Source organism: Haematospirillum sp. 15-248, assembly GCF_012102665.1.
Lineage (GTDB): Bacteria > Pseudomonadota > Alphaproteobacteria > Rhodospirillales > Rhodospirillaceae > Haematospirillum.
Genome location: NZ_JAAVTF010000012.1, coordinates 1 through 57671, shown reverse-complemented (window position 1 = coordinate 57671; position 57671 = coordinate 1). Strand labels below are relative to the sequence as shown.

General features: G+C 54.5%; 48 protein-coding genes (1 of these 48 running past the window's edge). 23 read left to right on the top strand and 25 right to left on the bottom strand.

All coding sequences use genetic code 11. The features are described from left to right. The 4 genes from HEQ72_RS10010 to HEQ72_RS09995 all read left to right on the top strand — a co-directional run. A protein-coding gene (locus tag HEQ72_RS10010) for a helix-turn-helix domain-containing protein (RefSeq protein ID WP_168023262.1) crosses the window boundary here: on the top strand, positions 1 to 1558 show its 3' portion. The gene continues 431 nt to the left of window position 1, outside the view; only the last 1558 of its 1989 coding nucleotides appear in the window; the start codon falls outside the window, past its left edge; the stop codon is at positions 1556 to 1558. Beyond that, complete coding sequence (locus tag HEQ72_RS10005) at positions 1516 to 2238, top strand: AzlC family ABC transporter permease (RefSeq protein ID WP_168023261.1); 723 nt, start codon at positions 1516 to 1518, stop codon at positions 2236 to 2238. Before HEQ72_RS10010 ends, HEQ72_RS10005 begins: the two co-directional genes overlap by 43 nt. After that, positions 2235 to 2606, top strand: coding sequence for an AzlD domain-containing protein (locus HEQ72_RS10000; RefSeq protein ID WP_168021235.1), 372 nt, complete (start codon positions 2235 to 2237; stop codon positions 2604 to 2606). The genes HEQ72_RS10005 and HEQ72_RS10000 overlap by 4 nt, the downstream gene beginning before the upstream one ends. Positions 2607 to 2858: 252 nt before the next feature. Further along, positions 2859 to 3116, top strand: coding sequence for a hypothetical protein (locus HEQ72_RS09995; protein WP_168023260.1), 258 nt, complete (start codon positions 2859 to 2861; stop codon positions 3114 to 3116). A gap of 106 nt (positions 3117 to 3222) precedes the next feature. Here HEQ72_RS09995 and phoB read toward each other — a convergent pair whose 3' ends face one another. From phoB to HEQ72_RS09965, 6 genes are all read right to left on the bottom strand, one after another. Next, entirely contained in the window at positions 3223 to 3912 is a 690-nt protein-coding gene (gene phoB, locus HEQ72_RS09990) for a phosphate regulon transcriptional regulator PhoB (RefSeq protein WP_168023259.1), read from the bottom strand. 4 nt (positions 3913 to 3916) lie between these two features. After that, on the bottom strand, positions 3917 to 4657 hold the full coding sequence (gene phoU, locus HEQ72_RS09985) for a phosphate signaling complex protein PhoU (protein ID WP_168023258.1): 741 nt from the start codon (positions 4655 to 4657) through the stop codon (positions 3917 to 3919). A 34-nt stretch (positions 4658 to 4691) separates the two neighbouring features. Further along, positions 4692 to 5498, bottom strand: coding sequence for a phosphate ABC transporter ATP-binding protein PstB (gene pstB / locus HEQ72_RS09980; RefSeq protein ID WP_245183252.1), 807 nt, complete (start codon positions 5496 to 5498; stop codon positions 4692 to 4694). Positions 5499 to 5510: 12 nt separating this feature from the next. After that, positions 5511 to 6845 carry a phosphate ABC transporter permease PstA gene (gene pstA, locus HEQ72_RS09975; RefSeq protein ID WP_168021230.1) on the bottom strand — a complete coding sequence of 445 codons (1335 nt, stop codon included), beginning with the start codon at positions 6843 to 6845 and terminating at the stop codon, positions 5511 to 5513. Then, a complete protein-coding gene (pstC, locus tag HEQ72_RS09970; protein WP_168021229.1) occupies positions 6846 to 8237 on the bottom strand; it encodes a phosphate ABC transporter permease subunit PstC in 1392 nt (463 codons plus the stop codon). Between the two features lie 120 nt (positions 8238 to 8357). Next, a complete protein-coding gene (locus HEQ72_RS09965) occupies positions 8358 to 9398 on the bottom strand; it encodes a PstS family phosphate ABC transporter substrate-binding protein (protein WP_168021227.1) in 1041 nt (346 codons plus the stop codon). 282 nt (positions 9399 to 9680) lie between these two features. Here HEQ72_RS09965 and HEQ72_RS09960 point away from each other — a divergent pair, with 282 nt between their 5' ends. Continuing rightward, positions 9681 to 10976 (top strand): RsmB/NOP family class I SAM-dependent RNA methyltransferase, encoded by a 1296-nt coding sequence (locus HEQ72_RS09960; RefSeq protein WP_168023257.1) that lies wholly within the window; start codon positions 9681 to 9683, stop codon positions 10974 to 10976. A 17-nt stretch (positions 10977 to 10993) separates the two neighbouring features. On the opposite strand, the gene HEQ72_RS09955 is transcribed toward HEQ72_RS09960, so the two are convergent. Together HEQ72_RS09955 and HEQ72_RS09950 are read right to left on the bottom strand one after the other, a co-directional pair. After that, entirely contained in the window at positions 10994 to 11656 is a 663-nt protein-coding gene (locus HEQ72_RS09955) for an ABC transporter ATP-binding protein (protein ID WP_168021223.1), read from the bottom strand. An 11-nt stretch (positions 11657 to 11667) separates the two neighbouring features. Further along, the gene (locus tag HEQ72_RS09950) at positions 11668 to 11919 is read right to left on the bottom strand and encodes a hypothetical protein (RefSeq protein WP_168021221.1); all 252 of its coding nucleotides are present in this window, start codon (positions 11917 to 11919) and stop codon (positions 11668 to 11670) included. 193 nt (positions 11920 to 12112) lie between these two features. Between HEQ72_RS09950 and HEQ72_RS09945 the strand changes: the two genes are divergently transcribed. Then, a complete protein-coding gene (locus HEQ72_RS09945) occupies positions 12113 to 14263 on the top strand; it encodes a tetratricopeptide repeat protein (protein WP_168021219.1) in 2151 nt (716 codons plus the stop codon). Between the two features lie 20 nt (positions 14264 to 14283). Here HEQ72_RS09945 and edd read toward each other — a convergent pair whose 3' ends face one another. From edd to zwf, 3 genes are read right to left on the bottom strand one after another with little or no spacing between them, the layout of a single operon-like run. Next, the gene (gene edd / locus HEQ72_RS09940; protein WP_416046656.1) at positions 14284 to 16104 is read right to left on the bottom strand and encodes a phosphogluconate dehydratase; all 1821 of its coding nucleotides are present in this window, start codon (positions 16102 to 16104) and stop codon (positions 14284 to 14286) included. Positions 16105 to 16144: 40 nt separating this feature from the next. Beyond that, positions 16145 to 16858 (bottom strand): 6-phosphogluconolactonase, encoded by a 714-nt coding sequence (pgl, locus tag HEQ72_RS09935; RefSeq protein ID WP_168021217.1) that lies wholly within the window; start codon positions 16856 to 16858, stop codon positions 16145 to 16147. Continuing rightward, complete coding sequence (zwf, locus tag HEQ72_RS09930) at positions 16855 to 18375, bottom strand: glucose-6-phosphate dehydrogenase (protein ID WP_168023267.1); 1521 nt, start codon at positions 18373 to 18375, stop codon at positions 16855 to 16857. The genes pgl and zwf overlap by 4 nt, the downstream gene beginning before the upstream one ends. Before the next feature lie 276 nt (positions 18376 to 18651). Between zwf and HEQ72_RS09925 the strand changes: the two genes are divergently transcribed. Next, entirely contained in the window at positions 18652 to 19341 is a 690-nt protein-coding gene (locus HEQ72_RS09925; RefSeq protein WP_322099511.1) for a bifunctional 4-hydroxy-2-oxoglutarate aldolase/2-dehydro-3-deoxy-phosphogluconate aldolase, read from the top strand. A 2-nt stretch (positions 19342 to 19343) separates the two neighbouring features. On the opposite strand, the gene HEQ72_RS09920 is transcribed toward HEQ72_RS09925, so the two are convergent. Then, positions 19344 to 19781 (bottom strand): DUF6691 family protein, encoded by a 438-nt coding sequence (locus tag HEQ72_RS09920; RefSeq protein WP_168023255.1) that lies wholly within the window; start codon positions 19779 to 19781, stop codon positions 19344 to 19346. Positions 19782 to 19784: 3 nt separating this feature from the next. Continuing rightward, positions 19785 to 20234: a YeeE/YedE family protein gene (locus HEQ72_RS09915; protein WP_272487542.1), complete on the bottom strand. Its 450-nt coding sequence runs from the start codon at positions 20232 to 20234 to the stop codon at positions 19785 to 19787. 75 nt (positions 20235 to 20309) lie between these two features. Here HEQ72_RS09915 and arfB point away from each other — a divergent pair, with 75 nt between their 5' ends. The 7 genes from arfB (at position 20310) to wecB (ending at position 31651) form a co-directional block, all read left to right on the top strand. Then, a complete protein-coding gene (arfB, locus tag HEQ72_RS09910) occupies positions 20310 to 20726 on the top strand; it encodes an alternative ribosome rescue aminoacyl-tRNA hydrolase ArfB (RefSeq protein ID WP_168023254.1) in 417 nt (138 codons plus the stop codon). Positions 20727 to 20832: 106 nt separating this feature from the next. Beyond that, on the top strand, positions 20833 to 23037 hold the full coding sequence (locus tag HEQ72_RS09905; protein WP_245184305.1) for a heavy metal translocating P-type ATPase: 2205 nt from the start codon (positions 20833 to 20835) through the stop codon (positions 23035 to 23037). Positions 23038 to 23086: 49 nt separating this feature from the next. Next, on the top strand, positions 23087 to 23653 hold the full coding sequence (locus HEQ72_RS09900; RefSeq protein ID WP_168021214.1) for a glutathione peroxidase: 567 nt from the start codon (positions 23087 to 23089) through the stop codon (positions 23651 to 23653). Positions 23654 to 23700: 47 nt separating this feature from the next. Then, positions 23701 to 25968 carry a glycosyl transferase family protein gene (locus tag HEQ72_RS09895; protein WP_168023253.1) on the top strand — a complete coding sequence of 756 codons (2268 nt, stop codon included), beginning with the start codon at positions 23701 to 23703 and terminating at the stop codon, positions 25966 to 25968. Further along, positions 25965 to 29381, top strand: coding sequence for an NfrA family protein (locus tag HEQ72_RS09890; protein WP_168023252.1), 3417 nt, complete (start codon positions 25965 to 25967; stop codon positions 29379 to 29381). Before HEQ72_RS09895 ends, HEQ72_RS09890 begins: the two co-directional genes overlap by 4 nt. Before the next feature lie 2 nt (positions 29382 to 29383). Further along, a complete protein-coding gene (locus HEQ72_RS09885; protein ID WP_168023251.1) occupies positions 29384 to 30496 on the top strand; it encodes a DUF4434 domain-containing protein in 1113 nt (370 codons plus the stop codon). A 6-nt stretch (positions 30497 to 30502) separates the two neighbouring features. Beyond that, positions 30503 to 31651, top strand: coding sequence for a non-hydrolyzing UDP-N-acetylglucosamine 2-epimerase (gene wecB, locus HEQ72_RS09880; protein WP_168023250.1), 1149 nt, complete (start codon positions 30503 to 30505; stop codon positions 31649 to 31651). A 35-nt stretch (positions 31652 to 31686) separates the two neighbouring features. Here wecB and glnA read toward each other — a convergent pair whose 3' ends face one another. From glnA to HEQ72_RS09860, 4 genes are all read right to left on the bottom strand, one after another. Further along, positions 31687 to 33096, bottom strand: coding sequence for a type I glutamate--ammonia ligase (glnA, locus tag HEQ72_RS09875; protein ID WP_168023249.1), 1410 nt, complete (start codon positions 33094 to 33096; stop codon positions 31687 to 31689). 74 nt (positions 33097 to 33170) lie between these two features. Further along, the gene (locus HEQ72_RS09870) at positions 33171 to 33509 is read right to left on the bottom strand and encodes a P-II family nitrogen regulator (protein WP_168021246.1); all 339 of its coding nucleotides are present in this window, start codon (positions 33507 to 33509) and stop codon (positions 33171 to 33173) included. 144 nt (positions 33510 to 33653) lie between these two features. Further along, entirely contained in the window at positions 33654 to 34550 is an 897-nt protein-coding gene (locus HEQ72_RS09865) for a ParB/RepB/Spo0J family partition protein (protein ID WP_168023248.1), read from the bottom strand. 4 nt (positions 34551 to 34554) lie between these two features. Continuing rightward, entirely contained in the window at positions 34555 to 35625 is a 1071-nt protein-coding gene (locus HEQ72_RS09860) for an AAA family ATPase (RefSeq protein ID WP_168021207.1), read from the bottom strand. Between the two features lie 224 nt (positions 35626 to 35849). Between HEQ72_RS09860 and HEQ72_RS09855 the strand changes: the two genes are divergently transcribed. The 6 genes from HEQ72_RS09855 (at position 35850) to HEQ72_RS09830 (ending at position 41333) form a co-directional block, all read left to right on the top strand. Then, on the top strand, positions 35850 to 36269 hold the full coding sequence (locus HEQ72_RS09855) for a hypothetical protein (RefSeq protein ID WP_168023247.1): 420 nt from the start codon (positions 35850 to 35852) through the stop codon (positions 36267 to 36269). Between the two features lie 180 nt (positions 36270 to 36449). Further along, positions 36450 to 37532, top strand: coding sequence for an ornithine cyclodeaminase (locus HEQ72_RS09850; protein WP_168021205.1), 1083 nt, complete (start codon positions 36450 to 36452; stop codon positions 37530 to 37532). A gap of 15 nt (positions 37533 to 37547) precedes the next feature. After that, complete coding sequence (gene rocF / locus HEQ72_RS09845; protein ID WP_168021204.1) at positions 37548 to 38519, top strand: arginase; 972 nt, start codon at positions 37548 to 37550, stop codon at positions 38517 to 38519. 195 nt (positions 38520 to 38714) lie between these two features. Further along, positions 38715 to 39764 (top strand): hypothetical protein, encoded by a 1050-nt coding sequence (locus HEQ72_RS09840; RefSeq protein ID WP_168023246.1) that lies wholly within the window; start codon positions 38715 to 38717, stop codon positions 39762 to 39764. A 186-nt stretch (positions 39765 to 39950) separates the two neighbouring features. After that, positions 39951 to 40544 carry a hypothetical protein gene (locus HEQ72_RS09835; RefSeq protein ID WP_168021202.1) on the top strand — a complete coding sequence of 198 codons (594 nt, stop codon included), beginning with the start codon at positions 39951 to 39953 and terminating at the stop codon, positions 40542 to 40544. 33 nt (positions 40545 to 40577) lie between these two features. Continuing rightward, positions 40578 to 41333, top strand: coding sequence for a hypothetical protein (locus tag HEQ72_RS09830; RefSeq protein ID WP_168021201.1), 756 nt, complete (start codon positions 40578 to 40580; stop codon positions 41331 to 41333). Positions 41334 to 41386: 53 nt separating this feature from the next. Here the strand turns inward: HEQ72_RS09830 and HEQ72_RS09825 are convergent, their stop codons facing one another. From HEQ72_RS09825 to HEQ72_RS09805, 5 genes are all read right to left on the bottom strand, one after another. Continuing rightward, positions 41387 to 42907 (bottom strand): autotransporter domain-containing protein, encoded by a 1521-nt coding sequence (locus tag HEQ72_RS09825; RefSeq protein WP_168023245.1) that lies wholly within the window; start codon positions 42905 to 42907, stop codon positions 41387 to 41389. A 540-nt stretch (positions 42908 to 43447) separates the two neighbouring features. Beyond that, positions 43448 to 44743, bottom strand: a complete 1296-nt coding sequence (locus HEQ72_RS09820; protein WP_168023244.1) for an HlyD family type I secretion periplasmic adaptor subunit — start codon at positions 44741 to 44743, stop codon at positions 43448 to 43450. A 138-nt stretch (positions 44744 to 44881) separates the two neighbouring features. Then, positions 44882 to 46633 carry a type I secretion system permease/ATPase gene (locus HEQ72_RS09815; protein WP_322099510.1) on the bottom strand — a complete coding sequence of 584 codons (1752 nt, stop codon included), beginning with the start codon at positions 46631 to 46633 and terminating at the stop codon, positions 44882 to 44884. 201 nt (positions 46634 to 46834) lie between these two features. Then, the gene (gene rfbA, locus HEQ72_RS09810) at positions 46835 to 47719 is read right to left on the bottom strand and encodes a glucose-1-phosphate thymidylyltransferase RfbA (protein WP_168023243.1); all 885 of its coding nucleotides are present in this window, start codon (positions 47717 to 47719) and stop codon (positions 46835 to 46837) included. Then, positions 47716 to 49281, bottom strand: coding sequence for a BCCT family transporter (locus tag HEQ72_RS09805; RefSeq protein WP_168023242.1), 1566 nt, complete (start codon positions 49279 to 49281; stop codon positions 47716 to 47718). Before HEQ72_RS09805 ends, rfbA begins: the two co-directional genes overlap by 4 nt. 128 nt (positions 49282 to 49409) lie before the next feature. Here HEQ72_RS09805 and betB point away from each other — a divergent pair, with 128 nt between their 5' ends. Further along, positions 49410 to 50912, top strand: a complete 1503-nt coding sequence (betB, locus tag HEQ72_RS09800) for a betaine-aldehyde dehydrogenase (protein WP_168021196.1) — start codon at positions 49410 to 49412, stop codon at positions 50910 to 50912. A 30-nt stretch (positions 50913 to 50942) separates the two neighbouring features. After that, positions 50943 to 52688, top strand: coding sequence for a choline dehydrogenase (gene betA, locus HEQ72_RS09795; protein WP_168023241.1), 1746 nt, complete (start codon positions 50943 to 50945; stop codon positions 52686 to 52688). Here the strand turns inward: betA and HEQ72_RS09790 are convergent. Genes HEQ72_RS09790 through HEQ72_RS09780 form a run of 3 tightly spaced genes read right to left on the bottom strand, consistent with a single transcriptional unit; the run spans position 52597 to position 56466 of the window. After that, the gene (locus HEQ72_RS09790) at positions 52597 to 53973 is read right to left on the bottom strand and encodes an aminotransferase (protein WP_168023240.1); all 1377 of its coding nucleotides are present in this window, start codon (positions 53971 to 53973) and stop codon (positions 52597 to 52599) included. The two genes, betA and HEQ72_RS09790, sit on opposite strands and share 92 nt — an antisense overlap. Then, on the bottom strand, positions 53970 to 55454 hold the full coding sequence (locus HEQ72_RS09785) for an NAD-dependent succinate-semialdehyde dehydrogenase (protein ID WP_168023239.1): 1485 nt from the start codon (positions 55452 to 55454) through the stop codon (positions 53970 to 53972). The genes HEQ72_RS09790 and HEQ72_RS09785 overlap by 4 nt, the downstream gene beginning before the upstream one ends. A 55-nt stretch (positions 55455 to 55509) precedes the next feature. Next, positions 55510 to 56466, bottom strand: a complete 957-nt coding sequence (locus HEQ72_RS09780; protein ID WP_322099509.1) for a UDP-glucuronic acid decarboxylase family protein — start codon at positions 56464 to 56466, stop codon at positions 55510 to 55512. A gap of 175 nt (positions 56467 to 56641) precedes the next feature. Between HEQ72_RS09780 and HEQ72_RS09775 the strand changes: the two genes are divergently transcribed. Continuing rightward, complete coding sequence (locus tag HEQ72_RS09775) at positions 56642 to 57466, top strand: SapC family protein (RefSeq protein WP_168023237.1); 825 nt, start codon at positions 56642 to 56644, stop codon at positions 57464 to 57466. Positions 57467 to 57671 lie beyond the last annotated feature (205 nt).

Here is a 57671-nt window from a genome sequence, read left to right as displayed (position 1 = left end):
CCTGATCCCGGGCCAGAGTCTCCGCTTCCGCGCTGATGGCCCCCACATATACCGCTCCGGAAGCAATGCGGTACGGGCCTCGGTTACCGTTATCTATCCGGAACATAAACACGATGCTCCGACCGTTTTTGATGTCAGCCTGCCATGGCCGGATAACGGTGAGGACTGGCGCATTGTCGTCAAGTTGCTTGAACGGGCCCATATCGAGGTACAGAACGGCGTGGACATGCGGCGGATCCTCTTTACCGGGTGCCCGCTCGATCAGGATGATGCCATCGAAAATCTGGAACAATACGTTCTTGAACACAGAAGAAAGAAGGGAAGCCTTGCCTTGCAGGTTCATGTCCTGCAACACCCTCTTCCGGGGCTATGCGTATTATGGCGGGGGAAACGGTTGAGCCCCCTCGACAAGGACAGCAGCCACACGGCATGGGACACGGCATACCGTCTGGCACAGATGGCAGCAGACAACACCACCTCCCCTCACCTTGATCCTATAACAAGAGCAGAGTTGATGCAGATTGCAGGAACAGGTCCAACCCTGCACGCAGCCCTGGCGGCAGAGGCAATGACTCTGCACGACCTTCCCTCAACCCCATGCGGTATTTCGTGCAAGGATCCGGCTATTCGGTCAAGACCACGGACAGGGCGCGGCATCTTGTTTGAGGATCGAATTGATGTTGATGCATACGAAGCCTACGAACTGGTCCACCCCGCTTATGCCCGTCAGGTTCTGGCACTGGCCGGCGCTCTCCGGGCCGCAGGAGTTTCTCCACGCGCCCGTCTTCTGGATATAGGAACTGGCCCGGGCCTGCCTTTGGAGATGCTTCTACAGCTGATACCAGATCTACAGGTTACAGCTCTTGATCCCAGCGAAACTGCTTTCCGGCACCTGCAAAAGCGCTTCTCGGGTCATTCCGGCGTTACCATGTTACAATGCGGCATTGACAGCTTTGAGAATACAGGGCCTGTCTTTGACGCTGCTATATCTGTGGGCGCGTCACACCATCTGGATACAGCCCTGTTCTTCCGCGCAACAGCCGATACCCTGGCCGAGGGTGCATCGTTTGTTGTAAGCGACGAAATGATAGCCCCGTTCAGAACGGTTGAGGAGCGACAGCTCAATCTGGTTGCGCATCACCTTTACTATATTGCTGACACGCTGGTCCCAATTCCGTACGCTCTTCTGTCTCCGGAAGAAGGTGAGGTTGTCCGTGCATTCCGCCGGCACGTACCAGTTTGCTTGTCCTTGGCAACTGCGCGGCTGTCCGGTGCTTTATCGTATGTACGGGATCTTTTCAGAATCGTGGACAAAATAGCCCTTCCGGAACCGGTCAGTCACCCGCTTATGGCTTTCTATCGCTTCCACATTCTGGAACTGCAGGCTCTGGTCGCAGGCCTTGACTACGAAGTTGAACAAAAAACATACGCACAACGCCTTGTCGCACTTGCTGACGCAGAAGGTCTCAGCTGTGTTCATCATCAACGGCTGTACAAAACACAGGGGAACGGAGAATGGGACGCAGGAACACATCTCTTCACATTCCGCAAGCAATGACGGGATATGATCACACCTGGGTGCGTGGAGGGCGGGCATCTCTTCCTGTTGTGGTTGGCTACCTGCCGGTTGCCATGGCTTTTGGTACGGCAGGAACAGCTGCAGGGATTGAACCCGTTGTCACAACCTGCATCTCTGTACTTGTTTTTGCAGGCGCGAGTCAGTTCCTGATTCTCGCTGCCCTGACATCGGATGCATCCATTACACTTGTCATTGCACTTTGCACCGCCCTCAATGCCCGTCACCTTCTATATGGGTCCATACTGGCGCCCAGAATACCTGCCAGTCACCGAACTCATATGCTGCTGGCTTTCGGCCTGACCGATGAAGTCTTTGCCACAGCTATGAACGGTTCACATCGTGTAGATGCTGAACTGCGCAGTCGATGGCTTGCAGGACTGACATTGGGATCTTATGTCGCATGGGTTGGTGGAACGGCTGCGGGGGCTTGTCTGGGGGCTGCGCTTGAGTCCTTGGCCCCGCCGGTGGCAGAGGCAATGAGCTTTGCTCTTCCCGCTTTGTTTCTGGCTATTACAGTTTTGAATGTATCGCGAAATTCCGCAGGCCCGATGATGATATCAGCCGTAATCGCTGGTACAGCCGCTTGGCTGGATTATACAGCAGCAGGAATACTCTTGGGTACAGGGGCAGGTGCGTTAAGCACCTGGGTAAGAAAATGAGCTGGACAAACAATCAGCTATGGCTTGCTATCGCCATCATTGCAGTCCTAACATACGGCAGCAGGGCATTGCCCTTTGTATGGCGCAACATTTCGATCTTGCAGCCGACATCCCCTCTCGGACGGCGCTTGCCTGTTCTTGGATCTGTCCTGCTGGCCGCCCTAGCTGCTGTTACCATTACACCCGCCTTCCAGAATACGATTGACGGAGAACGGCACTGGATTTTTGTCTTCAGCATGGTCGTAACCTTAGCAACTGTCCTGCGATGGCGTGAGGCTGGACTGGCTGTTCTTGCAGGTGTACTTGCATTTCTTGCGTGCTTGACGGTTCCTATGCATGGAGAAGCCCTATACAGCTTGTTGCCCTGAATAAGGATCTCGCATGAGACTAATGAACGCATACGTAGAGATGTTGAGGTCATGAACATCGCGCGAATACACGTGGATTCTATGCGGGACGTACACGGCATGACTGTACCACTCACGAAAAACAGAACCATCATATAGCGATGATACATAAAGCATAAAATTTATAGCTGTACATATAATTTTAAGAGGCGTAGAGTCGCCAAACCTCATTTTACCTGTATCAAGAACAGGGAAAAGAGCATCCTGTCATTAATGGAGGAGAAAATGACACAGAGGTATCTTCCAACAGCAGCTAAAATTGATGCCACAGCTTATAGCGAATACGAAGCACAGGCAGCATTTGATATCGAAAACCGCATTGTTCTGGATGGCTCTGACATAGAGTCTGATGACTATCTATATGAAATCTTCGGCTATCCGGATGATATAAATGAAGCGGCAGACACCGTACTTGTCGGCACCGCAGAGTTCTCAGGCGCTGATGTGTGCTGGCCTATTGATATACGATAATATAGTACACTCAGGAAATCATTCGCAGGGCACAGCAACACCCTTGTGGGGCGCAATCATGGATGCTGCTGTGTCCTGTTCTTGAGTAGAGGCATCAGGGGAACAATCACTCACGCTCGTCAAGCGCATAACCGGCCGATCGCACCGTACGGATCAGATTCATTCCATTCCCCTTGTCCAATGCCTTGCGCAAGCGTCGAATATGAACGTCTACTGTCCTGACCTCGACATGAATATCTTGCCCCCATATCCGGTTCAGAAGCTCTTCACGCGAGAATACACATCCTGGATTCTCCATCAGGAAGCGCAACAAACGAAATTCAGTTGGCCCCAAATGAACAGGTTGTCCTGATCGTTCCACCCGCAGTGAGACAAGGTCCATCATCACATCACCATACGACAAGGTATCACGGCTGCGAGCCGGTTGTGCCCGCCGTAAAAGCGCTTTGGTCCGTGCCAGAAGCTCGGGCACAGAGAATGGCTTGGTCAGATAATCATCAGCTCCCGTATCAAGACCACGTATCTTGTCGGCTTCTTCCCCACGGGCCGTAATCATGATAACCGGAATATGTGCTGTTTCCGGGCGACGGCGCAAACGACGACACACTTCCAGACCCGATAGTCCAGGCAACATCCAGTCCAGAAGGACAAGATCAGGCAGACCGGCACGAATAGCCGTCACAGCCTGTTCCCCGTCATAGGATTCGTCAACGGCATATCCTTCCTTCTCAAGATTGTAGCGCAGCATGGTCACAAGAGAAGGTTCATCCTCGACAATCATAATCCGGAACTTCATTGCCCTATGTGTCCCGGGAAGAACCAGAAGACTGAACCGGGGCTATAAATTCACCAGTCTGATCGCCCTTGGGCCGTGCCATGGGCAACACGCGCCCCACAGTCAGGAAATGCACAGTTTCGGCAATGTTCGTCGCATGGTCCCCGATCCGTTCTATGTTCTTGGCGACAAACATAAGGTGCGTACACGCCGTTATATTGCGGGGATCCTCCATCATCAGAGACACCAGTTCCCGGAACATGCTGGTATGAAGCTCGTCAACCTCCTGATCCCGGTGCCATACGCCCAAGGCTTTATCGACATCCCGCTCGACATAGGCGTCAAGAACTTCCTTGATAATTTCCTGCACCAGACGCCCCATCAGGGGAATAGAGGCCAAGGCCGGAACAGGCGGCAATTGGTTGATGACCAGAACTCGCTTGGCAACATTGGCTGCATAATCCCCAATCCGCTCCAGGTCGGCTGAGATTTTCAGGGCGCTGACAATGGCCCTCAGGTCATCGGCCATGGGCTGGCGCAGTGCCAGGATACGAACCGCAAGCGCGTGGATATCCTGCTCCAGGGCATCAATACGATGATCTGCAACAATAATACCTGTCGCTGCCGGAGAATCTCGCCGGACAAGAGCCTGAACCGCCGCCGTAAGCTGCGCCTCGGCCATCCCACCCATCCGCAAAATAATATCGGATAATTGGTTCAGTTCGTCTTCAAAAGAGCGAACTGTGTGCATCTCGGTACCGGACATAGCTGTTTCCCCGCACTGTGGATACCGTGGTCTATCAACCAAAGCGGCCTGTAATATAACCTTGCGTCAACTTGTGTACCGGATTGGTAAAGACCTGTTCGGTATCGTTGCATTCAACCAAGGTACCCAGATGAAAGAAGGCCGTTCGCTGTGACACACGGGCTGCCTGCTGCATGGAATGGGTCACAATAACGATGGTAAAGTTCTCACGCAGCTCATCGATCAATTCCTCAATCTTCGCTGTCGCAATGGGATCCAGGGCCGAACATGGCTCATCCATAAGGATCACTTCAGGACTGACAGCAATAGCACGGGCAATACACAGGCGCTGCTGTTGCCCCCCCGACAACCCGGTTCCTGGTGAATCAAGGCGATCCTTGACTTCATTCAGCAGACCCGCACGCTCCAGACTGGCAAGCACAATTCCATCCAGTTCGTCGCGCGTTCCCGCCAAACCATGAATGCGCGGACCATAGGCTACGTTCTCATATATTGATTTCGGAAAGGGGTTAGGCTTCTGGAACACCATGCCGACACGGGCCCGCAGCTGCACAACATCAACACGACGATCATAGACATCTTCACCGTCAAGGGTAATCAAACCCGAGACCCGACACCCGTCAATCGTATCATTCATCCTGTTCAGGGTCCGCAGGAATGTTGATTTTCCGCAGCCCGAAGGGCCAATAAAAGCCGTGACCTCGTTTTCACGGATGTCAAGGCTCACCCCATTGATGGCATGCTTGTCTCCGTAAAAAACATGAGCATCACGGGCCGCAACCTTGGCCACCTCCCCCTCCAAGGCCAAGGGAGAACCTGATGTTATATGGTTTTCAATCATGTCAGCCATAACCTACCAACGTCTTTCAAATTTCTTGCGCAGCAAAACCGCAGCTGCATTCATGACAATCAAGAAGCCAAGCAAAACGATAATAGCTGCAGATGTCCGCTCTACAAATGCCCGTTCGGGGCTGTCGGCCCAAAGATAGATCTGAACAGGCAGAACTGTGGACGGATCCGTGATCCAGCCCGGAACATCGGCCACAAAGGCCACCATCCCGATCATCAAAAGAGGCGCTGTCTCACCCAATGCCTGTGCCATCCCGATAATGGTACCAGTCAGCATGCCCGGCATAGCCAAAGGCAAGACATGATGGAAGATCATCTGCAATTTTGACGCCCCCATCCCCAGCGCCGCCTCTCGAATAGAGGGCGGAACAGACTTCAGAGCTGTACGCGCTGCAATAATGATGGTGGGCAAGGTCATCAGCGTCAGAACCAGACCCCCTGCCAAGGGAGCTGAACGCGGCAGACCGAAAACCTGAAGAAATACAGCAAGCCCCAACAAGCCGAACACGATAGAAGGAACAGCGGCCAGATTGTTGATGTTCACCTCAATCAAGTCTGTCCAGCGATTACGCGGAGCAAACTCTTCAAGATAAATCGCCGTACCAACCCCGACAGGAAAGCTGAGAGCCAACGTCACCGCAAGGGTCAGAAGGGAGCCAATCAAGGCACCCCGAATCCCCGCCAGTTCCGGTTGCCTGCTGTCACCGGCCGTGAAAAGCGTCTGATTGAAAACCCGCGCGATACGGCCCGTATTCGACAAGTGATCAAACCAAGCTATTTCCTGATCACTAACCCGGCGGGCACTTTCAGGAATATCACGGGCGATGTTGCCTTTGGCCAGCATATCCATATCAGCAGAGGCCAGAACATCAACGCGCACCGTCTTCCCGATCAGCAGCGGATCTGCCAGAACCATATCACGAAGCTGGTAAGCTGCACCGGTTGAGACAAGCGAATACAACTCACGTCGGTCACGGCGGGCCTGAACATCCGGGAAAAGATCCCGCAAAGCGGTCTTGACCAAGGCGTCATAATCCGCGTCAGACAAAGCCGCGATATCAAGGGCCCCATCCGGATCAATCACAGGTGCATCAAACGTAATGTCCAAGGATATCCTGGTTTGCTGGAAGGCCCCGAGACCAGATCCCAAGATACTGGAAAACAGGACCCCCAACATGACCAATGACACGGCAACGGCCATCAAGCCACAAAGGCGGAAACGCATCTCAGCAGCATAGCGACGACGCAGGCCAGCATTGACAACATCGGCAATGCGGTGTTGTGGCAGCCTGCGCCCCATGGAAACACCCTGATCAGGTACAGTGTTGGACATACTCATCTACTCGTACTGTTCCCGGTACTTGCGTACCACGTGAAGGGCAACAACATTCAGGGCAAGGGTCATGACAAACAGGACCAGTCCAAGAGCAAAGGCCGCAAGGGTCTTGGGACTGTCAAACTCCTGATCACCGACCAGAAGTGTCACAATCTGCACCGTCACGGTCGTCACGGCCTCGAAAGGATTGGCCGTCAGATTGGCAGACAGACCCGCAGCCATCACAACAATCATGGTTTCACCAATGGCGCGGGATACAGCCAGCAGAATTCCGCCGACAATACCGGGCAATGCTGCCGGCAACAACACGCGCCGGATGGTTTCCGAACGTGTCGCTCCCAAACCATAAGACCCCTCGCGCATGGCACGTGGCACGGCTGTAATCACGTCATCCGAAAGCGAGGACACAAAGGGGACGATCATGATTCCCATCACGATCCCGGCAGCCAAGGCACTTTCCGATGAAATGGTCAGGCCGATGTCCTGCCCGATCCCACGAAAAAGAGGCGCAACAGTCAACGCTGCAAAAAATCCGTACACAACCGTGGGAATGCCTGCCAAGATTTCCAAGACGGGCTTGACCACACCACGAACGCGAGCTGGTGCATACTCCGACATATAAATGGCAGCCATCAAACCCACAGGGACCGCCACCAACATTGCGATCAATGAAATCAGCAAAGTGCCGGCAAACAGAGGAACAGCGCCAAAGCTTCCCGATGAACCGGCCTGATCCGCACGCATGGCGGTCTGAGGACTCCACTCCAGCCCAAAGAGAAAATCAACAGGGTCCACATGGCCAAAAAACCGCCAGCTCTCAACCAAAAGTGACAGGACAATACCCACCGTGGTCAGGATCGCAATGACCGAACAACCAATCATAAAAGCCTTTACGGCATTCTCAACGCGATTGCGCGCACGGAACAGGGGCGTAACCCATCTGAGCGCAAGAAAGCCGCTGATAACCCCTGTGGCAAGCGAGACCAGAATAACCAGTGCAAAGCTTATCTGCTTGAGGAAAGCATAACGCAGGGCTGCGGACTGAATCTCGGGGACAGGCGAGAACGCAGAAGCACCTGAGACAATATTGCGAATATCATTCAAGACCAGACTCACGCGGGCCGGATCGGGGCCACTGGCACCGGCCAAGATATCCGGCGACATTTCCGCCAGAACAAGGCTGGTTACGACCTTGTCTTCCGCAAAGAACCACGCGAGAAGCAAGAGCAGTGCGGGGATACCAACCCATAACGCCACATAAAGACCATAGTACACAGGCAGACTGTGTAGTCTGCGGGTTTCCCCACTGACCAGGCGAAGGGAACGTCGGCGCCCAAGCCAGAAACTGCTCAAGGACAGCAGGAAGATAATGAGAACCAGTATGAATATTTGCATGGAAGCCTTGTTTGCCGTTTGCGGGCACATTGACCGATAGCCCCGAAGGTCTACTCTCTGCCACAGAGTATCACCGGGAACAAGTGAACATACCCGCAAACGGCTTTCGCCTTGTTACTTTCAGAAACTGCTGATGTCGAGCTTGGTCAAAGACATAACCGAGGCAGCCCAGCGTGCGCGCTCTACATCAGGCATCGGAACCAGTCCCTTGTCACTCAGATACCCTTCAGGGCCCCATGCCTTCTCGGATGTAAACTCCTTGAGAAAAGCCTCGATCCCGGGAATGGTGCCGACGTGAGCCTTCTTCACATAGAACTGAAGAGGACGGCTGACCGGATAAGTACCAGACGCAATATTTTCAAACGTTGGTATCTGGCCATCAATCCGGGCACCCTGTACCTTGTCCCCATTCTCTTCCAGGAACGAATACCCGAAAATACCAAAGGCATCTGGATTAGCTCCCAGCTTCTGGACAATCAAGTTATCATTCTCCCCGGCCTCGATATAGGCACCATCCTCACGCAGCGCCTGACAAGCCGCTTTGACATCACGACCAGCTGCCTTCAGGGCGTGGGTTTCTGGTAGCTTCTCGCATGCCACATCCATGACGAGCTCAACGAAAGCATCCCTGGTCCCCGATGTTGGCGGTGGCCCCAGAACCTCTATGGGTTTTGCAGGAAGGGCAGGATCAATATCAGACCACATCTTGTACGGATTGGCGACCCAAGCTCCCTTGACCGGAACATCCCGCGCCAAGGCAAGAAACAGCTGTTCACGGGTTGCGGACAAAGGGGCGGAAGCCTTGGAGTTGGCCAGTACAATGCCATCATAGCCAATCTTGACCTCGACAATGTCTGTAACGCCATTACGGGCACAGGCATCTATCTCGGATCGCTTGATCCGGCGCGAGGAATTGGTGATATCAGGATGCGATGGGCCAAGCCCCGCACAAAACAACTTGAAACCACCACCGGACCCCGTCGCCTCTATGATCGGTGTTTTGAAATGGCTCCTTTTGCCAAAGTTTTCGGCCACAACCGTCGAAAAGGGATAAACCGTGGATGATCCGACAATGCGGATCTGGTCGCGAGCAAAAGCTGTACCGGACAAGGTTGTCAAGGCTACAGCCGCAGCAACCAGAGCACGTTTTCCAGAACTCACAGGAGCCTCCTGAAATACACCCAAAACGCAAGGCCCGGTATCAGCAACAGCCTGTTTTTATTGGTCTCACCGGACCTGCCCCACTATAGCGCCTGTCCGCGTCATATTCATGACAGGATCATGACAGTTTTGTTAAAGATTATTTAACTATTTAATATCAATGAATTAACATGAATATCCGGGCCGTGGGGAACGCCGGGGCATTTCACAGCTGTACAAAAACAATGTACTTTCTCGCAAATAGCACTTGATTCTGCCGCAGGGTTGGTCATGGTGCGCATCATGACTGACTTACCGAAAAATCGCTCTGTTGCCTTGGCCGTGTTCCAAGCTGTCCTGAGAGACAGCCGTCCCCTTGATGAACAGGCCGATGCGCTCAGCCAGGCTCTTGAATCAAGAGACCGGGCCTTTGTCCGCATGCTTGTTGCCACAACATTGCGGCGCCTGGGGCAGATTGACCTTGTCATCAATCAGTGCCTGGACAAACCCATGCCGTCCAAACTAGCTACGGTACGGGATGTACTCCGCTTGGGGGCAGCTCAGCTTCTGTTTCTGGAGACCCCGGTCCACGCCGTGGTGGATACATCGGTCGAGCTGGTCAAACGCGGGCGTTTCGCGCCTTATGCCGGCCTGACAAATGCAGTCCTACGCCGCATATCCAGAGATGGGTCCCGTATTTCAGACTCTGTCGACGCTCCACGCTTCAATACACCCAAGTGGCTCTGGCAGAATTGGAGCAAGACATGGGGAGAAGAAACAGCCCGCCAGATTGGGCTTGCACACCTGTCTGAAGCTCCCTTGGATATTACACTCCGTCCGGACCAGGATCAGGCCGTATGGGCAGAGCGACTGGAGGCGACCGTTCTGCCGTTTGGTACCCTGAGGCGTACCATGGGTGGCAATGTTGCTGACCTGCCAGGCTTCAATGAAGGCCAATGGTGGATACAGGATGCAGCCGCCTCGCTGCCCGCCCGTTTACTGGGTGATGTCCGTGACAAGACAATCATTGATCTCTGCGCTGCACCGGGTGGAAAGACCATGCAGTTGGCTTCTGCCGGGGCTACAGTCACCGCGGTTGACCGATCAGCACGCCGTCTTCGTCGGGTTGCCAGTAACCTGGAACGACTGGGATTGAGCGCAACGCTTGTCGATGCGGATGCAACCCAATGGAAGCCGGAAACACTGGTTGATGGTGTATTGCTGGATGCCCCCTGCTCGGCAACCGGCACCATCCGCCGTCATCCGGATGTTGCCCGCCATAAGCGGCCTGATGATGTGCAGAACTTGGTCGCAACGCAAACAGAATTGCTGCGTGCTGCGGTTGACATGGTTCGCCCCGGGGGGCTTGTTGTATACTGCACATGCTCCCTGCAAAAAGCTGAAGGGGAAGAGCGTGTCGCGCATGCCCTGTCAGCGGGCCTACCTGTAGAGGGTGTCCCCGTTACCGCCCAAGAGATAGGAGGGTTAAGCGCCCTGATCACGCCGGAAGGCTGGTTGCGAACCATGCCTTTCCACAACAGTGAGAACGGCGGAATGGACGGATTCTTTGCGGCACGGCTGAGAAAACTGGAAGCCTGAAATCCTCATAACAGCACTTACAGGACAATACGACCGTCCTTCATCGAGATTGTCCTGTGTGCCCGTTGTGCCTGCCGTTCATCGTGTGTGACCATCACGACTGTCTTGCCGCTGGCGACTATGCCCTGCAGCATATCGAGAATTTGTTCGCCATTCTGACTGTCGAGATTTCCGGTTGGCTCGTCAGCCAGAATAATGGAAGGGTCCCCCACAAGGGCTCGTGCAATGGCAGCTCTTTGCTGCTGTCCACCCGACAACTGGGCCGGGTAATGTTTGGCGCGGGCCTCCAGCCCCACAGCTTTCAGTACATCCAGACTGCGCTTGCGGCGTTCTGCCTTCCCGACACCCCGATAGACCAACCCCAGTTCCACATTCCGTTCGATACTGAGGTGCGGGATCAGGTTGAATGCCTGAAATACAAACCCGATGTGTTTCCGGCGCAGTTCCGTCAGCAGGCTGTCACGTTCTTTGCTGATCGTCGTGTTCCCGAACTGGATCATCCCCTCACTCGGGGTATTCAGAAGCCCGAGAATGCTGAGCAAGGTCGATTTTCCCGAGCCTGAAGGCCCCATAATCGAAACAAACTCACCACCTGCAATATCCAGGTTCACATTTGTCAGGGCCCGGGTTTCCATCTCCGACGTCCGATAGGTCTTTCCGACGTTTTTCAATCGTATCATGCTGCTGCTTCCTAGTTCAGGGTCAGGTTCCGGTAGTCGCCAAAACCTTGATAACTTGATGTTATGATGCGCTCTCCCTCTGCAAGCCCCTCAAGCACTTCCACGGCATCAACCGTCCGGCGGCCAACCTTGATATCCCTGCGGGTGGCCGTGGATCCGTCGACAACAAAGACCCAGTTGCCTCCGGTTGTTTCCCAGAAGGCTCCAAGGGGAATTGTCAAAATGCTGTCGTTATGCCGCGCCAGCTCCAGTCGGCCGGTCATCGCCTGCCCCAAGCCCCATAAAGAAACGTCTCTAAATAAAGCACAGCACTTAGTTACCGTATTATCAAAAAATGGCAGTGCTGTGGCGAGCACAGATACCTCCACCCACAACAGACTTGCCCCACCACAAAACAGGTGGAATCCTTCACAAGAGAAATGCCTTACCCGCCAACAATACGTGGAACAAGAACCGATGACTTCCTTGCAGGATTCCCTGTTCCAATCTGTTGTCACCGCGTTGGAGAAACAGCGACACCAGGAAGCCCTGCAATACCTGACAACGTTGATAGACAAGGAGCCACGGCACATAGAGGGGCGACGCCTTTTCGGCCTGCTCCTGTCCGGGTCAGGGCAACAGGAACAAGCACTCCCTTGGTTGGTAGGTGCAGCGCAGGATGCCCCAACCCATCCTGTCTTGGGATACGAAGCCGGCGAGCTTCTGCTGACGCTCCAGAAGCCGGAACAGGCCATATCCATGCTGGAAACATACCTGCAACACCACCCAGAGAATGCTGCCGCTCATTTTTCACTGGCCATGGCTTTGCGCAAGACCGGACAAACAGATGCTGCCATCACACACTACAATCATGTCCTGGCCCTGGATCCCGGCAGTGGTCATGCCTGGTTCAACATTGGCAATATCCATCACGAGGAAGGACACAAGGAAGACGCCATCAAAGCCTGGGAAGAGGCACTCCATGCTGCCCATCCATGTCAGGAGGCACTCTTCCACCTGTGTCTGGGGCTGATTGACGTGGGACGGATACAGGAAGCATCCTCCTTGCGCGGTACAATCAGCATACTGATGCCTGATCATCCCCTGTGCGAGCGCCTTGATGCCGAGCTTGCAGCAACACATGGTGACACGGTCGGAGCCATTGCTCATCTACGCCTCTATCTTCAAAAAGCGCCGGATACGCCGGAGGCTCTGATGCGGCTTGCCCGGCTGGAAGCAAAGGAAGGCAACCTTGACGGCGCCCGTGCGCAGGCCAAAACACTGATCAGAAAAGTGGGCGAGACGTGGCAGACGTGCGCGTTGACAGGTGAAATCGAGGCACACTTCGGCCATACCACACAGGCTAGGCTGGCATGGAAACGTGCAGCAGAGCTGCGACCCCTTGACTGGCAACTGTGGAGCAATGCCCTGTTCCTCAGTCTGCATGACAACAAAACAAGCCCCGAAGATGTGTTCCAAGATCACCGTAATTTTGGACAGTTCTGGGAACGGCAGATCACGCCCCTCCCCCACCACATGGCAGCAGGTCCCAAAAAGCGTCTGCGTATCGGGTATGTTTCACCTGATTTCTGCCACCATGCCATCAGCTTGTTCGTAGAACCGCTCTTTATACGACATGATCGCTCAAAGTTTGAAATTGTTGGGTTCCACATTCCACGCCGGAGTGATGAGACAACCCAACGACTGAGAAAGATGACGGACCAGTGGTACACTCTGCCACAAGACCCTGAAAAAGCTGCACGTTTGATACAAAGGCACAATATTGATATTTTGGTGGATCTTGCGGGTCATACTGCGGGTAACATACTGCCACTGTTTGCTTGGAAGCCGGCACCCCTGCAAGTCAGCATGATCGGTTATCCCGGAACAACCGGACTAACCCGGGTTGACAGCCGTCCTCTCTACGGCAATCCCCCCAAAAGGACCGACGAGCAGAAATACAGCGTGGAACGTCTGTGGGATCAAGCAGGACCATCCGAAATTAATGCACCAAAAGAGTGCTGGTGCCCGAGCCCCCTTCCTATGCTGCAACGGGGGTGGCCACTGTTTGGCTCCGTCAACAAATATCTGAAGGTTGATTCTGAAACCCGGCGCTTGTGGGGACGCATCCTTGATGCATGTCCAACGGCACGCTTAACCGTCATTGCTCCAGGAGCAGACAACCCGGAAACACGGAAAGTCATTCTGCACGACTTCGCTGCCGATAGCTGTCCTGTTGATCGGATAGACCTGCGCGAGGAAATGCCCCTAAAAGATTGGATTACATTCTGTCGAGGCATCGATGTTGTTCTCGACCCCCTGCACTATCGCGGCGGTACAACAATCAAACTTCTCATGGCAATGGGGATCAAGATTGTGCACCTGTATGAAGGTGATAATACAGAAGAATACAATAATCCTATCCATGCCAAAGATCTGGATGATTATGTCAGACTGGCCTGTGGGCTGGTATCGGATCCAGAAAAGCTAGCAAGGCAAAGATTGTACGATCAAGAGTGTGAAAAACGACATGGAGATGAATTACAGCGACTCTTTCTTTGGATCATAGAAACAGAATTCCTCAGAAGCTGGGAGCAATACCTCCGTACAGCTCCCAGCAACGTCTGAAGCTAATTCACAAGGCAGGCTCAGGCACGCCCGTCAAAACGGAATATACCCGCCCCCTCTTCCGCGCCACCAGCCAACTGTCTGAAGGGTGCAAACAGTTCACGCCCGGTACCAAAACGCTGATCCACAGGGGCAGATGGAATTGAGCGGGCATGCAGAAGAGATGGCTCAACCTTAAGCTCCAGAACACCGGCTACCGCATCCAGCCGAATGATATCGCCATCCTGGACATATCCGATCATACCTGAGTCCAGCGCTTCGGGCGTTACGTGAATGGCGGCCGGAACTTTGCCCGATGCCCCGGACATACGCCCGTCGGTTACCAGCGCAACCTTGTATCCAAGGTCCTGAAGAACCCCCAGCGGCGGGGTCAGCTTGTGCAACTCGGGCATGCCATTGGCCTTGGGCCCCTGAAAACGGACAACGCACACAACATCACGGTTCAACTCACCAGCCTGGAATGCTTGTAGCATCGCCTCCTGGGAATCAAAAACACGGCATGGAGCCTCAACAACACGGTTCTCAGGCTTGACAGCCGATGTCTTGATAACAGCGCGTCCCAAATTCCCCGACAGTACTTTCAATCCCCCATCCGGGGCAAAGGGACGCCCAACTGTTGTTAACACAGCCGGATCAGCGCTGTCACGGGCAAGATCCACATAAGCCAGAGCACCATCCCGGAGTGCAGGAGTCCGCGTATAGCGCTCAAGACCAGTGCCGGCAACCGTCATGACATCCCCATACAGCATCCCATTTTGAAGTAGCTCCCGGATCAAGAACGCCATTCCACCTGCCTCATGGAAGGCATTCACATCTGCCTCTCCATTCGGATAAACCTTGGCCAGAAGAGGAATAATGGCAGACAGGTCGGAAAAATCCTGCCAGTCCAGAATAAGCCCGGCAGCACGGGCCATAGCAACAAGATGCAGGGTGTGGTTTGTAGATCCACCTGTCGCAAGCAGACCAATCAGGGCATTGGTGATAACTCTCTCGTCGATTATTTCGCCAATCGGAGCCGTTTCCTCACCACGGGCCATAGCAGTTACGCGCCGTCCGGCCTCTTCCGTCAGGGCATGTCGCAGCGCTGTTCCCGGGGCAACAAACGAAGCACCAGGTAAATGCAGGCCCATAATCTCCATCAGCATCTGATTTGAGTTGGCCGTGCCATAGAACGTACAGGTCCCCGGTGCATGATAAGCAGCCATTTCCGCAGCCAGCAGTTCATCGCGCCCGACGCGGCCCGAAGCAAACTCCTGCCTGACCTTGGCTTTTTCTGCATTGGAAATGCCGGAAGGCATAGGACCTGCCGGTACAAAAATCATTGGCAGATGGCCAAAGCACAAAGCACCGGTTACCAGTCCGGGCACAATCTTGTCACAAACCCCAAGCAACAAGGCACCGTCAAACATATCATGCGACAATGCCACCGCCGTGGCCATGGCAATGACATCCCGACTGAACAAGGAGAGTTCCATACCCGCCCGCCCTTGGGTAATCCCGTCACACATTGCGGGAACCCCACCGGCAACCTGGGCGAACCCACCGGCTGACGCAACAGCCGCACGCAGAATCTGCGGATAGGTCTCAAAGGGTTGATGGGCAGACAGCATATCGTTGTATGACGTCACGATGCCGATACCCGGAGCCTCTGGTGCCATCAGAACCTGCTTCTGATGGGACTCGCAAGCCGCAACGCCATGGGCAAAGTTGCTGCAGCCAAGCTCCATGCGTCCGGGACGGGAAACACCCCGGGCGGCACGCAGGCGCTGCAAATAAGCACGGCGAGTTTCCCGACTGCGTTCGGCAATACGCCGGGTAACAGAAGCAATACCAGGATGGATAGTCATAACGTCCTCTGAAGCAACACCAGAACCATATGTGTCAAGGACACCAAAGGACCGTCAACGGACAACGCACACTGGCCTGCAGGGCACCAATCGGCAAGGAAGCTGACGGACCACCCGCCTCCATATCTTCCCACAGGCGCCGTTTGGTTTCCCCTGTTGCAAGCACAACAACAGAACGGGCATTCACCAGACGCCCGAGCGTGAGCGAGATCCGCTCCGGACCACCAAGAATACCCATTGCAGGGACGCAAAACTGGCCTGCGGCGATGCCTTCAGCCGGATGTGGCCATGTCGGCTCACCGGGGAAGAGAGACGCAATATGACCATCTTCTCCCATACCCAAGACAACCATATCAAAGGCATCATCAAAAGCCCCAAGGGCACGGTCTACCGATGCAATGCCCTCAGCTGGGGAGCTTTCCCCGGTATAAAGAGGAACCAGGTGTGCACACCGGGCAGACGCTTTCAGGAAACTGCGACGGACCATGGCCTCGTTGCTGCCGGCATCATCAAGACCGACCCAACGCTCGTCTGTCAACGTGACAGACACACGATCCCATGGCAAAACGGCCGTAGCAAGGCACGACAGGAACTGTGCCGGCGTACGCCCCCCAGGCACAACCAAAGAAGCCCGGCCACGGGCCGAAACAGCATCGATCAGCGCATCAGCCACCAACGAAGCCGCTGATTCAGCCAATGACATTGCGTCCGGAAAAACAGCCAAAGCTGAAGTCATGGTGTTGCTCATCGGTGCATCTCCGCATCGTCATGCCAAGATCTTAGATCGCGTTCAATCATTGCAACAGACGCAGAAGGCCCCCACGTGCCTGCTGCATAAGGGCGGGGAACCATATCATGGCGGGCCCAGCCATCGAGAATGGGCTCGATCCATTGCCAGGCTGCTTCAACCTCGTCACGCCGCATGAACAGGGTAGGGTTGCCACGCACAACGTCCAGAAGCAAACGCTCGTAAGCATCCGGTGTTCTCTGCTTGAAGACATCGGAATAACTCAGGTTCAGCGGCGTCTCGCGGAACCGCATTCCACCCGGCCCCGGCTCCTTGGTCATCATGTGCAGCTTGATCCCCTCATTGGGTTGCACCCGCACAACAAGACGGTTCGGTTGCAGATCACGCCCGGCTGCTCCTGGGAATATCGAATGCGGAACAGGACGAAACTGTATGACAATTTCGGACGTCTTCACGGCCAACCGCTTTCCGGTACGAAGATAGAAGGGCATCCCCCCCCAACGCCAGTTGTGAACCTCGGCCTTCAGGCTCACAAAGGTTTCTGTCCGGCTTTCAACATCCACACCCGGTTCTTCCAGATACCCTGGTACCGCAACACCGCCAATTGCACCTGCCGCATACTGACCACGAATGGTGCGGGCCAAAACATCCTTGCCCTCAATCGGGGCCAGTGCACGCAAAACCTTGAGCTTCTCGTCACGCACAGCCTCATCGCTCATCCGGGCCGGCGGATCCATGGCAACCAGACAGAGGACTTGCAGCAAATGGTTCTGCACCATATCACGCAGAGCCCCTGCCCGCTCATAATACCCGCTGCGCCCCTCCAGCCCGACAGTTTCGGCAACCGTGATCTGGACATGATCGATAAAACGGCTGTTCCAGAGAGGCTCGAACAAGGCATTTGCAAAGCGCAGGGCCAAAAGGTTCTGGACTGCCTCCTTGCCCAGATAATGATCAATACGGAAAATCGCCCGCTCGTCGAAAACAGCCCCGACATCATGATTGATGGCAAGGGCGGATTCGAGATCGCGGCCAATCGGCTTCTCAAGCACCACGCGGGAATCCTGGGTTACAAGCCCTGCCCGGTGGAGATTCCGGCAGACAGGCCCAAAAAGGTCCGGCGATGTGGCCAGATAAAAAACCCGAATGTTGTTGGTGCTGTCGGCCAGCAATGATACCAGCCCTGCCCAACCAGTCTCACCGGCCGCATCAAGCTCTACATACGCAATCCGCTCCAGAAAAGAAACAACCGCTGCATGATCAAGATCTGCCTCGGGCAAATAGCGCTGCAGGGCCTCAGACACACGGGCACGATAGGACTCGGTTGACAGGGCTGACCGTGCCGATGCCACAATCCGGCTCTCAGAGTCAATCAGGCCATTGAGATGGCAATAGTAGAGCGACGGCAGGAGCTTGCGGAATGTCAGGTCCCCCGTACCACCAACAACAACATAGTCAAAACCGGGAACTGTCGGTTTGCGCAATGTCTGACCAAAGCCAGACCGCGAACTGGCCATATCGGAAGAAACGTCTGCGTTAGGGGGGCAGATTGAACCTGTTTTTGCCATATTCCTGCATCCTGCGTACATCCAGCACCATGGGCAGGACCTGATCCTGCCCGGCCCTGCCGGGGGTGAATGTAGGATTACTGCGCGACAAGAGCAAAAGAAATTGTCTCAACGCATGCTGTCAGGGTGAAGAACCAACGCCTTGCCACAACCAGACTGGCTGTGTAAACAGGCACTCAGGCTATCGTCATACCCTGCCCCCACCTGAATACCAAGGATCCGACCGTGACAATACCCGCACAGAACATGGCTGCCAAACTGATCCCGGCCAGCGAGATCATCGCCCAATTGTCAAGCTTCGGCGTTGTACCCGTTATCCGGACCAGCACACCGGATCTTGCCATGACCGCTGTTGAATGGCTGCGCGAGGCCGGGATCAGGACATTCGAAATAACCATGACAACGCCGAATGCTATTTCCGTGATCCGAAAGCTGTCTGTGGCATACCCCGACCTTTTGATTGGAGCCGGTACAGTGGTCTCGGCCGCCGCTGCACATGACGTGATTACAGCGGGCGCCCGGTATGTCGTGTCACCCTGGGTCGTACCCGAGGTGGGAACTGTATGTAGCGAACACGGAATTGCCTGCCTGATGGGCACCCTGACCCCAACCGAAGTGGCAAGTGCACTGTCAGCAGGGGCTACGGCTATCAAGATCTTTCCAGCCTCCAGCGTTGGTCCGGCCCACCTCAAGGCCTTGCGTTCTGTCTTCCCCGGCGTCCCCATGATGCCAACCGGCGGTATCGATGCCAACAGCATCGGCGAATGGATCAAGGCAGGTGCAATATGTGTTGGAGCCGGGGGCAAGCTGGTTGACGAAACCTTGGTACGCAAGGGAGATCGCGAGGCCGTCATGCAGGCTGCAAGACAGATCATGGCTGCGTGCGAGCACGCCCGAAGTGAGTTGGCCCGCTGAACCTAAGGGAAACGCCTGATACCATTTTTCTTGACTCGGCTGGCCAGCTCGAAGAGCACCATGCCGACCAGCATCGCCAGCACAAATAAAAGAGCATCTGTAAATCCGTAGCCTGCCAAGACAAGGGCCGGACCGGGACATATTCCGGCCAAGCCCCATCCAGCACCGAATATAAGGCTTCCAACAACAAGAGGGACATCAACAGCCCGTTTTGTCGGCAGGTAGAGGGCACAGCCGGCCACTCCGCCCCCCCTACGCTCGATAAAACGGAAAGCAGGCCATGATACCGCAATGGCTCCAACCATCACCAAGGCCAGCGATGGGTCCCAATTCCGGGAAATATCAAGAAAGCCCTGTACCTTGGCGGGGTTAGCCATGCCTGATAGAAGAAGCCCGAGCCCGAAGAGTATGCCCGACAGACAGGGCGCGAGGTAAGCCATACCTCATCCCCCTCGTCCGATAGGATTCAGGAGAAAAACAATGGCCATACCCGCTCCTATGAAACAGGCTGTGGCCACCACAGAGCGAATAGAGCAGCGAGCCAGACCACAGACACCATGACCACTGGTACAGCCAGACCCAAGGCGCGATCCAAGACCAACCGTAAGGCCGGCGAGAAGAACAAGAAAAAGATTTTGTGAGGAAAACCGGGGATCAGGAGAATATCCAGATAAATCGGCTGCTAGGGCAGAAAACACAAGCCCTGCAACAAAGGCTGTTCTCCAGCCCAAGTCTCCCCGACGGGGAGGCAGAAGTCCGCCAATAATGCCGCTGATACCGGCAATGCGACCACTGAAAAGCAACAATACAGAGGCGCCAAGCCCAATTAGGACCCCACCCATCAAAGACTCCCACGGCGTGAAATGCTCCCAGTCCACAGCCAGCTCCCCCAAGAATCTTTCCTGGACTCTGGCTTACCCCTATTATGCGATATCGCATAATTGTACGGTCAGGCCAGAATTACCCCCATGATTATCATCACATCATCCATCACTCTTGATGAAGATGAAATACAAGAAACATTCATACGGGCAACAGGACCGGGTGGACAGAACGTCAACAAAGTAGAAACAGCGGTCCAGCTGCGTTTTGATATTGCCCACTCAACATCCCTGCCCGATTACGTGAAGAGCAGACTCCTGGGCATGGCTGACCAGCGGCTGACCAGTCGCGGCGAACTGGTTATTACGGCACAACGTTACAGAACCAGGGAAAGAAACAGGGCCGATGCCCTGCACCGCCTGATAGAACTTATTCGCGCCGCTTCTGTTCGACGCGCAATCCGGCGCCCCACAAAACCGTCACGGGCGTCTCAAGAGCGACGGTTGAACCACAAGACAAAACATGCCAACACCAAGAAATTGCGAGAGCGCATTGTGCCCTGAAGCATCGGGACACCGCACTAGGCTTCCTTGATTTCTCTTGTACCTCTAGCGACTGGAGACTGCATAACAGGTTGAAACAAACTTTCTTGTTACCAAGGATACTGCCATGTCTCCCATATCGTCTTCCAGAGCAGACCTGAAAATCATGCGGTTACGCGTAGGAGGCATGGACTGCCCGGGTTGCGCGGGAGAACTGGAACGGACCCTGACACGTATTCCGTATGTTGAAGACGTAAAGGTCAGCTTCAGCAACAGCTCTGTTACCATTGCATGCTGGGAGGGCAAAGGCCCGTCCCTGTCAGACATTGAGGCCGAAATACGCAATCTCGGGATGTTTGTCACGCCACAGGAACCTAGCACGGAGCCAACGTCATACAGCTGGAAAAACAACAGGAACGTTCACCTTGTGGCTATAACCAGCGCACTGGTCGGAACCGCTGCCCTTGTGGGAACGATCGTCCCTGAACTGGCAGACAGAGCATGGACAATTGCGGCCGCACTCAGCCTCCTGCCCTTTGTTCGCCAAGCCTTCTCCCTTGCCGGGGCAGGCAATCCCTTCTCGGTTCAAATGCTGATGACTGTCGCTGCAACCGGTGCCCTTGTTATTGGTGCTGCCAGCGAAGCTGCAACCGTTGTGTTCCTGTTCTCGATTGGCGAGCTTCTGGAAGGACTGGCCGCAGACAGGGCAAGACGCAGCATCCGTGATCTGGTGGCCCTGATACCGCAGACTGCCATCGTAGAAGAAGATGGCTCGCACAAGATCATTCAGGCCCACAGCCTTGTGCCGGGACAAATCGTCTTGGTCCGGACAGGTGACCGCGTTCCTGCAGATGGAATCATGTCCGACGAAGGGTCACTTTTTGACCAATCTCCCATTACCGGGGAATCTATTCCTGTTATCCGTAAGCATAATGCAGATGTTTATGCTGGCAGCATTAATGTCGGAAACCCTGTCCGTATACGGGTCGAGAAAACCGCACAGGACACAACGATTGCCCGGATCGTCCAGCTGGTGGAGGAAGCACGCAGCACCAAGGCTCCGTTTGCACGCCTTATTGATCGTTTCTCGGCACGCTACACACCAGCGGCCATGCTGCTGGCAGGCATTGTTATCACAATTCCGCCGCTTGCCTTTGGAGAAAGCTGGGAGACATGGATCTATCGTGGCCTATCCCTGCTGTTGATTGCCTGCCCCTGCGCCTTGGTCCTTTCAACACCAGCCGCTGTTGCTGCCGGCATATCAACAGCCGCACGGCAGGGGCTCCTGCTCAAGGGAGGCGCTGTTCTGGAAGCCATCGGCAAAACCCGTACGGTCGCCTTTGACAAGACAGGAACCCTGACCTCCGGTACACCACAGATCACAGATGTGGTTCCTGTACAAGAAAGCAAGGAAAGCATTCTGCGCTTGGCCGCATCCCTTGAAACCGGGTCTTCTCATCCGCTGGCTTCGGCCATCATCAAACAAGCAAAAGAAGAAAACCTGACCATACCGCAAAGCCGGAATATATCCGTGTTCCCCGGACACGGCGTACAGGGCAACATTGAAGGACGGTGCCTGACCATTGGATCAGCCCATATGCCCTTGGAAGAAAAAAGGATACCCTCAAGCATTATGGATCAGGTTGCAGCACTGGAAGACCAAGGGAAAACAGTTGCCATCCTTTATGGAGAGCAATCTGTCCTTGGGCTGATTGCTGCACGCGACGAGCTGCGCCCTGATGCCGCATCAGCCATCAAATCATTAAAAGATGCCGGCATCCATGTTGTCATGCTCACAGGGGATAGCCACAAGACAGCATCGGTCATTGCCAAGGAACTGGAGATCGAAGCAAAGGCTAACCTTCTTCCTGAAGACAAGCTAAAAACAATACGGGAGCTGGAAAGGATTGGTCCGGTTACCATGGTCGGCGACGGGATCAATGATGCACCGGCCTTGGCTGTTGCCTCGGTTGGTGTTGCCATGGGAAGCGGAACCGATGTTGCACTGGAGACGGCCGATGCAGCTCTGCTGGGAAATCGTGTTGGCGGTATCGTTGATCTCGTGACTCTCTCAAAGGCAACCATACGCAATATCTGGCAGAACATTGCCCTTGCCCTTGGCCTGAAGACTCTCTTCCTGGCCGGGGCAGTGACCGGCACGACCACGTTATGGATGGCCGTCTTTGCCGATACCGGCGCAACCATCTTGGTAACATTGAATGCACTGCGTCTGCTTGAATTTCAACCAATCCGGAATGGCAGCCAAGGGGCCGGCGAGAACCAACCCCATTCCCATCATCACCACAAACAGAACCAGGTAGCTTCTGTCTGAAAGACAGGTTAACGTGGAATGGGGTGGATCATGATCCAGGGGACGCCGCATGTTCAGAAAATTATGTTCAGCCATACTGGGGCTGTTTCTGGGAAGCGGAAACGCCGTGGCCGGGCAGGGCAGCGCTTGGGATTATACCTTCACTTCGATTGACGGAACCCCGATGCCATTGCAGTCCTATGCGGGCCGTGTTGTTCTTGTTGTCAACACGGCATCCCGCTGCGGATTCACACCCCAATACGAAGGCCTGGAGAAAATCTGGAATACGTACAAGGACCGTGGCAAAGGATTGGTGGTCATTGGCGTGCCATCCAATGATTTCGGGGAACAGGAACCGGGCAGTAACCCTGAAATCAAGACCTTCTGTGAAACAACCTTTAACGTCTCGTTTCCACTGACAGAACGCAACGTTGTCAGCGGCGACAATGCCCATCCGTTCTATCAATGGGCCGCGCAACAAACCGGAGCAGCGGGAATCCCGCGCTGGAATTTCCATAAATATCTGATTGGTCCGGACGGACGCCTGCTGGACTGGTTTTTGCCAACCACAAAACCGGATGATCCCAAAATTACCGGCGCCATAGAAATGGCCTTGGACAACGCAGATCGAAATTAAAGCACCACGCGGGAGCATGACAGTAAAGCAGGCCGCATCACATGCCCATGACCGACTTGTCAGCCGCCGTCCTCCTGCTCACGGAGCTGGGCTTTATCTTCGTGATGCTGGTCTATATGGGCTCCAATCTTGATGACCTGGTCATTGACATTATCTTCTTCGGGCGCTGGATCTACAAAAGCCTGTTTGTCTTCCGGCGCTCCAAGCCAATGGCCATAGAGGTTCTACACCGCGCACAGCAACAGCCTGTAGCCTTGATGTTCCCCTCATGGCAGGAATCCGGGATTATTTACTCCTCGCTCAGCAATATGTTCCGCACACTGGACTATTCAAACTTCCATGTTTTCGTCGGAACCTACCCCAATGATCCGGATACCGGGAAAGAAGTTGAAAAGCTGTGCTCTACGCTGGGGAATGTCCATCACATCATCACTCCATTACCAGGACCAACCTGCAAGGCTGATTGCCTGAACTGGATTGTCAAGGGGATTACAGAATACGAGCAAGCCAACGGAATGCGCTTCGAGGTTATCGTCATGCAGGATGCAGAAGACATCGTGCATCCGCTCAGCCTGAAGCTTTTCAACTTCCTGATCCCGCGCTTTGACCTGGTACAAACGCCGGTCATCTCTCTGGAACGTCCATGGCATGATCTGACCGGCGGCCACTACATGGACGAGTTCGCCGAGCTTCACAGCAAAGAAATCATTGTCCGTGAATTCCTGGCCGGGGTTGTTCCGGGGGCAGGGGTGGGAACAGCCTACTCCCGACGGGCCATGGATGCCGCACGGACAGAACAGGGAGAGGTGTTCAACACCGGCACGTTGACCGAAGATTACGAATTTTCGCTCCGCCTCAAGAAAGCAGGCATGAAGCAGATTTTTGCACGCGTGCCTTTTGTCCGTACCGTATCACGAAAACAATGGCTGACCGGGAAAGAACAGCTGGTCGCAATCGTTGACTACATCTGCACACGTGAATACTTCCCCAATTCCTTCTGGGCTGCCGTACGCCAGAAGAGCCGCTGGACAATCGGCATTGCCTTGCAGGGATGGCGCAACTTCGGATGGGATGGATCCTGGGCAATCCGCTATCTCCTGATGCGGGACCGGAAAATGGTGGTGCTGAGCCACGCTGCTCCGTTCGGGATCTTTGTTGTACTGGTGCATCTTGGCATTGTTCTGTGGACATGGTCCATGGAAGACAGTTACCAACCGGCTCCTGTTCTTCCTGATGACAGCCCGTTCTGGCTTGTTGTGTGGATTAACCAGGTGCTGCTGGCCTACCGTCTTTTCCAGCGCCACTACTGGACACACAAATACTATGGATGGTCTGCCATCCCCATGGTTATCCCGCGCTATTTGTGGGCTATCGCCATAAATTATTGTGCCGTAATACGGGCCCTGCGCATGTTCGGCCAACACCTGCGCACAGGGGAAAAGATCGGCTGGGACAAAACATCACATGAATACCCTGATGAAGCACACCTGAAGCTTTATCGGCGCCGGATCGGCGACCTGATGATCGAGCGCCAGTTCATTACCCCCGCCCAACTGGAACAAGCCTTGGCCATGCAGAAGGAAAAAGGGGGTACCATCGGCAATATCCTGATGGAAATGGGGCTGGTGAACCAGGACCAGTTTCTGGAAGTTCTTGGCATGCAGGTCAGGCTGGAGGTGCGCGCTATCGATCCCTTCAGCGTACCCGATACCATTTTGCAGCGTTTCCCGGCTTCTCTGGCCAAACAGTTCAGCATGTTCCCCGTTGGCTTGTCCGCATCAGGGAACCTTATGGTGGCCGCCCTGTCTGTTCCCACGCAGGAACAGGTTGAGACGGTTGAAACAGCGATTGGCGGGCGAGCCGAATTCTGTCTGGCTGTATCCAGCGAAATCCTGTTTGCCATTCACCGACGTTATGGCGGTATCCCCGAAGATGCTGCAAAGGGCAAGGGAGCGGCGGGGCCACCGCTGGGGCAACGCTTGGTCGAAGCGGGCGTTATCACAGCTGAAATGCTGGCCGGTGCCCTGCGTGAACAAAGACGCTCCTATAAACCGATGGGGCAGATCCTTCTGGATCTGGACCTGCTTCCCTCACAAGCCGCGCTGGATGATGCTGTCAAGAAAGCGGCAGCCGCTGGTATTCCTTTGGGTCGCTGGCTAGCAGAAAACAATATCTGCTCCACTGATGACGTAGAGAAGGCTTTTGCCTTGTCCAAGAAAAGCGAACGACCTGTCGGGGTCATTCTGGTTGAGCAGGGGCATATCTCGGAACAAATGCTGAAAGACTTCCAGGACCAAGGCAACAGGCCAGCATGATAAGGCAAGGACACATACCGGGCTGGATTCTGGCCAGCATGATCGGAAGCTGCCTGCTGTATGGACCATGTGCTCAGGCCCAGCAGGCACCAACAGCCGAGAAACGGCTGATACAAATGCTGCCGGAACAAAACTTCATGGAGCGTGAATGGCTGCGACACCGGACCTTCCCGTACGAAGAAAAGGCTCGAGCCCTTATCCAAGGTGATCGCAAGGAGGAAGCCCTGCAGGAGTTGGAAAAAGGACTGACCCTTATACCGGAAGCCCACGTCATGCGCTGGCGTGCGACTGTCCTGGCTGCAGAGCTACAGAAACCAGCCGATGTTTTGCGGCTGAGTACACCGTTGACGGAAGTTGTGCCTGATTTCAGCCTGCTACGTTTGTTTCGCGCAACAGCCCTGCAAACCTTGGGGCACCGTGAAGAGGCCGCGGCGGAACTGACACAGGCCATGGGGAGCGCCACGCTGAGTGTGGATGAACAACTACGGGCTCTGGAGCTACAGACGCGCACGGCACCGAACAGTGCCGGACTACAAAAAGCAATGGATGATCTGGAAGCACTCACGCATAAAAGAGCATTGACCCCACAGGAGCAATTGGCAGCAGCCCGGATCCTGGTTCTGGCCAAACGCGACCGGGAAGCAGCCGAACGCTTGCTCCAACTGACCCGGAACCAGGATACGGAACAGTCCATAGGGGATGCCGCAGCCGTAGACCTTGGCTTTCTCCTGCTACGACAGGACAAGCCAGAGGAAGCCTACGCGCTTGTCTGGCCAAGACGGGAGCGCCTTGGGCATTCCCCCGCTGTCCTTGGCCTTTTGGCGGAAGCTGCCAGCCGCAGCGACCACCACGAACAAGCCATTGAACTGTACAAACCACTTCGGAACAGCAGTAATCCATCTGACTTGCAGGTATTGGCTGATCTCTTGGCCCGGGGTGGCCTTCGGGAAGAAGCGGCACAGACCCTTGAAGCTGTGGCAGGGCTTCGCCTTGGGGCAGCAGACCGGGCCCTGTCACTGAAACGGGCAGCCTTCATCCGTCTGGATGCCGGACAAGAAGAACAAGCGCTGGAACTCTTTATCAAGGCGCTGGAGCTGGACCAAAGCCCGGATACACTGAATTCTGTGGTTCTGACCGCGATCTCGTCCAAGCGTATCAAGGACGCCGGCCTGGTACTGCAGCGGGTCGAACAGGAACAAAACCTTCAGACACCGAACCGGGCTGATGTCATCAACGCACACCGCCTGTCCCTGTGTGCAGCACATCTTGAACAGAATACCCCGGAAGAGTCCGTGCGCTGTCTGGAGGAACTCCGGCACACCATCGGTGATACGCCCGCACTTCTGCAGCTTCTGGCAGAAGCGCAAAGACGGGCAGGGGACACCTCTGCACGTACAAAGACACTTGAAACCTTGGCACAACTGCAATCCGACAAGGACACGCTGGTCTCGCTGGCCGATGCACGGTGGGCCGAGGGCAATATCCGCGGATCAGCCGAGGCGCTGGAGCAGGCCGCCCATCTGGATCATGAAGCCGCCGCAAGAACAGCTATCGAAGCGCTTGTTCGCTGGAAAGGGGCACAGGAATGGTCGTCGGTAGAGCGTGTTGCGCGCCGCATTCTAGAAAAAATCAGCCCGGAGAACGAAGCTGTACGCCAAGCCCTGACGGCACTGGCTGAAAGCGGGACCGCCACACAAAAAAACCAGCAACGCAAGAAAGCTCTGCAAGACCTGTACCATCGCGGACTGATCTCTGTTGATCAACGGCTGGATCTTGCCTTCGTCCTTCTGGAAGACAAGGAAACGAAGGAAGCCGTCCGGCTGATGTGGGAAACATTGCAGCACGAACAAAGCCCCAGGGTTCATGTTCTTCTGGCAACAGCACTGGACAGGGCAAACCGCAAGGGACCTGCTGCTGATTTCTACGAAAGATCCCTGCTGGATTCTTCTGGACCCCGCAGCCTCTCGACCGGAACAAGAAACCTGGTCAACGCGTCGCTGGGCTACCTGTACTACGATACGGGACGACCAGACTTGGCCGCCAGTCACTGGAAAAAGGCCCTGTCGGGGCAATATGACCCCGTTCTACAGTTACGGCTGGCGCAGGCTCTGCTGGGGGCAGGAGAGGCTGAAAGCGCCCTGCAACAAATTGATGCACTTGAAGCCGCAAAACTACCCGATGATCTGAAACCCGTGCATCTGGAAACGTGGGCCAGGGCGCTGGCCGCAGCCGGTCGGGACCAGGAAGCGATACAGGTATACCAGACCTTGAACACAACCAATCCAACCAGCGGCCGACGTCTGGAGCAAGCCGTAGTCGAACGACGGCAGGGCCAGCTGGAACAGGCATTTCACACCCTGGAATCAGCGTATCAAGTCACCCCGGACAACGAAGCCCTGGGTCTGGCCTATGCCTATGCGGCCCGTGACATGGGCGATCACGAACAAGCAGAGCCCTTGCTCAGTCATATTACCGGTGTGAATGCGGACCAGCTCTCCGCGCGGGAGGATCTGGGTTATACCCGTGCGGCTCTTGGTGATACTCAAGGCGCGCAGGATGCTTTCTCCGATGTTATAGAGGATGAGCGCCTGTATGCAGCCATGCGCCAATACACACCCGTTCAGAACCGCGCCCATATTTGGGGGCTAAGGCGACAAAACAGCATTTTGAACGATAATCTGGCGTTACAGGGCTATACTACAGTCTGCCCACAAGCCAGCTCATGCCGGCGCACAACAAGCCCGGTCGGCGATGCCCTGAACGAGGCACAAGGCGGCGTGGAACTAGCATGGAGACCTCCCTCTGTTGGCTATCGCGACGGACGCACCCTTGCCATCACCGGACGCCTGTTCTGGGGGACCATAAACGGTGCCTCTCCCGTGCCTGATAAACACACCACACAGGCCGGGGCGGGCCTACGCTGGAAGCCCCTGCGCGAGCATGACTTCAACCTGGCAGCTGAACGCCTGTTTTCCATCGGATCCAAAACAGAAGACAACACGCTGGTTCGTGTAAGCTATGGCCTGAGCAGCAGCATGGACATACCACCCGATGAACCTGCCTGGACACCGTATTACAGCTTTTATGTGGATGCCGGACGGTTTCTGGAGAAATCGAAAGCTCGGCTTGTCAGCAGCGAACTCCGGCTGGGAGGAAAATGGCGCATGGGCACACCTTATATAGCAGCACCGTTTGCCCTGATCGGAGGATCTCACACCGGGACAAGCACCTTGGACGACACCATTGCCCGCAGTGGCATCGGGCTACACTGGCGTCTATGGTATAATGATTCCGCAAGCCATGCGCATCAGTCCTATATCGATGTCACGCCACGCTTGACCCGTGACATAACAAAAGACGGGCAGGGAGGCAGGCAAACACGCTTCATTGTCTCCGTTCTGGCACGGTTCTAGAGATGCGTAAACGCCTTGTCATCTTTGCACTATGGATGGTTGGAATAGGCTCTGCCCATGCTGTCTGCGGACCCGCAGGGGCTCCGGATGCCACCTTCTACCAGCCACTGGCCATCCACGGTAACCGTAGCCCGGAAGACTGGGATGCCTTTGGGCGGTCCCTTAAACAGATCGGTATTCAGAGCATCTACGTACAGTGGTCCATCCTGAATAGCATTGCCTTGTTTCCCCTGTCAGACGCAGTTGGGAAAGAAATGTATGCGAGACATATCAGTCCGCTACCAAACCCGCCCTTGCCGGGTCTGCTGGCCATGGCCGAAAGGAATGGAATTGGCCTGTGGATAGGCCTAGATCTTGATCCATCCTTCTTTCAAGTTCACGAGCGAAATCCGGATCTGCTGCGGGTCTACTTCCTACGCCGTGAGCTGGCTCTGGAGGCCCTACTGCCGGATCTGGGGAGATTGGTTGCAACCAGTCCAGCTCTGCATGGCTGGTATATTACGGATGAACTTGACGACCTGCATTGGCAGGACACAACGCGACTGGCTTTACTGACGGAACACTTGGCCAAGGTTACCGAGCTCCTGTCCTCACTGGCAGAGCACCCTGTACCCGTAGCCATATCGGGGTTTTCAAATGGTCGAACCAGCCCATCTGTGCTGGCTGAATTCTGGGATACGGTCCTGACAAAAGGCCGCATCGACCGCCTTTTGTTTCAGGACAGCATCGGGGCCGGCAAACTCAGCGTGCAGGAAAGCACCCTTTACCGCGACGCCTTGGCCAAAAAACTGGGCCAACGGGTCCATATGGTTGTGGAGGCCTTTTCCGTACAGTCGCAAAGTCAGGATGGAAGTCAGTTTTCTGGTATTCCGGCTTCCACGACAGAAATGCACGAAAGGCTGCGCCTTGCCATGGGAGCGGCCATGGCAAGGCCCGTCCTGTTCAGCGCACCGGAGTATCTTCTACCATCCGTAGCGGGAGAAATGAGTCAATCCGGGAACATATCAACGGCAGATCGTGACCGACGCGCCAGGGCGCTATACGATCTTCAGGCCAAGGTCGCACAGCAATGCATGACCAGCCTGCCCGGCGTACAGGGTGTGAACAGCAGATGAGTCTGCATGAAAACACTTGTTGTCATCGGAACACGCCCTGAAGCGATCAAAATGGCCCCGCTTGCCAGAGTACTGTCGCGTGACAAGGCATTATCCTGCCGGGTTGCTGTAACAGGGCAGCATCCGGACTTGGTGCCCCCAATACTGGATTTCTTCGAGGTTCCCGTTCACCACAACATGTCATTGGCGCGCTCACGCCAAGGGCTGGCTCATCTGCATGCCGGCATTCTGGACCAGATGGAGGCCATGATTGAGCAAAACCGTCCGGATCTTGTTCTGGTGCATGGTGATACAACCAGTGCATTGGCTGCCGCCGAGGCTGCTTTTTACAGTGGCGTACCCGTCGGACACGTCGAGGCCGGGCTTCGCAGCCATAATCTCCGCAGCCCCTGGCCGGAGGAGATGAACCGTATCGCCATAGATCAACTGGCAGATCTCATGTTTGCACCGACAGAGCAGGCCAGAACAAACCTGCTGAATGAGGGGCGAACCGATGATACGATCACCGTGACAGGAAACACTGTGGTTGATGCCCTGTTATGGGTTTGCCACAAACTCGACAGTGATGCCGTTCTGACAGCGCGCATTGTAGCAACATTGCCGCGCCTACCCGACGACCGCCGGATTATTCTGGTTACAACCCATCGCCGGGAAAACTTCGGCCCCCCCTTGGCACGGATCAGCCAAGCATTACACACACTGGCAAACCGCCCCGACGTGTGTATCGTCTTCCCCCTGCACCCCAATCCAGAAGTCGGCATGAGGATGAAAGCCTTTCTGGCCAGTCACCCCTTTATCATCCTGACCCATCCTCTGGACTATCTTCCCTTCGTCTTGCTGATGCGTCGCGCCGCCGTGATCCTGACGGATTCAGGCGGCATACAGGAAGAAGCGCCATCTGTAGGAACCCCAGTCCTGGTCCTGCGGGACCTGACAGAAAGACCAGAAGCCTTGGACAGCGGAGCCATTCGCTTGGTCGGAACCCGAACAGAGTCCATTGTAGAGGCTGCCTCCGAGATTCTTGATGCGTCATCCCCCACAGCACACCAACCTGCAGGAAACAACCCGTTTGGTGATGGCAAAGCATGCGAGCGGATTTGCCACACCATAAAAAACTGGAAACCACCGGGTAAAAAACGTAAAGCCCCCGCCTGATAAAGGGCAGGGGCCAACGATACCGTCACACACCATCAGGCGCTGTAATACATCTGATACTCAATCGGATGAGGGGTGTGTTCAAACGCATGAACTTCCTGGAATTTGAGATCGGTATAGGCATCAAGAAAACCGGGTGTAAATACATCACCCTTCATCAGGAAATCCCGATCCGCCTTCAGGGCATCCAGAGCCTCCCGCAGGGAACCACATACTGTGGGAACCTGTGACAGTTCTTCTGGCGGCAAATCGTACAGGTTTTTGTCCATAGGATCGCCAGGATGAATCTTGTTCTGGATCCCATCCAAGCCCGCCATCATCATCGCTGTGTAAGCCAGATAGGGATTAGCCGTCGGATCAGGAAAACGTACCTCTACCCGTTTCCCTTTGGGATTGGAAACATAGGGAATACGACAGGATGCAGACCGGTTCCGCGAAGAATAAGCCAGAAGAACCGGCGCCTCAAATCCCGGAATCAGGCGCTTGTAAGAATTGGTGGACGGATTTGTGAACGCATTGAGCGCCTTGGCATGCTTGATAATGCCACCAATATAGTAAAGTGCCATGTCAGACAGGTCTGCGTACCCGGATCCTGCAAACAACGGCTTGCCATCCTTCCACAAGGACTGATGGACATGCATGCCAGACCCGTTGTCCCCAGCCAAAGGCTTGGGCATGAACGTGGCGGTCTTGCCGTACGAGTGGGCGACCATGTGCACAACGTACTTGTATATCTGCATCCAGTCCGCCGACTGCAACAAAGTACCAAACCGGAACCCCAGTTCGTGCTGTGACGAGGCAACCTCGTGATGATGCTTCTCGACATCAACCCCCATATCCAGAAGGGTTGAGGTCATCTCGGCACGCAGATCAACACCGCTGTCAACGGGAGGAACTGGAAAGTATCCTCCCTTGATACCAGGACGATGTGCCCAGTTCCCCTGATCAAACTCCTTGCCACTAGCCCAGGGGGCGTCGCCGGCATCAAGCTCGAAGGACACCTTGTTCATATCCACCGTATAACGGACATCATCAAAAACAAAAAACTCTGCCTCGGGGCCAAAATAGGCCGTATCAGCAATGCCGGTGCTTTGCGCATAGGCAAGACCGCGGCGTGCTATACCGCGGGGACAGCGATCATAAGACTGACCTGTTGCAGGATCCACAACGTCGCAAAACACAACAAGCTGCGGTTGGGCCGTAAAGGGATCCATAATGGCCGTCGAGATATCCGGCATCAGAATCATGTCGGACTCGTTAATTTCCTTCCAGCCAGCAATCGATGACCCATCAAACATAATACCGTCGGCCAGCAGATCATCCGTCACGGTCTTGACATGCTGGGCTGTGTGCTGCCATTTGCCACGGGGATCCGTAAAACGGAAATCAACATATTTGACGTCATTTTCCTTGATTTTTTCGAAGAATGTAGCGGTATCAGACATGAATACTTTTCCTTGTCCTGAATGGTTACCGTCCCTCGGTCCCATTGCGTATGCCACACAAAACCACACATCACTCAGACAGCGTCCGGCCCACGTTCCCCGGTCCGGACACGAATGGCATCATCGACCGGCAGAATAAAAATCTTGCCATCACCGATACGTCCGGTCCTGGCCGCCTGTTGAATAACAGTAATTGCCTGCTCAACACGGCTTTCCTCAAGAACCATCTCTATTTTGACTTTTGGCAGGAAATCCACCACATACTCGGCTCCCCGATACAGCTCTGTATGGCCTTTCTGGCGTCCAAACCCCTTGACCTCTGTCACCGTAATCCCCTGAAGGCCGATATCCCCCAAAGCTTCACGCACTTCATCCAGTTTGAAGGGCTTTATGATGGCTTCGATCTTCTTCATCATGTTTTCATCACACTTCAAACCAGAATGCAGCCAACAGACAAACGCTTAGGCATGAAAGATCTGCGACCACATAAATAGAAAATACATGTCGCTACCACAACTTTCAATCCTTGCAATAGGACAATGCCTGACAGCACCATCTTATGCGATATCGCATAGGGGCGATTCATGCCCAGCTGGGTCAGGAAGAGTGCCCAGAAGCTGATCCAGAGCATCACGCAGGGCATGCAAGCGCTGGATATCCTCGCAATCAAGGGATCCGGGGCTAGCCTGAAGTCGGGCAATCTGCTTCAATGCCGGAAGCAAAACCTTGGTTGCCGAAGCTGTAGCGACTTCCCTGACGCTCTTTTGCTCCGGCTTTGCAGACGGAGTATTCAGGTCGGTTTTCAACGCCCGAAGTTCACTGACCGTCATTCCTGTCGTAACAATCTTGCCCCAAGCAACACGCGCGGCCTGTTCATCCCCAAGGTCAGCAAGCGCAAACAAAGTGCTTTTGCTGATTCTGTTCGAGACCGAGGGCACCGCCTGCAGAATATCCTCCGGCAAAGAGAGGATGTTCAGGGTGCGACTGATCTCGGACTGTGAACGACCGAGGATCTCGGCAACCTGCCCTTGGGTATAGCTATGCCGGTTCATCAACCGCTCGCAGCCACGGGCCAACTCCACCATATCCAGATCAACACGGACAACATTTTCGACCAACGCTATTTCCGCCGGATCTCCGGAAATAATGATGGCCTTGATTTCGTGATGCCCCAGCAGACGACAGGCCCGCCACCGACGTTCCCCCGCATACAGGATATGTTTCCCGTCTGGACCAGGCGCCGAAACCAGTACCGGCTGCAGCAACCCAAGACGATGGATGGAAGAGGCCAGCGCTGCCAGATCATCATCATCAAAAAACGACCGCGGCTGATCCGGGTTGGGAACGATGGACGTCAGGGCAAGGGTACTGACCCTGCTTTCCCCGGAAAAGAATGACGTCATCAAGGACGAAACGTGACCCGTTGTTGTACGGGGCGGCATCTTGCGCGACATGGACTCAGGTCTCCGCAGGAACAGGATGAACCGGAACAGACGGTATGGAAACATGACGGGCCGCTGCCAACGCAATCAGTTTCTCCGCCAGATCCGCATAAACAGACACGCCACGTGCACCGGGATATAACTCCAGAATCGGTTGCCCGGCAGCAGCAGCGTGATTGTAGTATGTGGTACTGATAACCGGATCAAGGATCGGAACAGCCGAACCAAAGATGTCATGCAGCTCTTGCATGGTCTCCCGATCCTGAACAAGACGGGGGTCAACCCGTGTCGGCAGGATCCCAAGAATTTCAAGTCCCGGACGGATGCGCCGGCGGATACGGTCTATGGCCCTGAGAATCAGGGGAATCCCACGCGTGGACCATGGCGTTGGGTCTGACGGTATCAAAACGTAGTCAGCAGCGGTCAGGGCGTTGACGGTTGTGGGGCCCAAATGGGGACCACAGTCAATCACAATGAAGGAAAAACGACCGGCAAGCGGGGCCAGTGTTTCCTTCAAAACCCATTCACCACCAATTTCACGGGTCAGAACAAGATCAGCCTCGGCCAAACGGGACCCACCGGGCAAAAGGAAGAGCGGAATATCATCACGCACACGCACCAAGGCATCACTGACCGGAAGGTTATCCAGCATCACGGATGCAATGGTCCGCCCCGATGCATCCAGTTCATAGTTATTCAGCCCCAAGCCCGCTGTCGCATTGCTCTGATGATCAAAATCAACCAACAGCGTTGCATGACCGGCACGAGCCAAAGCCCACGCGATATTGATGGAGCTTGTTGTCTTGGCAACGCCACCCTTCTGGTTGGCCAAGGCCAACACCAGAGGCTGCTCGCACACCGGTTCCTGTACCGTTGCAGAACTGCCAACCAGAAACAAGCGCACGATGGAGGGAACCGGTTCCTTTCCCTGCTCCCACCGACTGATCATCGGCGGGGAATAATTGCGGCTCAGCTCCTTGTTCAGGAAGGCCGCAAACTCGGCCTGGGTTTGTCCTCTACGTTTACGAATATCGCGCAGGACATCGGCACTGAGGTCCATAAGATCCCCCGGGGTTGATGTTTTCATCAATATGTCTGGCCAGATAAAGACTGGCAACCATCAATTTAGAAAAAATACAATGGCTGGCAGGTTGCCCGTTCACAACAGGCGGCAACTTTCACCGGAACAGCAAGGGCGCCAGGCAAAATGTGCCGACCGGGTCCGATGCCTCATCCCCACTGGCGCAGACAAAAGATTTGGCACAAGACGTGCTTGGGGAAAGAACGTGCCTCAGGGACCGGGAGCCTGCCATGCCCTTTCTAAACGTTGCCGACCTGCGTGAAACCTCCTTTACCACAAACAAGACACGCCCCGCTTTTGACTCTGCAAGACATCATGATCGATCCCCCATAAGCGCAAAGTTGTTTGCCAGAACCGTCGGCGAACAGTGCCACGATGCCAACCGTCAACGTATAGCCTCCCTGATCGGGGTTGTACGCCCTGAAGAAATTGACGCCTTGGTACACAGGGCGGCTGATCTGAAGGCTCGCTACCTGTCTGCTGTTCTGGATTCAGGAAAAGCACGGGGAACACCCCGCCCGGGACAACACGACGAGCTTGGACATTTGCGGAGCGCCCTTGCCGAGGCTGAACAGGGGCTGGAAACAATCCGCAACAGCATCATGCGCGGGGAACTCTTTGTTGATGGGGTTAATGATGGCTTTCCTTGACAAACAAAACGGCAGGGAAGGGCCCCCGAAAGATCCATTGTGCACTGAACAAAAGAACAATCTGCTTTATCAGACTTACATAATGAGCAAAAACAGGAAGAATACTGACAAACTTGACCGTTCTTTCTGACACCTCCTTGGTCCACAATGAAAGCATCGTGGTTCCTTGGAGACTTATGCATGCTGAAAAATATCACCCCCGCCCGCACACTGTTCCTAAGCGTCGAGGGTGTGGCCGCCATCATGAAAAAGAAGGGGGCGGCAGCGTGCATAGAAGGGATTGCACAGTACATCAACGAAGACTTTCTGCGGTGGGAGGACTTTGACAAGACCGCCCGGGTTGCCAGCCACTCCGATGATGGCGTCATTGAGCTGATGCCAATTGCCGACAAGGAAACCTACACCTTCAAATACGTTAATGGGCATCCCCGGAACAGCCGTTTCGGGCTTTCAACGGTTATGGCTTTTGGCGTCCTGTCCGATGTGGAAACCGGAGCCCCGGAGCTGCTGAGCGAACTGACGTTGACGACGGCCATGCGCACGGCAGCCATGTCAGCTGTTGCCGCAAAAGCATTGGCAAAGCCAGAACCCAAAAGCATGGCCCTGATCGGCAACGGCGCCCAGAGCGAGTTTCAGGCTTTGGCTTTCAGCCACCTTCTGGGGGTGAAATGTTTTCATCTGTACGATATCGATCCATATGCAACGGCCAAACTGCAACGCAATCTGGAGCAGCTTGGCCTTGAGAGTCAGGCATTTTCATCTACACATGATGCTGTACGGGGCACAGATATCGTAACAACGGTTACAGCCGACAAAACAAAAGCCACAATCATAGCGCCCGATATGATTGAGCCCGGCATGCACATCAATGGTGTTGGCGGTGACTGCCCGGGAAAAACGGAACTGCACTGCGATGTCCTGAGAAATGCTCGTGTTTTTGTGGAGTATGAACCCCAGTCCCGTATTGAAGGTGATGTGCAGCAGATGCCACCGGACTTTCCGGTGACGGAAATATGGCGGGTTCTGGCGGGTCACGCGCTCGGTCGGCAATCACCCGACGATGTAACCATTTTCGACTCCGTTGGTTTTGCGCTTGAAGATTTCTCGGCATTGCGCTTCATGCGTGACGTCGCAACCACCCTGGATCTGTGTGAGTCTATCTCGCTTGTTCCTGCTCTTGAAAATCCACGGAATCTTTTTGGTTTTGCATATGAAAAAAGTGCTGGTCAAACCCATCCATTGCGTGACGTTGTGGCATATTGAAATCGGAGTCGGCCAATGAGTCACCTTTTCTTGCCTGACGTCAGCCTGATTGGTACCCCAACTGATGTTGGCGCGGGCGTGCGCGGGGCATCCATGGGGCCAGAAGCTCTGCGTGTGGCCGGACTTGTTGAAAAACTTGAACGGTGCGGGGTTGATGTAAAAGACTGCGGCAACCTACAGGGACCACCCAATCCGGGATCTCCTCCTGTCGGTGGCTTCAGGCACCTGGAAGAGGTGATTGCCTGGAACAAGATCCTGCATGAGGCCGTCTACAAGGAAATACAGGACGGGCGTATGCCGGTTGTACTGGGGGGCGATCATTGCCTGGGCATTGGATCAATAAGTGCTGTTGCCAAACACTGCCGTGAAACAGGCAAGGAACTGCGTATCCTGTGGCTGGATGCTCACGCCGATTTCAACACCGCAGACCTGACACCTACAGGCAACATCCACGGTATGCCGGTGGCCTGTCTATGTGGCTACGGACCAGACGAGCTGACCGGCATCGGGGGACAGTCACCGGCAATCCGGCCAGATCAGGTTCGTCAGATCGGGATACGCAGCGTCGATGACGGAGAAAAACATTTCGTCCGCAGTGTCGGACTGGAAGTGTTTGACATGCGCTGCATCGGCGAAATGGGTATGCGCCATGTCATGGAACAAGCCCTGAGCGGTATCGACCAGCACACGCATATACATGTCAGCTTTGATGTTGACTTTCTGGATCCCGACATTGCGCCCGGCGTTGGAACAACCGTTCGTGGTGGCCCCAACTACCGTGAGGCTCGCTTGTGCATGGAAATGATCGCTGATACAGGGCGCTTGGGATCACTTGATATTGTCGAGCTGAATCCCGCCCTTGATCACCGCAACATGACCGCAGACCTAGCTGTGGATCTCGTCGAAAGCTTGTTCGGCAAAAGCACCTTGGTACGCGTTTCTCGTACAGGAAAGCAATACTTCGGAACACGGGCTGCAGCAGAATAAACAAGAACCTACAATGACACATATAAAAAATCCCGGATCAATCCGGGATTTTTTATATGTCAAGGTGCCCATTATGATTACTCTTGTACAGATGAGAAAAATTCTCTTGCCACTACATAGCTTGTAACACTACCACCCGCCAATGGTATATTGATAATATATCGTTTTTTATGCAGCAATATGGCGGTTAATTTTATGAGTTCAGATAGAGCCTCCATGGCCCCCGAAATCGATGGCGCAATGTACGGCATCAAGCGGTTCTCATACAGCAAGGAATGGGATTTCAAGCCCTATAACCAGCCGCGCAACACATGCAACCAACTGCGCGTCAATTCCGATTTCTACGTCTATCGTGAAGCGTCGCACGGCTTTGATGGTATCTATGCCGTATATTGCGAAAGTGGCCTTCTCAGCCCGGGTGATGCTTATCATTCATCAAGACGCTACACTGAAGGCCCCTTCCAATATGGGTTTGAAAACGCCATTCAGGTTCTGAACCCAGAAACAGGCAGGCCTTTTGATTCCGGTGTCAACTGGGTCAAAAGCTCGCCCAGCACAGTCAACCAAGTCCATGACAAGCAAGACATGACGGTTACAAGTGTTGACGACACAATCAGCATCGGTGTTGGTGCCAGTGCGTCAGCGCAAGGCCCCGGAGGCGGGGTCAATCTTGGATATTCGCATTCTGAATCCTTTCAGTTATGGAAATCAGACAGCTACTCGATCAAAGACTGGGGTGTCGAGGAACGGACAGAGCCCGTGTCCAACACCGGGCGCTGGTTCTGGCATCAACAAGCCCCTTATGACGTTACCAGCCTTGAGGCTGATAACTTCACCTGGTGGCAGCAAGCCTATGAAAGCGACTGGCCCCCATGCCTGTGCAAAGAAACGGCCATGCTTTCCAGAAGCACCATGCAGTACAACACCGCCATTGCTTGGCGCTTTGATCTGTCTCTGGTGAAGAAAGGGGCATTGCCCGTGCGTTTTGTCCAAAGCCTGAACTGGAAATGTGCACTGATCGCCCAGCCGGACTGGGCCCCGACAGAAGGGCACCATCAAATCTGGAGCGAAACCTTCCCGTCAAGCGTAACCTATGACCTTGACTTGGCTGCAATCATTCGGGGCAGCGTCATACGCCCAGATGCTCCCACAGCCCAACCCGTACACGACGTCTCCGAACAGGTCCAGACAGGAACAGGAATAGCTTCTGTTCAGAAACGGCTAACCTTAGTTGAAACCAACTGATCAGACTATGTGAATGGAAGTGTTATGCCCTCTATATGGAATGGTTTTGATACAAATCCCCACACGTTACCGGATGCATGTGTTGTATGCGCAGGAGGCGTTGGCGGCAATTTTCTCCGGCTACCCTGTAAGCATGGCGGCCCGGAAAGTTACCCTTTGCACGTCGAATGCATGATTCGGTCCCTCGTGCCTGTCGAGCGTGGAACACCGCAGCAAGCCCCGCGATGCCCGGTCTGCAGAGGAGGCATTGATACAGAAACCCTGACGGAGGTTGCTGACTACATTCGCCAGGACAAGCTAGTCACCTTCCCAAGCGAAGATGGCATCGCAATCAGCCAGCCTCTGTGCCAAACGCCAGAACAAAAGGCAAGCTTCCTGTCCCTTATTACCACAGCTCACGAAGCAATTCATGGTGGCGAACTGGAACCCAGCGATCAAGAAACAAGCCCCGCCTACTACGACCACTTATCACAAATTGCAGAAGAGCTCATAAATAGCATCAATAACAGTATCGAAGAACATAACTACACCTTGGAAGAAATTGACCAGAAGATGCTCGAGATTCAAGATCTTGATGCTCATCTTCTGGAGCGGTCAGGACGGATAGCGCTCCTTGATCATGTGGGCTGGGCCATTGCTGGCGGCGATTTCGGAGAGATCTATGACAGGCTCGTCAGCCTCAGGACACAATTGGAACGATCTCGCGAACAACTGACAGAAGAACGCGAACAAAAACAGCGCGAGGCTGAAGAGCAGGATCACGCCCATCACTTTGCTTAAAAAAACAACACTATCTTGCGCAAAGGCTACACAATGAAGAGAATATGGAACGGTTTTGACACGACACCCCATACACATCCGGACGAATGCACCATCTGCATGGGCGGCAGTGGTGGAGAGTTCCTCCGGCTGACTTGCGGACATGGTGCGCACGACCTCTACCCCATCCACGTTACATGTGCTGTACTGTCATTCTCCCCCGTCGGGGATGACTATAAGCTACCTCCAAGGTGTCCTGTTTGCAGGGCAACCGTCGACGCAGATACGCTTCTGGACGTTGCCAACTACGTTCAACAAAACAAAACCATTACCTTCCCCGGCGATGATGACGAAAGCGTGGAGCAAAGCGTCTACCAGAGTGAGGCAGAGAAAGGGACACTCCTGTCCATTCTTTCTGATGCCCATGACATGGTTCCGGATGTCGAGATATTGGATCCATCAAATGAAGAGCTAAGCCTGAAGTATTATCAGGATATGATCAATGAAGCGGAGAATATGACACGGGAAATACAGAGTGGCATTGAGGAAAGGGAATACACTCTGGAAGATCTTGAGCAAAAAGAGCAGGACATTGCCTTTATAGAAGATAAAATAGAAAGAATGTCAGGAAGGCTTGCTCTCTTCGCCCACCATAATTGGGTTTTCTTTGAATTCAATTTCCAAGATCTGTATGCACGCCTGATAGCAAGCAAGGACAGTCTGGAGGCAACAACCAAAAAGATACGCATTGAGCGGGAAGAGAAACAACGAGAGGAAGAGGAAGAGCACCACCATAATCTGGTGCCCTGAGGCTTATTGCCCCCCAAGAGGTCCCCGATCCTCTTGGGGGGTGGGCATATTGTTCAGAAAGTCCAGCGCACCTTTATTGACGCCGACTGACTTGAAAAGCCACCACGATACTCGCTGTCATAGCGCCCGGTTATTTCCATGCTTTCATCCGTTCTATAGCGCATCCCCAAGCCTGCCGTTGTCACCCAAGGAACGGCAGGTGTTCCTTGGGTGATAAAGGAAGAACCCGGCTCTCCTGCAAATGTAGCCGTAATCGATGAACGCTCGTTAAAGGCATCATATCCCAGACCTAACTGCCCCGTCAGCGTTACAGAATCACTGACATGATACGATATCTTGCTGTCAGTACTCATCAGGAATGACTTCGCACTGCGCGACTTTACATCCAGATTCAGAACCCCGGCGCCGGTTTCCAGATAAGAGCTGTCACGTATCCAGGTATAGTCAGCACGAACAGATGGACTAAAAGACCACCCCGCCCCAACGGGGTAAGACCGACCAATACCTGCACCCGCATGGGCAACCTGGCTCTGGTAGGAAGAAGATGCCTGGGAGGCCGTAAACTCTATCGCCCTGTTTCCCTTGTTCCGGTTAAGACCGATATCTGCCTGAACATTTAGTTCTGTTCTGTGATCAAGATTATAACTTCCGTAGGCCACCAATTGGTGAGTTGCAATGCCCAGTTTCTGGGGAGCGAGAATTCTGTTGTTCTTGATTCTTACATCCGCATAGGCAAAGGCAAGCCCAAGGCGCAAGGCAGGTGAGACAGCACCATCAATTCCAGCAACCAAACCACGTGCATCCATCCTGTATCCGGCAACGCCCTTATGGTCATTTTGACATGCCCACGAACCGAACGGCTTCATCCAGATGTAACGATCTTCAAAAAAACCATCCCCCGAAGACAGCCCTCTATTACCGTCAATACGCGCCTGAATAATCTTGTTAATCCCGGATAGAGAAGACTGCGTTGCCATAATGGAACCACCTGTCAACAGAGGCAGGGTTTGGGAAACAGCACGAACAACCTGCTGATTGGTTGTAAAACCAGAAACAACAAACAAGGCCTTCAACTTTGTACTGCGTTCAATAACCTGGGCAGCTCCAAGAGCAGGCGAACTGCCTTGCCCCGCCAGAACGTCGGACAGAGAAGGAGAGGAGCCTCCACCTCCTGTGCTGCTCGAACCACCGCCAGAGCCAGTGGAACTGCCACCACCCGTGCCTGTCGAACCACCGCCAGAACCACCGCCAGAACCACCACCGATGCCAGGGTCAACAGGAACCTCACCACCAACACCAACAGGCTCACCATACACATAGAAGGTAATAGGAGGCGGAATAGACGTAGCAGCTGAATAGGTTGTTACAACAACGGTATAGTGCGTACCCTGCAAAAGATCCTGTGTAAGCTGCGGACACGTTGTCGCTTGATCACCACAGGTCATGATGGTTACGCCATCTGGCCGCACACCATCATAATCATCATTCAAGTCCAGGGCATTACTAATTGCGTTTGAAGAATTAAAATCTCCTTGATACAGAACCAGAACCGTATCAATAGGAGCAGATGACATACCAAATATATACGTACCACTTAATGATGGCTCAAAGAATTGAGACATATAGTAAAATGTATTCCCAGAACCAGATAAGTTATTAATATTCTGTAGCGTTGAACTACCTATTGAGAATGCTCCTGATTGAACCCCGGCGACACCATTATCAAGAGTAAATACAGTAACAACATTTGCCCCATAAGCGCAGGAAGACCCTACAGCCAAAAAGGCAGCAAAAACACATCTTGCCCTGAACACACACGCCCCCTTTGTGTCTCCTTTTCAGCACCAGACGGGTTGCTCACACCGTAGCTACCCAACCCCAAGCAGCACTCTATGGTAGATATGTCTGGAATGAAACACTTAAGAGTGTAATTGAACTCAGCAAGAATGCGGAAATAAACGCACAAAAATGATACGAACAGCCCTTGCTCTTGCAAGACAATGGGCGACTGATCCGCAACATATAAACAGCGTGCCAGATAGAGACCAGGCAGCATAAAAACGCCCCCATCACTGCTAGAGAACAGAGGATGGGGGCACAAAACCTAAGGACCGTTATTTCTCGACCATTGCACGTGTCATGGAATCACGCAGCGGCCTGATAAAATAATCAAGAACCGTACGTTCCCCGGTCTGGATCAAAACCTCAGCGGGCATACCGGCTTGAAGACGGTTGTTGCCCAGCTTCACCAATTCGGTATCCGGAACTTCAACACGCACAGTGTAGTAAGGGATCCCCATCCGCTCATCAATCAAACGGTCTGCAGAAACAGTCAAAACAGTCCCCGTAATGGTCGGAATGGAACGTGACTGGAAGGACGAGAAGCGAACCTCGGCCTCCTGTCCTGCATGAACGGAGTCAATGTCAACCGGGGAAACCTCAGCATCAATAACCAAGCGGTCTTTCTCCGGAACAATTTCCATCAGGGTCTCCCCTGGACGCACCACCCCGGCAACCGTATGTACCTTCAGATTCTGGACAACGCCATCTTGGGACGCCTTGATCTCTGTACGCCCCAAGATATTGGTTGCTACGGTGCCACGTTCTTTCAGATCAGCAAGCTGCTGCTGAATGTCCCGCAGCTGAGCAACAGCCTCCTCCTTGAACCGCTGCCGGGTTTGTATAATCTGCAGCTCGGCTTCACCAATACCCTTCTCTGCACGCGCGACAGAGGCCACTTGGGCGCCAATATCACCCTGAAGCCGCGCAACTTCGCGCTCCATGGACAAAATGCGGGTGCGCGGATACCACCCTTTCTCATACAGCTCACGCAAGCCAACAAGCTCATCCTTGTAAATAGCCACCTGCCGGTCACCAGATTTCTTCTGTACTTTCAAGCCCTCAATTTCCTGATGGTACTGTTCAATACGAGCCTGAAGAATGGAAACCTGATTATCGAGAGAACGGCGCCGTTCATCAAACTGGCGCACCTGACCATCAAGAATTCCCTGAATAGATGATTGCTGCCACGCTACTGACAAGAGGTCCGCCGGAAATTCGATCCGTTCATGCCCTTCCAACTCGGCCTGCAAACGGGCCTCAACCGCACGATGGTTGTAGTACTGGTTCATCAGCATGTCTGCATTGGCTTTGGCCTGCGTTTGCTCCAAACGCAAAAGGACATCCCCACCCTGCACCACATCGCCATCGCGCACCAGAATTTCGGATACAATGCCACCTTCCAGATGCTGGATTGCCTTACGATTGCTTTCGACCACAACCGTACCTGGGGCAACCACAGCAGAAGCCAAGGGTGCAACCGCACTCCATGTTCCTAGAACACCAAAAAACAGGCCAACAACAATCCAGCCGATTCTGGCTGGTTGCATAGGCGTCTCAAATGCGTCCATCACATCCCCGGAACCACCCCCTCCCGGAGCAGCAACCACGGGCACGGGGGGAGGGGCCTCCAAAGCAGGCACGGGTGCCGGGCCTGCTTGTTCTTTAGGTGGTACAGGGCTAGGGTTGTTCACGGCATTCATGTGTTATCAAGCCAAAGATGAAGCGGATGAAGCCGCATTGGGGGGGACAGCCGTCGGCCGCACAAAGCGCGCCAGGACTTCGGAACGGGGGCCCATCATTTCAACAGTGCCACCGCGCAATACCAACACCTTGTCCACCACTTGGAGGACAGATGGCTTGTGCGTAATGATAACCACAGTTTGGCCAGCCTGCTTCATGACCTGAATGGCAGCCATCAGAGCAGCTTCTCCATCATTATCCAGGCTGGCATTGGGTTCATCCATCACAACAAAAGCAGGGTTGTTATACAGGGCGCGGGCCAAGGCAATTCTCTGCCGTTGCCCGCCGGAAAGAGCCATACCACCGGTCCCGACAGGGGTATCATAACCCTCCGGCAGTTTCTGGATCATTTCATGAACGCCCGCACGCGTTGCCGCCTCGATCACGCGCCCGGAATCGATGTCTCCGAAACGCGCAATGTTCTCAGCGACAGAACCATCAAACAGTTCAACATCCTGTGGCAGGTATCCCAGATGTGGCCCAAGCGCTTCTTGGTCCCACGTACGAATATCATTGCCATCCAGACGGACCGTTCCCTGCTGGGCCTGCCACACACCAACCAGAATGCGGGCCAACGTTGACTTTCCAGCTGCCGACGGCCCGATCACTCCCAGAACATCACCGGGATCAAGATCAAAGGAGACACCACGCAGAACCGGCTGGCTGCCCCCCGGAGGCACCACAAATACCCCCTGCAGGGACACCCGACCATCCGGACGGGGAAGCGCCATACGTTCCTTGTCTTCGGGAGTAGAGCGCAACAGGGTCTGAACACGGTCAAAGGCAGATCGTGCGTTCAGGAATCCTTTCCAGTTGGCTACCGCCAGTTCGACAGGCGACAGGGCACGCCCCATGATAATCGAAGCAGCAATCATCATACCGGGGCTGATTTCATTCTGTATGGCCAACCATGCCCCAACGCCCAGGATCGCGGTCTGCAACGCAAGACGAAAAGCCTTTGATACAGCCAGAAGAGCCGATGCGGCATCAGACGCACGGGCTTGGCAGAACAAGACACCACGGTGCTTGACCAACCAGCGATCCAGGAGCGGGCCAAGCATCCCCATGGCCTGCAACACTTCAGCATTGCGCAACGACCCGGAGACAAAGCGACTGGCCGCAATCGACTGCGCAGACGCATCCCTGAGAGGTGTCCTAGTAACCAGATTATTTGCCAGCGCCAACCCAAAAATAACGATGGCACCAAAAAGGGCAACCAAGCCAATCATCGGGTGCATAACAAAACAAAGCCCAAGAAACAGGGGAACCCAAGGCGCATCACAAAAGGCGAGAAGCCCGGGGCCTGTCAGGAATTCCCGCAAACTGTCAATATCACGCAAGGCTTGCGATTGACTGCCTTCGGGATGACGCACGGTATGACGGAAAACAGATGCAAAAACCCTTCTATTCAGGGCTCGGTCAATTTGCAGACCTGTACGAACAAGAACACGTGAACGAATGGCCTCAAGAACAGCCATCACCACAAGCGCAAAAAGAGCAGCAAGAGTAATCATGACCAAGGTGGGCGTCGACCGACTGCTCAGGACGCGGTCATAAACCTGAAGCATATAAATGGGTGAAACAAAGAGAAGCAGATTGATAAAAAAACTGAACCCCGCCGTAGCATAAAACCCGCCACGAGCACTTTTCAAGGCATTGTCAAGATCTGTTGCCGGTGCCTTGCCGCCAGAAAAAGGTAACCGCGCTGAAAAATCCACAGGACGACACTCCGCACACTGCCTCATCTCTGAAAGAAGGCATAAGCACAAATACAACTCCCGGACCTTGCACCGGGAGCACGATCTAACACAGGTAGTTAAATGAAGCCTAATAACGTCTAAGATTGCAAGACAAAATAGAACGTAAGCATCCTCTGGTCGCGATCAGATAGGGTGCTTACAATTGAAATTCCTGATCGCTCAAACGTCTTTTGCGACAATATCCGCGAGATATTGTCCATAACTGCTACCCCCAAGCTCACGCGCCAGACGATTGAGTTGCGCGGAGTCAATATAGCCCATACGGAATGCAACTTCTTCCGGACAGGCAACCTTGAAGCCCTGCCGTTTATCGATCGTATGAACGTAGGAGCTGGCCTCCAGCAGACTCTCATGAGTCCCGGTATCGAACCACGCGTATCCTCTCCCCATGGTTTCAACAGCCAAGGTTCCATCACGCAGGTACCACGTATTGATATCTGTTATCTCAAGCTCACCACGAGAGCTTGGCTTGAGCGTTGAAGCCACATCAATCACCCGGCTGTCATAGAAATAGAGCCCCGTGACAGCCCAGTGGGACTTGGGCTTGGATGGCTTCTCTTCAATTGAAATAGCCTGGCTATCTCCATCTATGGTAATCACGCCGTAACGAGACGGGTCTGCAACGTGATACGCAAAGACCGTTGCCCCGTGAAGACCATTAAAGGTTCTGTCAACGGCACGGCGCAGCATGTCACCCAGTCCATGGCCATGAAAAATGTTATCACCCAGAATCAGGGCGCAATTGCTGTCGCCAATAAAATCCGCCCCAATCAAGAAGGCTTGCGCCAGCCCACCGGGCTTTTCCTGTTCAGCATACTCTATCGCGATGCCCCACTTCTTTCCATCGCCCAGAAGAGCACGGAACAACCCTGAGTCTCGCGGAGTTGTGATAACCAGGATCTCACGAAGCCCCGCCAGCATCAATGTGCTGAGTGAATAATAGATCATCGGCTTGTCGTAGACAGGCAATGCCTGTTTGGAAACGGCTTTTGTTGCCGGATAAAGCCTGGATCCGGTCCCCCCTGCCAGAATGATCCCCTTCATGATTCCCCCCGTGCCACACCATCCGGGTCGTCCTGCATCCACCGCATCAACCCGACAAGGAAAAGAAACAGTACACACGAAAACGGCAGGGCTGCCAGAACAACCGTCGCCTGCATAGCCACGAAGTCACCGGCAAACAACAACCCCAAGGCCACCAACGTTACGACCAAAGACCAGAACAGACGAAGCCACATCGAAGCGTCGCGCCCTATTTGTCCGCCCAGACGGGACAAGTCCGCCAACATGATGGCACCTGATTCGGCAGGCGTCAGAAAAAGGACAAAGCATGTAACAACAGCAAAGAAAATCATGGGGCCTGAGAAAGGGTAATGCTGCAGAAAAACATACAAGGACATATCCGCCTGTTTCAGGGCAACAGAGGCCAGCCCATCAGCCCCACTCATAACAAGATCCAAAGCCATGTTGCCCAGAACAGCATGAAAGGCAAATGTACAAATCAATGGAATGGACAGTACCCCCAACACAACCTCACGAACCGTACGCCCCCTTGAAATACGGGCAATAAACAGGCCAACAAAAGGAGCCCACGACATCCACCAAGCCCAGAAGAAAACCGTCCAGCGGCCAACCCATCCATCGTCCCCGTACCCTTCTACAGGTTCTGCATAGGCATACAGATCAAACGTCTTGAGGAGAAGACCATCCAGATAATCGCCCATATTCTGGACAAAACGCCCCAGAATCATGGCAACATCACCGTGCAGGAGCACAAGTCCAAGCAGGACAAGAAACAGAACAACATTAAGATTCGAAACCCGCGAGATACCCCTTCGTACGCCAACCACAGCAATAAACGCTGCACACCCACTCATAAGCAGAACGATGGTCGTCAACATGGTCCGGGAAGGATCCATCCCCAAAAGATAACCAGATCCGGATGCAACCAACATCGCGCCAATAATCAGATTGGTAACCAGACCGGGGATTGTGACCAGAATACCAAAAGCATCAAGTAAATGACCACCCCAGCCGTTGGAGCGGGCCTCCCCAAGCACAGGGATCAAGGCCGTGCGCAAGGCCAGTGGGTAACGGTGACGCCAGACACCATAACCAACAGCAATACCAACCAGTGCATACATGGCCCAGCCATGCAGACCCCAGTGCAGAAACGTCAGTTGCATGGCCTGTCGCGCAGCCTGCGGCGTTGATGGCATCCCCTCGGGCGGTCTAAGGAAATGGTCAACAGGTTCGGAAACGGCAAAGTAGAGCAGTGACACACCAATCCCGGATGAAAATAACATACCCGACCAAGAGAAAAAACCGAACTCGGGTTCTTCTCCGTCACGCCCCAGACGAAGCCCCCCGAACCGGGAGCAGGCCAACCAGAGAACAAAGAAAAGACACGTTGCTGTGACCAGCATGTAATACCAGCCGAAAGTCTGACAGACCAAAAGGCGGATCTCTTCCATCAGAAGACCAGAGCGCTCCGGAAACAGCAGGAGGAAGAGAACAAAAACACCTGTCAGGACTGAAGCACCAGCGAAAACAGGTATATTGACACGGGCCGTCAGACGCGCTTCAGCGGGAAAGACACCGCTCATCAAGTCCGTTTCCTCTTTTGCTGTCCTCGAAGGCAGGTACAACGACCCACACAGAATTACGATTTATAGTTGTCAACGCTAATTGCGTTCTCGTAAATAATCAAGGACCTCCTTGGCTGGATATCTCGATGACTGCCGTTAAACGCCACAACACGCCGTCTGCTTTCCGCTTCGGAGAACACGGCCTCTATATCAACGGACGCAACGGCACAGAGGGATCCGGACAACGGATCATCACGATATGCCCTGCTGATGGCGAACAGCTCGCTGCTGTTCATTGCGCTGACCGCCCTGACGTGGACCGAGCTGTACAATCCGCCGTAGAAGGGCAAAAGGTATGGGCTGAAAAAAGTGCAGCGGAACGGACCCGTGTCCTGATGCGTGCAGCCAGCATCCTGCGTGACCGAAACAATGATCTGGCTTTGATCGAGTCACTTGATACAGGACGCCCCCTCTCAGAAACACGCACGGTTGACATTGCAAGCGGTGCTGAGGTTCTGGAATACTATGCCGGGCTGATACCCGCCTTGGAAGGTTCCCAAATCCCCCTGCGGCGGGACAGTTTTGTTTATACACGACGGGAACCCTTGGGCGTTGTTGCCGGCGTTGGTGCGTGGAATTACCCTTTGCAGATTGCTGTATGGAAGTCTGCCCCAGCCTTGGCTGCAGGCAATGCCATGGTCTTCAAGCCCAGCGAGCTGACACCGCTTGGTACCCTTCAGCTTGCCTCTGTCTATACCGAAGCCGGCCTCCCCGATGGTGTCTTCAATGTCGTGAACGGTACTGGACCGGATGTAGGGCAATGGCTGGTAAGACATCCTGCCGTTGCCAAGGTATCCTTTACGGGTGGAACCAGAACCGGACGAACCGTTATGGCTGCGGCTGCCGCAACCCTGAAAGACATCACCATGGAACTGGGCGGCAAATCGCCCCTGATTGTTGCTGGCGATGCAGACCCTGATCTGGCCGCCGCCATTGCTGTGACTGCAAATTTCTTCAGCAGCGGGCAAGTCTGCACAAACGGAACCCGTGTGTTTGTCCCTCGCTGTCTGAAGCAAGAAATCGAATACCGAATCCTGGATCGTATCCGCTCCATACGCCCCGGCCACCCACTGGCACCGGACGTAAACTTTGGCTCCCTGATCAGCTTGGAGCACATGGAAAAAGTTCTGGGGTTGATCAACAAGGGGCAAGAAGAGGGGGCGCAGCTTCTATGTGGAGGCAACCGTATGACAACCCCTCCCTTCGACCGTGGCTTTTTTGTCGAGCCAACCGTTTTCACGAATGTTGAAGATACAATGACCATAGCCCAAGAGGAAATCTTTGGCCCGGTCATGAGCATCCTGACCTACGACACCGAAGAAGAGGTGATAGGTCGTGCGAATGCAACACCCTATGGTCTTGCTGCCGGTGTCGTAACACCAGATCTTACGCGTGCTCACCGCATGACCCATGCTCTGGAAGCCGGGATTTGCTGGATCAATACATGGGGAGAGTCCCCGGCGGCTATGCCCGTAGGTGGTTTTCATCAATCCGGCATTGGTTCCGAAAATGGACTGGAGACACTGTTGCGACACACACGTGTCAAATCGATTCAGGTTGAGATGGGGCGCTTCAACCCGGCTTTCTGAAGCACGGTAATCATACGGGGAAGGGGGCTCATGCTCGACGAGGTTGACGACATCATTATTGGCGCTGGTTCCGCCGGTGCCGTACTGGCAGCCCGCCTCAGCGAGGACAGCAACCGTCAGGTTCTTTTGGTTGAGGCAGGAGGACCAGACTGGCGCATGGATATCCGGACCCAGATGCCGGCAGCACTGGCCTGGCCCTTGCAGGGAGACCGCTACAACTGGGGCTATAGAACCGACCCGGAACCATACATGGAGGGCCGCCGCATGGATTGCAGTCGCGGCAAGGGTCTGGGGGGATCATCCCTGATCAATGGCATGTGCTATATCCGGGGCAACCCCATGGATTTCAATACCTGGGCCAGCCAGCCGGGTCTGGCTGACTGGTCATACCAACACTGCCTGCCGTATTTCCGCAAGTCCGAGACCCGCGATACAGGTGCCAATGACTACCACGGTGACGCAGGCCCCCTGCATGTCACCACGCCCAAGCCTGACAACAATCCCCTGTTCGCCGCCATGGTAGAAGCTGCTGTACAGGCAGGATATCCACGAACAGATGATCTGAACGGATATCAGCAGGAAGGCTTCGGCCCAATGGACCGGACCGTAACGGCTCATGGCCGACGCTGCAGCACATCCCGGGGCTGGCTGGACCAGGCACGCCACCGCAGGAACCTCCACATCATGACCGGAACACTGGTCGACCGTATCCTGTTTTCCGGTCAACGGGCGATGGGCATTCAGCTGCTACACAAGACGAACCCCACACCTGTTACCATAAGGGCACGGCGTGAGACAGTTGTATGTGCCGGCGCTATCGGATCCCCCCAAATCCTGCAGCGATCAGGTGTCGGTTCCTCTTCCCTGCTTGATTCCATCGGCATTCCGGTTGTGGAGGATCTTCCCGGCGTAGGGGAAAATCTTCAGGATCATCTTGAGATATATATGCAATACAGCTGTACCCGACCCATCTCGCTGTACCCGGCCCTGCAATGGCGTAACTGGCCGGGCATCGGTGCACGCTGGCTTTTCATGGGAGACGGGATCGGTGCCAGCAACCACTTTGAAGCCGGGGGTTTCATACGCTCCAGCACCGGATTCCTGTGGCCAAACATACAGTACCACTTCCTGCCCTTGGCCATCCGCTATGATGGCTGCAGTGCATTCAAGGCACACGGATTTCAGGCCCATGTCGGCTCCATGCGCTCTCCCAGCCGGGGCAGGGTATACATTACGTCCAAGGATCCGACCGCCCCGCCCGGAATTGTTTTCCACTACATGAGTTCAAGACAGGATTGGGAGGAATTCCGTGATGCTATACGGATCACCCGCCATATCATGAGCCAGTCGGCACTGGATTTCTGCCGGGGCGAAGAGATAAGCCCCGGACCCGGCGTTGACAACGACCGCTCCATGGATGATTTCGTGCGCAGAAATGCTGAAACCGCCTATCACCCGTGTGGGACCTGCCGTATGGGCAATGATGATCTCGCAGTGGTGGATGGGCAGGGCAGGGTGCATGGTTTGCAGGGCCTGCGGGTTGTCGACGCATCGATCATGCCACAGATCATCACCGGTAACCTGAACGCAACCACCATCATGATGGCGGAAAAGATCGCCGACAGTATGCGGGGGAAAACAGCTTTGCCCGCAAGCAAGGCCACATTCCACACCTGTCCCGAACTCAGAAAGGCGATGGATGGATCTGCAAGGTCCAGCGCTCCAGAGCCCGCCGGAACCGCTCAAACATCACATCCAGGTCATCCGGGGATATAACCAGCGGCGGACAAAACGCAACGATATCGCCCGCCAAAGCGCGCAGGATCAACCCTTCCTCCTGACACGCATCAACCAGAGAGGCAGCCATCGCCCGGGCAGGGTCGAAAGGTGTGCGGGTTTCCTTGTCCGCAGCCAGTTCAAGGGCACCAATCAAACCAACACCCCGGACGTGACCAATCAGGGGATGATCCGAGAAGGCGTGCAGATGGGCAAGAAAACGGCCTGAAAGAGAGCCAACACGCTCAAAGATACCGTCCTGCTCATAGATATCCAGTGCTTCAAGCGCAACGGCTGCTGCAACGGGGTGCCCCGAATATGTGAAGCCGTGGCCAAAGGTACCAATCTCTCCGGCACCGCGTTGCAGGGGCTCCCAAACTTTCTGGCTGACCATGACGGCCGCTATAGGCATCCACGCCGCCGACAGCGCCTTGGCCGATGTGATGATGTCGGGCTTCAGATCAAAAGTTTGGCTGCCCCACGGGTTCCCGGTACGGCCAAAACCACAGATAACCTCGTCAGCAACCAGCAAAATATCGTACTTGTCGAGAATAGCCTGGATTCTGGGGAAGTATCCAGCCGGCGGAATAACAACGCCGCCAGCACCCATCACAGGCTCGGCAAAGAAGGCCGCAATGGTATCCGGCCCTTCAGACTGGATCATCTGCTCCAGCTCCATCGCCAGCCGCTCGACAAACCGGCCTTCATCCTCGTCAGGGGAGGCCTCGCGGTAAAAGTGCGGGCACGTGACATGCAAAACACCGGGCATAGGCAGATCAAAAGCCCGGTGATTGGCGGGCAGGCCGGTCAGACTGGCGGATGCCAGTGTCACACCATGATAGGCACGATGACGGGATATAATCTTCTTCTTGTGCGGACGTCCCATGACATGGTTGATGTAGCGAACAATCTTGACAACCGTATCGTTGGCCTCGGAGCCAGAATTGGCAAAGAAAACCCGCGCCATCGGCACCGGAGCCATGGCAACCAGGCGTTCAGCAAGACGGATACCGGGGGGATGGGACTTGGATGCAAACTGATGGAAGAAGGGCAGGGTATCCATCTGGCGCATGGCTGCATCACGAAGCCGGGGCTGGGTAAAACCCAAGGAGGCGCACCATAACCCCGACATTCCCTCAATATATTCCTTCCCCGCCTCGTCAAACACGCGGACACCCTCGCCACGGACAATGACAAAGGGACCCTTCTTTTCATGTGCAACCAGATTGGTATAGGGGTGCAGAACGTGACGCAGATCCGCATCACGCAAGGTATTCGAAATCATGGCAGGTCTCCCTGGCCCTGTAAGCCGCCAAGGCAGAGGTACTTGACCTCCATGAATTCATCCAGACCATAACGCGACCCCTCACGCCCGATACCAGACTCTTTCATGCCGCCAAACGGTGCGACTTCGGTCGAGACAATCCCCTCGTTGATACCAATGATACCGTACTCCAGAGCTTCGGACACACGCCAGATGCGCCCGATATCGCGAGTATAAAAATAGGCTGCAAGCCCAAAGGGCGTATCATTGGCCATGCGAATGGCCTCCACCTCGTCCCGGAACCGGATCAGAGGGGCAACAGGCCCGAAAATTTCCTCGGATACAGCACGCATGGAAGGCTGGACATCACCCAGAACGGTAGGCTCGAAAAATGTCCCTCCCAAGGCATGGCGCGCACCACCAACCAGAACGCGGGCCCCTTGAGCCTTGGCTTCATTGACCAAGCCTTCAACTTTCTGCAAGGCTTCCATCGTAATCAGAGGCCCCTGGGATACTCCCTCTGCCGCACCCGGGCCGACACGCAAACCCGCAACAGCCTTTGCAAAGCAGTCCGCGAAAGCTGGATAGATCCCTTCCTGGACCAGGAAGCGGTTTGCACACACACAGGTCTGGCCTGTATTGCGATACTTTGATGCCAAGGCACCCGCCATAGCAGCATCCAGATCCGCATCATCAAACACGATGAACGGAGCATTTCCACCCAGCTCCAGCGATACCTTCTTCACTGTCTCCGCACACTGCTGCATGAGGATCTTTCCAACCCTGGTCGATCCCGTAAAAGACAGCTTCCGCACGCGAGGATCGCGGGTCAGGACGGCCCCGATCTCGGCACTACGCGAAGAGGGGAGAACATTCAGGACGCCGGGGGGGAAGCCAGCCTGCTCAGCCAACACAGCTAACGCCAGTGCTGACAGGGGTGTCTCACCGGCAGGCTTTATCACCACAGAACATCCGGCTGCCAAGGCCGGCGCACATTTGCGGGTTATCATCGCAGCCGGAAAATTCCACGGTGTAATGGCGGCCACAACACCAACCGGTTCCTTCAAGACAAGAAGGCGCCGATCACGCAACGGGGAGGGGATAACATCACCGTAGGCCCGGCGCGCTTCCTCTGCAAACCATTGGACAAAACTGGCAGCATAGGTCACCTCACCCCGCGCCTCGGCCAAAGGCTTTCCCTGCTCTGCCGTCATCAACAAGGCCAAATCGTCGCGAGCACAAGTGATCAGTTCAAACCATGCCCGCAACACGTCAGCACGCTCGGCAGCCGGGCGCTGCTTCCATGCCTCCTGCGCATTATGGGCGGCGGTGATGGCGTCAAGCGCATCCTGGCCCCCCATATCCGCGACCTCAACCAGAACAGACTGATCTGCTGGATCAACGACAGGAAACACACGACCACTGACCGAAGGCTTCCAGACCCCACCAACAAAGCCTTCATGGCGAAACAAGTCTGGATTATGAAGAGCTGAAATCGCCATGAGCTTTCTCGTCTACCGGAACAAACACTGGCCCATCCGGGGCACCAAGATTGGTTTATACATCCAGAGAGTGACGGAACCAGTCTATGGTCTCCCGCAACCCATCCTCAAGAGATACCGTAGGCTCCCACCCCAGAATGTTTCGGGCCCGCGTAATATCAGGCTGACGACGGGTAGGATCATCGGGGGGCATGGGACAAAAAACCAGACGCGAACAGGAACCGGTAAGCTGCAGGACCCGCTCTGCCAGTTCAGCGACACTGATTTCCTCTGGATTACCCAGATTGAAGGGACCCGTGACATCCACCGGCATTTCCATCATCCGCACCAAAGCCGTTGTCATATCCGAGACATAACAAAAGCTGCGGGTTTGCGATCCATCACCAAACAGCGTCAGATCATCTCCCCGCAAGGCCTGAACAATAAAATTAGACACAACCCGACCATCATCCGGACACATACCCGGACCATAGGTATTGAAAATGCGTCCTACCTTTATGGGAAGGTTGTACTGACGAAAGTAGTCAAAGAATAAGGTCTCCGCACACCGCTTTCCCTCATCATAGCAAGACCGGACGCCAGTTGGGTTGACATTCCCCCAATATGTTTCATCCTGGGGATGCTGCCGGGGATCACCATAGACTTCAGATGTTGATGCCTGAAAAATACGGGCACCAGACTGGCATGCCAACTCCAGCATATTCATTGCCCCCAGAACACAGGTCCTGATCGTGCGCACAGGATCCCGCTGGTAATGAACAGGCGAAGCAGGGCAAGCAAGATTGTAGACCTCGTCGACATCAACAGACAGAGGCAACGTAATGTCATGGTCCATAACCGTGAAATGCGGATCACCCAGAAGATGATCCATAGCAGGGCGGTGCCCGGTCAGAAAACTGTCTACACACAAGACCTCGCAGCCTTGTCGCAACAACTGTGTACACAGATGCACCCCCAGAAATCCGGCTCCTCCGGTTACCAGAACCCGTTTTGCTCCGACACGACGGACCACTCGCATCTTTCCTTATTTTGTATCAGCACAATAGCGCAATTATAGTAACGCGAATGTAACCATACGTCTCTATCGGAGATCATGAAGTTTGTCGTTCTTTGAGGCCAGATAACTCGTGTAGAATGTTGATACGGTACATCACCATCAACCCACTGCATTTGCCGGAATCACCATCATGCACCAATCCCTGATCCCGCTTAGCGTCGAGAACCACAAAAACCTGGGACTGATTACAAACAGGGGGTGGTCCTTTGCGGCCAGCAGCCCGATCCTGACCATTGTCAGCGCCGAGGTACACCGCTGCGCCGCCTTTTTTCCTGTGGCCATCATGCAAGTCTCAGCCAAGGATGCGCCTGAGGACCAACAAGAGTTTGAACTGGTCAGCATTCATTCCGTATCGGCAGGAGAAAACTGGTTTGTCGCCCCGGATGGGCGATGGCTGGCCGGCTATATCCCCGCTGTCTTGCGCGCCGTACCCTTCCGGTTGATGCGCGCCCCGGACGCACAGGACCAGTTGGTTTTATGCATTGATGAAAACAGCCCACTTCTGACAGACACCACCAAGGATCCCAAGGCACGCCCGCTGTTCGAGAATGACGGCAGCTTGTCGGCCGACATGAAGACGCGCCTTGAATTCTTGACGGCAGTTGCAAACGATCACGGCAACACACGGGCCAAGTTATCCGCCATTGCCAAGGCCGGACTTCTCAAACCCTGGAGTCTTACAATCAATAAAAATAACAAGCCTCTGCACATGAAGAACCTGTATCAGGTTGATGCCGAGGCCCTTGATGACCTGTCAGACGAGACATTCCTCAGTCTGCGCAAGGTTGGCGCATTACCGCTGATCTACAACCACTTGGCCAGTCTTGCACAAACCGACAACCTGCAACGCGCCGCAACCATCCAGGACCAGATGGAACGCCAACAAGCCAAAAAACCAAAACTGGAAGACATGCTGGACATGGGACAAAATCAGGATGTCGAATTGAAGTTCTGAAGAGACCAAATAACAACGGGGATGCCTCGTTGCAAGCCATGCAATGAGGTCTCTCCGCACCTCCAATAAATCAATTATGCTCCAGCCTTACTCATATGCCAGAATGCGAGGAGGGTTGCGAGAGCGACGTCGGAGAGGAAGTTTCTGTCGAGTTTGTCATAGCGGGTTGCGACGCGGCGGAAGTCCTTGATGCGACAGAAAGCGT

What these genes read in the sequence shown, in the direction of transcription:
- HEQ72_RS10005 (WP_168023261.1), top strand. Translation starts at nt 1,516, where the DNA reads ATGGGACGCAGGAACACATCTCTTCACATTCCGCAAGCAATGACGGGA.
- HEQ72_RS10000 (WP_168021235.1), top strand. Translation starts at nt 2,235, where the DNA reads ATGAGCTGGACAAACAATCAGCTATGGCTTGCTATCGCCATCATTGCA.
- HEQ72_RS09995 (WP_168023260.1), top strand. Translation starts at nt 2,859, where the DNA reads ATGGAGGAGAAAATGACACAGAGGTATCTTCCAACAGCAGCTAAAATT.
- phoB (WP_168023259.1), bottom strand. Translation starts at nt 3,912, where the DNA reads ATGAAGTTCCGGATTATGATTGTCGAGGATGAACCTTCTCTTGTGACC.
- phoU (WP_168023258.1), bottom strand. Translation starts at nt 4,657, where the DNA reads ATGTCCGGTACCGAGATGCACACAGTTCGCTCTTTTGAAGACGAACTG.
- pstB (WP_245183252.1), bottom strand. Translation starts at nt 5,498, where the DNA reads ATGATTGAAAACCATATAACATCAGGTTCTCCCTTGGCCTTGGAGGGG.
- pstA (WP_168021230.1), bottom strand. Translation starts at nt 6,845, where the DNA reads ATGAGTATGTCCAACACTGTACCTGATCAGGGTGTTTCCATGGGGCGC.
- pstC (WP_168021229.1), bottom strand. Translation starts at nt 8,237, where the DNA reads ATGCAAATATTCATACTGGTTCTCATTATCTTCCTGCTGTCCTTGAGC.
- HEQ72_RS09960 (WP_168023257.1), top strand. Translation starts at nt 9,681, where the DNA reads ATGACTGACTTACCGAAAAATCGCTCTGTTGCCTTGGCCGTGTTCCAA.
- HEQ72_RS09955 (WP_168021223.1), bottom strand. Translation starts at nt 11,656, where the DNA reads ATGATACGATTGAAAAACGTCGGAAAGACCTATCGGACGTCGGAGATG.
- HEQ72_RS09950 (WP_168021221.1), bottom strand. Translation starts at nt 11,919, where the DNA reads ATGACCGGCCGACTGGAGCTGGCGCGGCATAACGACAGCATTTTGACA.
- HEQ72_RS09945 (WP_168021219.1), top strand. Translation starts at nt 12,113, where the DNA reads ATGACTTCCTTGCAGGATTCCCTGTTCCAATCTGTTGTCACCGCGTTG.
- pgl (WP_168021217.1), bottom strand. Translation starts at nt 16,858, where the DNA reads ATGAGCAACACCATGACTTCAGCTTTGGCTGTTTTTCCGGACGCAATG.
- zwf (WP_168023267.1), bottom strand. Translation starts at nt 18,375, where the DNA reads ATGGCCAGTTCGCGGTCTGGCTTTGGTCAGACATTGCGCAAACCGACA.
- HEQ72_RS09920 (WP_168023255.1), bottom strand. Translation starts at nt 19,781, where the DNA reads ATGGCTTACCTCGCGCCCTGTCTGTCGGGCATACTCTTCGGGCTCGGG.
- arfB (WP_168023254.1), top strand. Translation starts at nt 20,310, where the DNA reads ATGATTATCATCACATCATCCATCACTCTTGATGAAGATGAAATACAA.
- HEQ72_RS09905 (WP_245184305.1), top strand. Translation starts at nt 20,833, where the DNA reads ATGTCTCCCATATCGTCTTCCAGAGCAGACCTGAAAATCATGCGGTTA.
- HEQ72_RS09900 (WP_168021214.1), top strand. Translation starts at nt 23,087, where the DNA reads ATGTTCAGAAAATTATGTTCAGCCATACTGGGGCTGTTTCTGGGAAGC.
- HEQ72_RS09895 (WP_168023253.1), top strand. Translation starts at nt 23,701, where the DNA reads ATGACCGACTTGTCAGCCGCCGTCCTCCTGCTCACGGAGCTGGGCTTT.
- HEQ72_RS09890 (WP_168023252.1), top strand. Translation starts at nt 25,965, where the DNA reads ATGATAAGGCAAGGACACATACCGGGCTGGATTCTGGCCAGCATGATC.
- HEQ72_RS09885 (WP_168023251.1), top strand. Translation starts at nt 29,384, where the DNA reads ATGCGTAAACGCCTTGTCATCTTTGCACTATGGATGGTTGGAATAGGC.
- wecB (WP_168023250.1), top strand. Translation starts at nt 30,503, where the DNA reads ATGAAAACACTTGTTGTCATCGGAACACGCCCTGAAGCGATCAAAATG.
- glnA (WP_168023249.1), bottom strand. Translation starts at nt 33,096, where the DNA reads ATGTCTGATACCGCTACATTCTTCGAAAAAATCAAGGAAAATGACGTC.
- HEQ72_RS09870 (WP_168021246.1), bottom strand. Translation starts at nt 33,509, where the DNA reads ATGAAGAAGATCGAAGCCATCATAAAGCCCTTCAAACTGGATGAAGTG.
- HEQ72_RS09865 (WP_168023248.1), bottom strand. Translation starts at nt 34,550, where the DNA reads ATGTCGCGCAAGATGCCGCCCCGTACAACAACGGGTCACGTTTCGTCC.
- HEQ72_RS09860 (WP_168021207.1), bottom strand. Translation starts at nt 35,625, where the DNA reads ATGAAAACATCAACCCCGGGGGATCTTATGGACCTCAGTGCCGATGTC.
- HEQ72_RS09855 (WP_168023247.1), top strand. Translation starts at nt 35,850, where the DNA reads ATGCCCTTTCTAAACGTTGCCGACCTGCGTGAAACCTCCTTTACCACA.
- HEQ72_RS09850 (WP_168021205.1), top strand. Translation starts at nt 36,450, where the DNA reads ATGCTGAAAAATATCACCCCCGCCCGCACACTGTTCCTAAGCGTCGAG.
- rocF (WP_168021204.1), top strand. Translation starts at nt 37,548, where the DNA reads ATGAGTCACCTTTTCTTGCCTGACGTCAGCCTGATTGGTACCCCAACT.
- HEQ72_RS09840 (WP_168023246.1), top strand. Translation starts at nt 38,715, where the DNA reads ATGAGTTCAGATAGAGCCTCCATGGCCCCCGAAATCGATGGCGCAATG.
- HEQ72_RS09830 (WP_168021201.1), top strand. Translation starts at nt 40,578, where the DNA reads ATGAAGAGAATATGGAACGGTTTTGACACGACACCCCATACACATCCG.
- HEQ72_RS09825 (WP_168023245.1), bottom strand. Translation starts at nt 42,907, where the DNA reads ATGTCATCTGCTCCTATTGATACGGTTCTGGTTCTGTATCAAGGAGAT.
- HEQ72_RS09820 (WP_168023244.1), bottom strand. Translation starts at nt 44,743, where the DNA reads ATGGACGCATTTGAGACGCCTATGCAACCAGCCAGAATCGGCTGGATT.
- rfbA (WP_168023243.1), bottom strand. Translation starts at nt 47,719, where the DNA reads ATGAAGGGGATCATTCTGGCAGGGGGGACCGGATCCAGGCTTTATCCG.
- HEQ72_RS09805 (WP_168023242.1), bottom strand. Translation starts at nt 49,281, where the DNA reads ATGAGCGGTGTCTTTCCCGCTGAAGCGCGTCTGACGGCCCGTGTCAAT.
- betB (WP_168021196.1), top strand. Translation starts at nt 49,410, where the DNA reads ATGACTGCCGTTAAACGCCACAACACGCCGTCTGCTTTCCGCTTCGGA.
- betA (WP_168023241.1), top strand. Translation starts at nt 50,943, where the DNA reads ATGCTCGACGAGGTTGACGACATCATTATTGGCGCTGGTTCCGCCGGT.
- HEQ72_RS09790 (WP_168023240.1), bottom strand. Translation starts at nt 53,973, where the DNA reads ATGATTTCGAATACCTTGCGTGATGCGGATCTGCGTCACGTTCTGCAC.
- HEQ72_RS09785 (WP_168023239.1), bottom strand. Translation starts at nt 55,454, where the DNA reads ATGGCGATTTCAGCTCTTCATAATCCAGACTTGTTTCGCCATGAAGGC.
- HEQ72_RS09775 (WP_168023237.1), top strand. Translation starts at nt 56,642, where the DNA reads ATGCACCAATCCCTGATCCCGCTTAGCGTCGAGAACCACAAAAACCTG.